The 57671-nt window shown below is 39.9% G+C and carries 54 protein-coding genes and 1 pseudogene (1 of these 55 running past the window's edge); 20 read left to right on the forward strand and 35 right to left on the reverse strand.

Going from position 1 to position 57671, the window contains the following annotated elements:
• Positions 1-575 precede the first annotated feature (575 nt).
• The 4 genes from H6G96_RS29005 to H6G96_RS29020 form a co-directional block, all read right to left on the reverse strand.
• Complete coding sequence (locus tag H6G96_RS29005) at positions 576-740, reverse strand: hypothetical protein (protein ID WP_190916022.1); 165 nt, start codon at positions 738-740, stop codon at positions 576-578.
• A 438-nt stretch (positions 741-1178) separates the two neighbouring features.
• Positions 1179-1577 carry a hypothetical protein gene (locus H6G96_RS42935; RefSeq protein ID WP_347242288.1) on the reverse strand — a complete coding sequence of 133 codons (399 nt, stop codon included), beginning with the start codon at positions 1575-1577 and terminating at the stop codon, positions 1179-1181.
• Positions 1578-2033: 456 nt separating this feature from the next.
• Entirely contained in the window at positions 2034-2474 is a 441-nt protein-coding gene (locus H6G96_RS29015) for a hypothetical protein (RefSeq protein WP_190916023.1), read from the reverse strand.
• 6 nt (positions 2475-2480) lie between these two features.
• Complete coding sequence (locus H6G96_RS29020; protein WP_190916025.1) at positions 2481-2699, reverse strand: hypothetical protein; 219 nt, start codon at positions 2697-2699, stop codon at positions 2481-2483.
• A gap of 278 nt (positions 2700-2977) precedes the next feature.
• On the opposite strand from H6G96_RS29020, the gene H6G96_RS41610 reads away from it, so the two are divergent.
• Positions 2978-3706, forward strand: coding sequence for a hypothetical protein (locus H6G96_RS41610; protein WP_190916156.1), 729 nt, complete (start codon positions 2978-2980; stop codon positions 3704-3706).
• Between the two features lie 267 nt (positions 3707-3973).
• On the opposite strand, the gene H6G96_RS29030 is transcribed toward H6G96_RS41610, so the two are convergent.
• On the reverse strand, positions 3974-6439 hold the full coding sequence (locus tag H6G96_RS29030) for an EAL domain-containing protein (protein ID WP_190916027.1): 2466 nt from the start codon (positions 6437-6439) through the stop codon (positions 3974-3976).
• Between the two features lie 232 nt (positions 6440-6671).
• Positions 6672-8354, reverse strand: coding sequence for a GGDEF domain-containing protein (locus tag H6G96_RS29035; RefSeq protein ID WP_242063431.1), 1683 nt, complete (start codon positions 8352-8354; stop codon positions 6672-6674).
• A gap of 368 nt (positions 8355-8722) precedes the next feature.
• On the opposite strand from H6G96_RS29035, the gene H6G96_RS29040 reads away from it, so the two are divergent.
• Together H6G96_RS29040 and H6G96_RS29045 are read left to right on the forward strand one after the other, a co-directional pair.
• Entirely contained in the window at positions 8723-8959 is a 237-nt protein-coding gene (locus H6G96_RS29040; RefSeq protein WP_190916029.1) for a hypothetical protein, read from the forward strand.
• A 557-nt stretch (positions 8960-9516) separates the two neighbouring features.
• Positions 9517-9852 (forward strand): hypothetical protein, encoded by a 336-nt coding sequence (locus tag H6G96_RS29045; RefSeq protein WP_190916031.1) that lies wholly within the window; start codon positions 9517-9519, stop codon positions 9850-9852.
• A 222-nt stretch (positions 9853-10074) separates the two neighbouring features.
• On the opposite strand, the gene H6G96_RS29050 is transcribed toward H6G96_RS29045, so the two are convergent.
• Positions 10075-10458: an alr0857 family protein gene (locus H6G96_RS29050; RefSeq protein WP_190916033.1), complete on the reverse strand. Its 384-nt coding sequence runs from the start codon at positions 10456-10458 to the stop codon at positions 10075-10077.
• Between the two features lie 16 nt (positions 10459-10474).
• Positions 10475-10597, reverse strand: coding sequence for a hypothetical protein (locus tag H6G96_RS29055; protein WP_347242289.1), 123 nt, complete (start codon positions 10595-10597; stop codon positions 10475-10477).
• A gap of 501 nt (positions 10598-11098) precedes the next feature.
• Here H6G96_RS29055 and H6G96_RS29060 point away from each other — a divergent pair.
• Positions 11099-11329, forward strand: coding sequence for a hypothetical protein (locus tag H6G96_RS29060; RefSeq protein WP_190916035.1), 231 nt, complete (start codon positions 11099-11101; stop codon positions 11327-11329).
• 38 nt (positions 11330-11367) lie between these two features.
• On the opposite strand, the gene H6G96_RS29065 is transcribed toward H6G96_RS29060, so the two are convergent.
• On the reverse strand, positions 11368-12093 hold the full coding sequence (locus tag H6G96_RS29065; protein ID WP_190916037.1) for a hypothetical protein: 726 nt from the start codon (positions 12091-12093) through the stop codon (positions 11368-11370).
• Between the two features lie 562 nt (positions 12094-12655).
• On the opposite strand from H6G96_RS29065, the gene H6G96_RS29070 reads away from it, so the two are divergent.
• On the forward strand, positions 12656-13087 hold the full coding sequence (locus H6G96_RS29070) for an Hpt domain-containing protein (RefSeq protein WP_190916039.1): 432 nt from the start codon (positions 12656-12658) through the stop codon (positions 13085-13087).
• A 352-nt stretch (positions 13088-13439) separates the two neighbouring features.
• On the opposite strand, the gene H6G96_RS29075 is transcribed toward H6G96_RS29070, so the two are convergent.
• The 18 genes and pseudogenes from H6G96_RS29075 to H6G96_RS29165 form a co-directional block, all read right to left on the reverse strand.
• Positions 13440-13724, reverse strand: a complete 285-nt coding sequence (locus H6G96_RS29075) for a hypothetical protein (RefSeq protein ID WP_190916041.1) — start codon at positions 13722-13724, stop codon at positions 13440-13442.
• 416 nt (positions 13725-14140) lie between these two features.
• On the reverse strand, positions 14141-14311 hold the full coding sequence (locus H6G96_RS29080; RefSeq protein ID WP_190916044.1) for a hypothetical protein: 171 nt from the start codon (positions 14309-14311) through the stop codon (positions 14141-14143).
• Positions 14312-14404: 93 nt separating this feature from the next.
• Positions 14405-14683: a hypothetical protein gene (locus H6G96_RS29085; protein WP_242063432.1), complete on the reverse strand. Its 279-nt coding sequence runs from the start codon at positions 14681-14683 to the stop codon at positions 14405-14407.
• Positions 14684-15055 carry a four helix bundle protein gene (locus H6G96_RS29090; RefSeq protein ID WP_190916151.1) on the reverse strand — a complete coding sequence of 124 codons (372 nt, stop codon included), beginning with the start codon at positions 15053-15055 and terminating at the stop codon, positions 14684-14686.
• Positions 15056-15327: 272 nt separating this feature from the next.
• A complete protein-coding gene (locus tag H6G96_RS29100) occupies positions 15328-15714 on the reverse strand; it encodes an ASCH domain-containing protein (protein ID WP_190916046.1) in 387 nt (128 codons plus the stop codon).
• A 341-nt stretch (positions 15715-16055) separates the two neighbouring features.
• A pseudogene (locus H6G96_RS29105) lies at positions 16056-16878 on the reverse strand (DUF4351 domain-containing protein).
• A 224-nt stretch (positions 16879-17102) separates the two neighbouring features.
• Positions 17103-18494, reverse strand: a complete 1392-nt coding sequence (locus H6G96_RS29110) for a DnaB-like helicase C-terminal domain-containing protein (protein WP_190916048.1) — start codon at positions 18492-18494, stop codon at positions 17103-17105.
• Between the two features lie 11 nt (positions 18495-18505).
• Positions 18506-19771 (reverse strand): helix-turn-helix domain-containing protein, encoded by a 1266-nt coding sequence (locus H6G96_RS29115; protein WP_190916050.1) that lies wholly within the window; start codon positions 19769-19771, stop codon positions 18506-18508.
• Between the two features lie 117 nt (positions 19772-19888).
• Positions 19889-20488, reverse strand: a complete 600-nt coding sequence (locus H6G96_RS29120; protein WP_190916052.1) for an alpha-ketoglutarate-dependent dioxygenase AlkB — start codon at positions 20486-20488, stop codon at positions 19889-19891.
• A complete protein-coding gene (locus tag H6G96_RS29125) occupies positions 20476-21165 on the reverse strand; it encodes a hypothetical protein (RefSeq protein ID WP_190916054.1) in 690 nt (229 codons plus the stop codon). The genes H6G96_RS29120 and H6G96_RS29125 overlap by 13 nt, the downstream gene beginning before the upstream one ends.
• The gene (locus H6G96_RS29130) at positions 21162-21365 is read right to left on the reverse strand and encodes a hypothetical protein (protein WP_190916056.1); all 204 of its coding nucleotides are present in this window, start codon (positions 21363-21365) and stop codon (positions 21162-21164) included. Before H6G96_RS29130 ends, H6G96_RS29125 begins: the two co-directional genes overlap by 4 nt.
• Before the next feature lie 8 nt (positions 21366-21373).
• A complete protein-coding gene (locus H6G96_RS29135) occupies positions 21374-22024 on the reverse strand; it encodes a hypothetical protein (protein ID WP_190916159.1) in 651 nt (216 codons plus the stop codon).
• Positions 22024-22911 (reverse strand): hypothetical protein, encoded by an 888-nt coding sequence (locus H6G96_RS29140; RefSeq protein WP_190916058.1) that lies wholly within the window; start codon positions 22909-22911, stop codon positions 22024-22026. The genes H6G96_RS29135 and H6G96_RS29140 overlap by 1 nt, the downstream gene beginning before the upstream one ends.
• A 43-nt stretch (positions 22912-22954) precedes the next feature.
• Positions 22955-23413, reverse strand: coding sequence for a DUF1392 domain-containing protein (locus H6G96_RS29145; protein ID WP_190916060.1), 459 nt, complete (start codon positions 23411-23413; stop codon positions 22955-22957).
• Positions 23414-23454: 41 nt separating this feature from the next.
• A complete protein-coding gene (locus tag H6G96_RS29150) occupies positions 23455-23655 on the reverse strand; it encodes a hypothetical protein (protein WP_190916062.1) in 201 nt (66 codons plus the stop codon).
• A complete protein-coding gene (locus H6G96_RS29155) occupies positions 23648-23974 on the reverse strand; it encodes a hypothetical protein (RefSeq protein WP_190916064.1) in 327 nt (108 codons plus the stop codon). Before H6G96_RS29155 ends, H6G96_RS29150 begins: the two co-directional genes overlap by 8 nt.
• 358 nt (positions 23975-24332) lie before the next feature.
• Positions 24333-25202: a hypothetical protein gene (locus H6G96_RS29160; protein ID WP_190916066.1), complete on the reverse strand. Its 870-nt coding sequence runs from the start codon at positions 25200-25202 to the stop codon at positions 24333-24335.
• Between the two features lie 98 nt (positions 25203-25300).
• Positions 25301-25633, reverse strand: coding sequence for a helix-turn-helix transcriptional regulator (locus H6G96_RS29165; RefSeq protein ID WP_190916068.1), 333 nt, complete (start codon positions 25631-25633; stop codon positions 25301-25303).
• Positions 25634-26251: 618 nt separating this feature from the next.
• Between H6G96_RS29165 and H6G96_RS29170 the strand changes: the two genes are divergently transcribed.
• A complete protein-coding gene (locus H6G96_RS29170) occupies positions 26252-27199 on the forward strand; it encodes a hypothetical protein (RefSeq protein ID WP_190916070.1) in 948 nt (315 codons plus the stop codon).
• Positions 27200-27439: 240 nt separating this feature from the next.
• Here H6G96_RS29170 and H6G96_RS29175 read toward each other — a convergent pair whose 3' ends face one another.
• The gene (locus tag H6G96_RS29175) at positions 27440-30034 is read right to left on the reverse strand and encodes a hypothetical protein (RefSeq protein WP_190916072.1); all 2595 of its coding nucleotides are present in this window, start codon (positions 30032-30034) and stop codon (positions 27440-27442) included.
• Between the two features lie 245 nt (positions 30035-30279).
• Between H6G96_RS29175 and H6G96_RS29180 the strand changes: the two genes are divergently transcribed.
• The 3 genes from H6G96_RS29180 to H6G96_RS29190 all read left to right on the forward strand — a co-directional run bounded on the left by H6G96_RS29180 (position 30280) and on the right by H6G96_RS29190 (position 32587).
• On the forward strand, positions 30280-30420 hold the full coding sequence (locus tag H6G96_RS29180; RefSeq protein ID WP_190916162.1) for a hypothetical protein: 141 nt from the start codon (positions 30280-30282) through the stop codon (positions 30418-30420).
• Positions 30421-30425: 5 nt separating this feature from the next.
• Positions 30426-30893 (forward strand): hypothetical protein, encoded by a 468-nt coding sequence (locus tag H6G96_RS29185; RefSeq protein WP_190916074.1) that lies wholly within the window; start codon positions 30426-30428, stop codon positions 30891-30893.
• A gap of 233 nt (positions 30894-31126) precedes the next feature.
• On the forward strand, positions 31127-32587 hold the full coding sequence (locus H6G96_RS29190; RefSeq protein ID WP_190916076.1) for a hypothetical protein: 1461 nt from the start codon (positions 31127-31129) through the stop codon (positions 32585-32587).
• Positions 32588-32829: 242 nt separating this feature from the next.
• On the opposite strand, the gene H6G96_RS29195 is transcribed toward H6G96_RS29190, so the two are convergent.
• A complete protein-coding gene (locus tag H6G96_RS29195; protein WP_190916078.1) occupies positions 32830-35052 on the reverse strand; it encodes an ATP-binding domain-containing protein in 2223 nt (740 codons plus the stop codon).
• A gap of 203 nt (positions 35053-35255) precedes the next feature.
• On the opposite strand from H6G96_RS29195, the gene H6G96_RS29200 reads away from it, so the two are divergent.
• Complete coding sequence (locus tag H6G96_RS29200; protein ID WP_190916080.1) at positions 35256-35987, forward strand: hypothetical protein; 732 nt, start codon at positions 35256-35258, stop codon at positions 35985-35987.
• 194 nt (positions 35988-36181) lie between these two features.
• Here H6G96_RS29200 and H6G96_RS29205 read toward each other — a convergent pair whose 3' ends face one another.
• Positions 36182-36973 (reverse strand): IS5 family transposase, encoded by a 792-nt coding sequence (locus tag H6G96_RS29205; protein ID WP_190916082.1) that lies wholly within the window; start codon positions 36971-36973, stop codon positions 36182-36184.
• Between the two features lie 380 nt (positions 36974-37353).
• Here H6G96_RS29205 and H6G96_RS42940 point away from each other — a divergent pair, with 380 nt between their 5' ends.
• Positions 37354-39882, forward strand: a complete 2529-nt coding sequence (locus H6G96_RS42940; protein WP_347242291.1) for a DEAD/DEAH box helicase family protein — start codon at positions 37354-37356, stop codon at positions 39880-39882.
• A 299-nt stretch (positions 39883-40181) separates the two neighbouring features.
• Here the strand turns inward: H6G96_RS42940 and H6G96_RS29215 are convergent, their stop codons facing one another.
• Complete coding sequence (locus H6G96_RS29215) at positions 40182-40646, reverse strand: hypothetical protein (protein WP_206757679.1); 465 nt, start codon at positions 40644-40646, stop codon at positions 40182-40184.
• Between the two features lie 262 nt (positions 40647-40908).
• Between H6G96_RS29215 and H6G96_RS29220 the strand changes: the two genes are divergently transcribed.
• From H6G96_RS29220 to H6G96_RS41630, 3 genes are all read left to right on the forward strand, one after another.
• On the forward strand, positions 40909-42051 hold the full coding sequence (locus H6G96_RS29220; protein WP_190916086.1) for an IS4 family transposase: 1143 nt from the start codon (positions 40909-40911) through the stop codon (positions 42049-42051).
• 168 nt (positions 42052-42219) lie between these two features.
• On the forward strand, positions 42220-42669 hold the full coding sequence (locus tag H6G96_RS41625; RefSeq protein ID WP_242063433.1) for a hypothetical protein: 450 nt from the start codon (positions 42220-42222) through the stop codon (positions 42667-42669).
• Positions 42662-43366 (forward strand): transposase, encoded by a 705-nt coding sequence (locus tag H6G96_RS41630; RefSeq protein WP_347242292.1) that lies wholly within the window; start codon positions 42662-42664, stop codon positions 43364-43366. Before H6G96_RS41625 ends, H6G96_RS41630 begins: the two co-directional genes overlap by 8 nt.
• A gap of 136 nt (positions 43367-43502) precedes the next feature.
• Here H6G96_RS41630 and H6G96_RS29230 read toward each other — a convergent pair whose 3' ends face one another.
• The 4 genes from H6G96_RS29230 to H6G96_RS29245 form a co-directional block, all read right to left on the reverse strand.
• Positions 43503-43925: a GIY-YIG nuclease family protein gene (locus tag H6G96_RS29230; RefSeq protein WP_190916087.1), complete on the reverse strand. Its 423-nt coding sequence runs from the start codon at positions 43923-43925 to the stop codon at positions 43503-43505.
• Positions 43926-44010: 85 nt separating this feature from the next.
• Positions 44011-44811 (reverse strand): hypothetical protein, encoded by an 801-nt coding sequence (locus H6G96_RS29235; RefSeq protein WP_190916089.1) that lies wholly within the window; start codon positions 44809-44811, stop codon positions 44011-44013.
• Between the two features lie 32 nt (positions 44812-44843).
• Entirely contained in the window at positions 44844-44996 is a 153-nt protein-coding gene (locus tag H6G96_RS29240; RefSeq protein ID WP_190916091.1) for a hypothetical protein, read from the reverse strand.
• Between the two features lie 201 nt (positions 44997-45197).
• A complete protein-coding gene (locus H6G96_RS29245; RefSeq protein WP_190916093.1) occupies positions 45198-45518 on the reverse strand; it encodes a hypothetical protein in 321 nt (106 codons plus the stop codon).
• Positions 45519-45735: 217 nt separating this feature from the next.
• Between H6G96_RS29245 and H6G96_RS29250 the strand changes: the two genes are divergently transcribed.
• The 6 genes from H6G96_RS29250 to drmA all read left to right on the forward strand — a co-directional run.
• Positions 45736-45984: a helix-turn-helix transcriptional regulator gene (locus H6G96_RS29250; RefSeq protein WP_190916095.1), complete on the forward strand. Its 249-nt coding sequence runs from the start codon at positions 45736-45738 to the stop codon at positions 45982-45984.
• A gap of 189 nt (positions 45985-46173) precedes the next feature.
• Positions 46174-49395 (forward strand): DISARM system SNF2-like helicase DrmD, encoded by a 3222-nt coding sequence (gene drmD / locus H6G96_RS29255; RefSeq protein ID WP_347242290.1) that lies wholly within the window; start codon positions 46174-46176, stop codon positions 49393-49395.
• Positions 49396-49409: 14 nt separating this feature from the next.
• Positions 49410-53369: a DNA methyltransferase gene (locus H6G96_RS29260; protein ID WP_190916099.1), complete on the forward strand. Its 3960-nt coding sequence runs from the start codon at positions 49410-49412 to the stop codon at positions 53367-53369.
• Between the two features lie 65 nt (positions 53370-53434).
• A complete protein-coding gene (locus H6G96_RS29265) occupies positions 53435-54790 on the forward strand; it encodes a hypothetical protein (RefSeq protein ID WP_190916101.1) in 1356 nt (451 codons plus the stop codon).
• Between the two features lie 8 nt (positions 54791-54798).
• Complete coding sequence (locus tag H6G96_RS29270; protein ID WP_190916103.1) at positions 54799-55905, forward strand: hypothetical protein; 1107 nt, start codon at positions 54799-54801, stop codon at positions 55903-55905.
• 31 nt (positions 55906-55936) lie between these two features.
• A protein-coding gene (gene drmA / locus H6G96_RS29275) for a DISARM system helicase DrmA (protein ID WP_190916105.1) crosses the window boundary here: on the forward strand, positions 55937-57671 show its 5' portion. The gene runs 1718 nt beyond the window's last position; 1735 of the gene's 3453 nt are visible here — the first part of the coding sequence; the start codon lies at positions 55937-55939; its stop codon lies off the right edge, out of view.

The raw sequence follows: 57671 nt of genomic DNA on the forward strand, positions 1-57671 counted from the left end.
TCGGTCACGTTATGGTTTCAAAACCTAATATTCGCAGAGCGATCGCACTACGACAAATCAAGTATTTCAGCCTCCGTTGCGGACAGTTTATGGCGGAAAAAACGGTCACTTTATGGTGTAAGTCACATTCACCAACATGCGATCGCAGAGGGTGCATGTTGGTAACGGAATGAAACTATTGCGCTGCCGATAAATTTTGCTTGTCTTCGGTATCGCCTTTGATGCGTGATCCAAGCGATAACCATTTACACGGTGCTAACTTTCAGTTATAGTTAGCCGTAACTTATTATAGGCACAATGCAACTATAAGTTTGACTGAGTGCAAAGATAGTTTACAAAAGTTGCTCAGGCGGTTGCCTTAGGAGTCTTGCAAAAATAACTTGAACACTTTTTACTGGGAAGTAAAGCTAACAGCCTATTCCAGATTAAATTTGTACAACTTATTCTTACATGATGCCTTAGTCTATAGGAATAATAAAGTTCAACAATTTATGTTAGGTGCTTTACCCCGCTCCAAGCATCCGTCCATAAATCGCTTGAAAGAGCATGTAAGCCGCACCCACGCTACGTTATTGCTAGAGCGATCGCCACCGACTCATGGCGGTTACGCCATCGCTCTTAAGCTCTTCAAAGATTTCTGGTGCTGATTCATCATCTAAATCTATATCGACGTTATACCAATTTTTTATGAAGTTGCATAGAATGAGAAAGCTAAAACCTTTGCTTGGCAAACCTTTCACCCTTCTCCTGTTTCATGCAGCTTCACAATAATTTGGTATTAGATTCTGAAAGTATTTCCAAGATATCTGTATTTTCTAAGAACAGTTCGTACCACTCTTGAAAAGTTTCGGGACTAAATAGTTTTCTGGCTTCTTCAAATGAAATTTTCTCTCATCCTGCATCTGTAACTATTTCGTTACCAGTCCTTGTAATGAACAGATTCTTTTCTTCTAGCATCCAAGGGAAGGATGTCTTGTGATGTCTTCTCTTTCGTTTACCCATTCAACTACCTGATGCCATTGCGATGTCTGCGATGAGTCGCAGGCATCGTCTATGCATTCAATTTTAGTGCTATCGTTAATTATCTTTTAGGCTTCTTTATCAAAAGAAAACTTCTGTTTGTGACAATGCGTACACACAATAGCAACGTATTTTTTTCAGCTATCTTTACTAGGTTTTTACCCGCAGAAATCATCAACGCGGATATCACGCCAAATATCAGAAATCTGCCAGCCTGATTTGCCCACCGATTGCACTGGAGGATTGTCAAGGAATGGAACATAGTCAGGAACTCTAGGCTCTGAAATTGCTACTGGTTGCTCCTCAACCTCAACCACAGGGGCAGTAGAATTGTCAGTATTAGCTTGAAGAAGTTGGTCTTCTGCTTCTTCGATTAATTTCATCTGTCTTAGCGTGAGCTTGTCGGATTTTTTGATGGTTTTCTTTGTATGTATCTTAACAGTATTAGCTGCTTGAAGTTGGTCTTCGGCTTTTTCGATTTCCATCATTTGCTTCAAAGGCAGCTTCTCAGATTCTTTGATGATTTTTTTTGTATGTATCTGATTAGAAGTATTCATTGGCTGTTCCCTCAAAGGCATTGGCAAAAAATTTGGATGACAGTAGATTTGTAGAAAGTAGGGGTCAGTCGGGTGTAAATAATTTGCACGGAATTAACAAGTTACACCAAATTTATGGAAAATACGAGTCCCTTGTTGGAGAATTTATTAATTGGACATAAATCTCTTTTTCGGATAGATGCCTTAAACGCGATCACAGTAGCATCATTGTCTAGAAGCTTAGTGGTGCAGAAAACTTTTGGGAGTCTTAACTTGAGAAGACAGTGACACGGGAGAACTGAATTTGTTGCTGTATCTGCGTTCATTTTTTTAGTGAAGCAGTGGCAGGGCTGTTTCATTCCACCTCAAACAGGATTCATCAAGATGGTTAGCGAAAAAAATGTAAATGGGGGTGACGTTAAGCACTTAAATAATACTAAGATTGTTCATTTTATCGGCAGACTGGTAATAAAACAATCAATTATTAATCGCTAAAACCCTTGTTTTTTCGAGATATTTAGAAAATGAAACGGCTCTGACCTCAATGGTAGGGCTGTTAATCGATACATTCAATGGAAAAATTCGTTCTGTGCTTGTGAGGCTAAAATTGGCGAATATCTCATCACTGGAGTTAAGCAAGCCACTATCTTCCTTCAGGGTGCTTAAGCTTTCTGTCGATTGAAAAGTATAAGTCCCTGTACTAGTGATGTTTTGAGTTGGAAACAAGAACAAGTTATTATCTCCTCCGTTGAAACCACCATTATCTCTAACTAGTTTAGCTCTGAGTTGGAAACCAACCTCATTCTCAATAAGAAAAGTCTCAAATGAAGTGAGTCTGACATCGACCGTTACACTGACATCTGGCTCTGAATTAGTAAAAAGATCGATTGATAGTGTGGGATTAGATAAGGTTGCCATACTTAGTTATCTCTTGAAGTACTTATCTTTATTTACACTATTAAAAAGTAAAACTGGCACTATCATCATGTGTATTATTAAGGCAGATATACTTATGCTAATATCCACCAAGAGATAGTTAATACCAAGCATATAAACTGCTAATATGAATTTAGCTCTGCCTGCTTTGAAACCTTCACCACTTAAAAATTTTTCATTTATTAACAACTGTTTTCCGTGAGCCATTGAACGAGTTGAATCACAACACCATTGAGGTCTGTGACTTGAAAGAACCTTTCAACTCAAGGTTCAGTCTTGATCGGATTTATAGGGGCGCATAGCTATGCTCAAAAACTCCTCTGCTGTCAAGGGCAAAGAGATGTCTTAACCAAACCGTATTGCCCCCACAGTCTATGATTGCTCCCTTAGTCGGAGATGGAAGCAATTATCTGGCAAATTGCAGCACGAAAGATGTTTTAAGTAAATCAGCAGAGTGATTGAGCTAAGTTTCGTCAGTTTGATGGATGTCTCAAAGTGCTGAATCTGATGAAATTGTTGGGAAAGAAAACGTTAAATTTAAAACTCGCAAAATATTTATGACACAAATCCCCATAGTTCGCCAGATTCTATCAGATCCAGATACCGGATTGTTGTCATATCTTAGTCAACAACTTCAAACACCGAGCTTTTCACATTTTAAAAGCCAATTTGGTTTTTATGTAGAAGAGTCTTGTACGCAAGTTACCTCGGTAGACGATTCTTTAGAAATACAAACGATACTTTTGCTGACTCTGAAGTTATCGATCATTGCAGATAGCCAAACTTTCTCAGATGATGCGACAGTACACGCTGTTGAGTTTCAAGAATTACTAGATGCACAAATTATTAGATGGAGCCAGAACAACTCACAATTGCTTAAACCAATCTCATCCATTAAAAACACATTCAGTCAGTTGTCAGATATTCCGTTCCACGGTGGCTATCTTCCAGGTTTTGAAATTAAAAGCCAGTTCACTCTAATTTACAGTCCTATTACTGCACAGTTAAGCCAATCAGATGAGCCTCAATATTCTTTGCATAGTCCAGGGGAACGCACTCCCATCAGTGGACAGTATGAAGTAATTAATTCTAATGGAAAAGGCACCGGGCTAGAGGTAACATCAACTGCTGGAAATCCGTTTCCTCCAACGAGTGAATCTGACCAATCATATCGGTTAGTTGACCCTACGAGGCACAAAAACTCTAAGAAGTAAAGTAGCATTAGCGTTGGTCAAAGGCAATATTGAGCTAGGGGAGCTTCTACTCACGAACTATTAACTGTCAGATATAGTTGGATTGCCCTGGAGCGCAACCAACGAATTATGAGTAAGTAATCTGTCTCAAGCAAGATTAGGAAAAACAAGACAGCAACTAAGCTGTTATTGGGTGGTTAGTCATTAGTTTGCATAGGGGGTACTTAAACAAAGTTTAGGTACTCTTTATTTAAGTATTTTTTATTTTTGTAATTGCGAATTGTTAATTTAATTTGACTCAAAGTTAAGCCCAGATGCGATTAAGGTGCTGGCTAAATTGCTATTCAAGGGTTTGGAGAAAAAATATCCTTGTGCATATTTGCATTTGTAAATTGCAAGCTGTGCGAGTTGCTCAACAGTTTCTACACCCTCTGCAACCACATCTAAATTAAGACTGTCTGCCAGAGTAATGATTGCTTGAACAATCTCCAAGTTTTCTCCATTAACACCAATGTTCATTACAAAAGAACGATCAATCTTTAAGGCATTAGTGGGGAAGCGGTGTAGGTAACTCAAAGAGGAATAGCCTGTGCCAAAATCATCTAAGTGTAACTGGACATTCATCTGTTGCAAGTGTAAGAGCATAGCAGTAGTAGATTCGGTATTTTCCATAATTGCGCTTTCAGTAATCTCCAGTTTCAAACTTCTGCCTTCAACTCCAGTCTCTTGCAAAATTTGGCGAATTTGTCCTATTAGATCAGGTTGTGAAAACTGTTTAGTGGAAATATTGACACTGATTGTCAAGGGTGGGCTAGTAGGAAATTGCTCCTGCCAAGCACGCAGTTGACGGCAAGCTTCACGCATTACCCAGTAGCCAATAGGGACAATCAGCCCAGTTTCTTCAGCTATGGGAATAAACTTGTCTGGAGAAACAAATCCGTGTTGCGGATGCTGCCAACGTACTAGAGCCTCGAAGCCAATTACTTTGTAAGTTTCTAATAAAATAATCGGTTGATAATGAATAATAAATTCCTGGTGTTCAATTGCGTGTCGTAAATCCATCTCTAACTGCATTAGCTCTGTAGCTTGGGCGTACATGGTTGAGTCAAATAGCTCGTAGCGTGCTTTCCCCAATGCCTTAGCACGATACATAGCAATATCAGCATCACGTAGGATTTCTTCAGGCAGATTGTAACTACTTTTACTAAGGGCTACACCAATGCTGACGTTAGTAAATACGTCACGTCCATTGAGGTTAAAGGCAGATGTGATAACTGCATTTATTCTTTCAACTACGAACGTTATGTCATTCAAGTTTTTAAAATCATTAAGCAGGATTGTGAATTCGTCTCCTCCAATACGAGCAACTGTGTCTTGAGAGCGTAAACAAGTCTCTAGTCTTCGTGCGATCGCATTTAGTAATTGGTCGCCAATTGTGTGGCCGAGACTATCGTTGACAACTTTAAAGCGATCTACATCAAGAAAAAATACAGCGAACTTATAATCTGTACGTCGTTTTGTCAGCGCAATAGCACGCTCCAAGCGTTCGATAAATAAAGCACGGTTAGGCAGTCCGGTTAGAGAATCATGAAAGGCATCATGGATTAATTGTGCCTGTGCAAGTTTGAGAGCAGTAATATTACGAGCAATACTCATAACAAATTCTACTGAACCATCGGCAGCAAACTCAGGCAGCAAACGAGTATGGTAATATTCTATACCTGAGGTAGTGGGAAAACTGCATTCAAACTCGTTCTCTTGCTTAGTTTGAATAACAGACTGAATTTTATATTCCCATATTTGATAAAATTCTTCTGGTAAATTCAACTGTCTATTAGCTTTCCCGATAAAAGTTTGGGGTAAAATGTTTGTAAGCTTTTGAAAAGCTGGATTAACATAAACGTAGCGTAATTGAGTATTAAACCTAGCAATAATGTCAGGTGCATTCTCAACTAGTGCCTTAAATTCCTTCTCTCGAAGTGATAATGCCTTGAGAGTGTGTTCATGCTGATAAATTTCAGTTTGCAATTGTTGATTAGTTTTTAGAAGTTCATCTGTGCGTTGCTTAACCGTAGTTTCTAAATGTTCACTAGCCTGCTGGAGAGAATTCTCGACCCGCTTGCGTTTAGCTAGTTCTTGGTTAGTGAACAACGTTGCTAAACCAACTAAAGCAGAAGCTATAATGCTGGCAAAACTAGTAAATGCATTTGTGTTGGCAGCGCTGAGGTTCATGTCTATTGTTCGCTGTTTTAACAAATGATTTTCTTCGCTTTCTATATCTTTAGCAAGCATTTGAATGTCTTGCAAAAGCTTGTGACTTTCCTTACTGTCGAATCTCTGTAGCGCCAAGGGTAAATTCTTATTTGTTGCAAAATTCACCGTTATTTTAAGCGAATCCAGTTTTTTAGCAATTAAAGATTCAAAGATAGAAAGACGTCGCTGTTGATTAGGGTTATCTCTTGTCAATTGACGTAAAACTTGAAGTGTTTTGGGAATCTTGTCAGTTGCAATATCATACGGTTGGAGATATTGCCCTTTACCTGTAATCAGATAACCTCTTTGTCCAGTTTCTGCATTATTAATTTCTAAAATTACTTCTTTTGTATTTTTAATGACTGTGTATGTGTGTGTTACCCATCGAATATTTTTTTGATATTCCAGCAGATTTCGATAGGAGATCATACCAATGCCAGCCATAATTCCTACTACTATTACAAAACTCGCTGTATTTTTTTTGTAAGTAGTTAAGTTCATTTTTTCCTTTGAATCTAATCAGCTGGCAATTAAGATATATAAGCCCTATACTTATACTTAACAGTTTAAAATCAATTTTCCGTCCGAAAATCTACTGAAGAATATGAAAATATAGATTATTGTCCTTCAACCTATATCGAAAATATACGGTTAAGTTAATTACCAATTATACCTATTGTCTGAAATCGCTTTCTTGAATATTGATACTGCCAATTGTTTGCTGAGAAATTAATTACTCTGCAACTACAACTAGATCCCGTCCAGTAGCTTTAGCTTGGTAAAGTGCAGCATCAGCTGCTTGAATTAGAGTTTCAGTAGTATTACCATGTCGAGGAAAGCTGGCAACTCCCAATGAAAGTGAAACAGCGCCAAGTGGTTGACGGCGATGTTGTAGATTGAGATGTTTGGCTCCAATTCGTATTTGCTCTGCTCTGAGTTGAGTGATTTGCAATGAAGCCTCTGGAAGAAGTAGGATGAATTCCTCGCCGCCATAGCGACAAGCAATGTCAGAGCCGCGAATCATGTTCTTGAACAATTGCCCCAACTCTCGCAATACAATATCTCCGGCTTCATGCCCGAATGTATCATTAAATCGCTTAAAGTGATCTACATCTAACATAATCAAACCAAACGCTTGTCCCTTACGCTCGGCTCTTTTGACTTCTCTTTCTAAGGACTCTTCCATGTAGCGTCGATTAAATAAACTAGTCAGAGGGTCACGAATACTTTGGTTTTTAAGAGTTTCTCGCAGTTTGAGATTTGCCAGTGCAATCGCAATGTGTTCAGCAACAGTATTGGCTAGAAGTTGTTTGGTTGAAGTTAGTTGTTCAGTCTCAAAAGCGATCAGATGCAGAATGCCTAACGCCTCACCTTGTGCCATCATCGGAACACAGAGGGTTTGCCCTTTCAAAGGTGGGTGAAGATGCTGGCAGTGTAAGTGACTTTGAGCATCCTTCAAAAAGTAGGGTCGTCCGCGTCTTAATGCCCAACACTCGGTTGGTGTAAATAGATTGAAGTAGGCGTAGTCATCTCCCCATGTGGCTACGGGTTCTACTAATGTTTTTGATTCACTTATAAGAAATACACCACCGCTAGTATTGGGGAATAAGGGACTTACCAGTTCTGGCAAAACTGTGTATGCCTCATCTTGGGTAAAACAGGCTTGCAAGACATTGCTAAATTCAGCTAATTGAGAAATTTCATTATTGCGTTCTTCGAGTTCATCCACCCAAAGTTTGAGCTTTTTTTCACTGTTAACAAGGTCAGCTTCAACCTGCTTTTGCCGTTTGATATGACGATTGATCCCAGTTCCAGCTAAAGGGATTAAGCCAAATGATAAAATTCCACCAGAACCGACAACAAGCATGGTGAAGTTGGCAGTAAACTTAACCTTGGCAGAGCGGATTTGGAGTAAGCGATTCTCTTCGGCAACCATAGCATTGATAATTTGTCCGATGTCGTCGTTTGCGCTTCGACCAACATCTTGCTCAATGAATTGCTGTGCTAATTCAAATCCTTTGAGCCGCCGAATATTAAGTGTTTGTTGCAATAGCGTTAATCGCTTTTTTAGTAATGGCTCTAAAGCTTGAATGTGTTGCTGTTGAACAGGGTTGTCGCCTGTTAACTCACGAATAATGTTGACTTGCTCGTTTAGGGTACTGGCATTTTGGTAGTAAGCATCCAAGTATTCCTGGTTATCTGTAATCAGAAAACCCCGCTGCTGGGACTCTGCACTTGATAGTTGAGACTGCAAAGCTTCCAAATTTTTAAGAACTTCATGAGTATGTTCAACCCAAGCTGCGGTACTAATTAACTCTTTTGTACTCCAGCAAGCTAGTCCACCTATGGCGGCTAAAAGCATTAGAGCAACAGTGAAACCACTGCTAATTTTGCGTTCGATTGACCAATGTATCAAGTTAATTACAGGTTTTAAACAGCACTATTGAGTATAGCTTCTGAAAAAGATTATCAAATATAACTTATTGATGAAATTGTGTAACCGAATCCTGAATTGCTTACGTATAAACACTTGAGCGAATATCTCTTCTACCCTTGGGTTTGTTTCTCGCTGACTTTGAAAAATATTTAATTATATTTTAATATTTTTGTTGGCTGATGCTCTCAAACCCTCACAGCGTCTTATCCCTATGGATGCAAATTAACTATCTTTATTTAAGTATCTCTAGGTAGAAGTCATAACTTTATAGAATTCGTAGGATTTGAAACGGAAACTTATTTTTGTTCATGTAGTTTCAAAATAAGACTTATATTATCTGTTGAACAATGCCAAGTAGTTATTTGACATCAATAGAAGAAAGAGAAAAAATATTTTGCACAGAACTGGTTAAGTACGGTGTGGAGTATGAAGAAGCGGTTATAGCGGCTAAAATTATAGCCTCTGGGCAAGGGGATGAGTTTTTATCACCCTCAGAAATAAAAATCGTTAAAGATGCTTGTAAAAAGTGGTCAGAACAGAATCAACGCTTAAAGCGTTTGAAAGCTGTTGTAAATCAAATTTAGTTTAAATGTTGATCTACCAAAAAACAATCATTAGCTTTCGCTTTCAAAAGGGTCATAAGCTAATTGGCATTTAAGTTGCATAAAAGCTACTTCTGTACTGCCAGAGCAGAACTCGTAGGGTAGCCCTTAATACAAGCGAATTATTCTAGAAAAATGAATGACGATGAGCTTATAGCAGCTTAAAATATTCCTTCAGATAGGGAACAGAATGATTTTAAGGGGCTGTTTCTCTTTAATATTTTTATTTTCAGAAACAATTATCGAATTTGCCTCACTTCAGATGTATCAATAAAAATTGATTTAATCTATAGTTATTTATGTGTTCTCAAAGTAGTGGCTCGGCTTACAGTATACATTCGCCAGAATGACTGTAAGTAAGTGGGGAATAAGTGCGAAAAGTCCCAGCTAGCTAGCTGCCTTGGCGGGTTTTCCGCTTGGGCTTGATTGGCATCGGACTACCGGATAGAGGGGTTGTGAACTTTTCAAATCTCTCGTATCTTTTTCAAAAATCAAATACTAGTCCTATATCTTGTCTATATCTTCAAGGAGAAATAGTAATGCATACGAGCGTTCGCACCCCAACCACTGATATGGAAGTTACCAGCATCCGCTTAGAACGAGAACTCAAAGACAAGCTCAAAGAAGTAGCTGGTAATCAGGGATATCAAGCTTTGATTCGAGATGTGCTTTGGAATTATGTTCAGCAAAAATCAGGTGAATGGAAGCCTCGATTTTCCCGAGCCGACATTCGAGCTAGCATCGCTGCCACAGCCCAACAAGAAGAACGCTGTGTACTCACAGGTCAACTAATTCAATCCCAAGAACCGATGTTGCTAGGGCTGACCAGGAATGGGGATATGGTTCCTTTGAGTGTCGAGAGTTTGGTTGGATAGTCTTATATTTACGCAATGCAGTTGAGTTATTTTTGCTAAATAACTCAACTTACTTAAACTCCCATCTCTGATATTGGCGGGAGATTACCAAAACTACGCTTACCGAAAATAGCCAATCTACAATAGAAAGACTTTGACAACTTCAATAAAATAACGGAATATTAATGCCTTTAGAAACTTTTCTAAAGGTGTTAGTAGTACTGTAGAACTATTGCAGATGACCTATCTACACCGTACCCAAGTTTCAGCTTCCTGCCAAAGTTTGTGCAAAAAGAACTCAGTGTGATTGCTCATGGTGGCGAAAAACACACCTACAGCATCCTTAGAATTATCTAATAGCCAAGAACCTTGTAGGGTGACTTCCATATATTCCGCATCGCAGGCACAAAGGGTGATGATCCCTGTGTGCTCTCTTTTTACCTTAGCCTTAAGCACTTCTAGTCCTGGTAAATCAGCAGGAAGCAAAAAAGAGGCGGTGCTAGGTTGAATTGATAAACTTTGCCCAACTCGCAGTCCCAAAATAACTCGCTGGGCAACCCATTCTTCTGGCGAGAGAGTAAGACATTCTAAATAAAAACTGCTTTGAGTATAAGTTAATTTCAGCATTTCTTATGCTCTCCTGTTATTCCAAGCTTGCTTGCATATCTATCCGAAGCTGTTCGGCAAAAGAAATCGCGGGGTGGATTGGTGCTTTTGGCTTTGGGAGCAGTTGCATACCAGCTTCAAACAGGGTACGTAAACGCATTCGCCTAGCGTCTCCAAGAGTTGCGGCTTGTCGCCAAACATAGCTTTTATGAGAGTTACATCTCTGATAAGCTGCGACTAACTTATAAAGAACCCTCGCTTCAAGTTTTTGGGGAAGCGGGGGTTAGAATTAACCGAAAAGTTTTCTTGTTAAATCAGGTACTAATTCATTAAACACATAATATTTGATACATAACAATCCCCCCAGCAGGGATATTTATTATTAATAAATATTGATTATTTAAGAATTATCTGTTATTAACAGTTAAGGCAGCATCAAATAAGCTTTATATAACAAGTTAATTGCTTTATACTAAATTATCTCTGTTGTTTGATGCTCTCAAACCCTCACAGCGTCTTATCCCTATGGATGCAAATTAACTATATTTATTCAAGTATCTCTAGGTAGAAGTCATAAATTTATAGAATTCGTAGGATTTGAAACGGAAACTTATTTTAGTTAATGTAGTTTCAAAATAAGACTTATATTATCTGTTGAACAATGACAAGTAGTTATTTCACATCAATAGAAGAAAGAGAAAAAATATTTTGCACAGAACTGGTTAAGTACGGTGTGGAGTATGAAGAAGCGGTTATAGCGGCTAAAATTATAGCTTCTGGGCAAGGGGATGAGCTTTTATCGCCCTCAGAGATAAAAATCGTTAAAGATGCTTGCAAAAAGTGGTCAGAACAGAATCAGCGCTTAAAGCGTTTGAAAGCTGTTGTAAATTAAATTTTAACTAATATGTTTGGAGACGGGACATTGAATAATTAAAGAGCTAATAAAAGGATTGCATAGCCGAACGCACCTAATGCAAACGCCCAAAAGCAGCTTTCTCGCTCTTCTGGTAGTTCTTCCTTAAGGACATTGAGTACAATACCTCCCGATAAAAAGGCGAAGAGAACCGCGATAGCCGCCTGATGAATTACTGTGCCAATGCCAATTACCCAACCAACTATAATCGCAGCTACTAACAACCACCGCCCAATCCGATCATATATTTGTTTGTGGTTTTCGCGCAAACCATTATCGTTGACTATAAAATGCAGTGCCATCGCAAAAGAATAGAACAATAAACTCTTGATACTTGATTCTTCTCGGTGTACTAACAAGTAGCCAATTAAGGCGTTATAAACAGCAAAAGAAGCAATATGTATCCAAAAAACGTCTAAAGCAGTAACATCTCCCTTGCCTGCTTTTTGATTGCGTTGACGCGACTTGTTTGCGAATCGTTCTAAGCCATAGAACACTGCTAAACCTAAAAGTGCCACCAAATAAACGTGATGCTCTAAAAAAGCAAGTCCAATAGTCAAACTGCTTTGGAGTGTTATTTGGGCTTTACTCAGTTCTGGCAAGATGTGGACAAACACATAAGCGACAGATACCCCACTGCCAAATGAGAGCCAACGACTACGCGGTTTAGCTCTAATAAATTGTAGTGTACCTGAGAACAAATGTATGATGGCTAAGGCGATCGCACATATTGCAGTGATCATGCTTTTATGCGGTTATTTTTGAGAATGTGGTGGCAGAATGTGATCCAATGGATCAGATTTTGCCGACTAGCGAACGCTAAGTCCGACCGATGACTAAGCTAGAACCACGTTAACAGCTTATTGTGTGGCAGTCCGCAATACAAAAAGTCGGTGGTCAAGTTCCCAGTGGGCGTATTGTTAAGGGAATTGTAGAACAACTACAAGATTTGCCGCTATTTAGAGCAAGAGATTTTTGTTGAATAGGTGACGTTTTTACTATAACTAAGCTCTTTGGAACTAATGAAATTAACCGTTGCACAGCTTTAGGAAATTATCTTAAGACAATTAACTCAAAACTAAAAAGAGAAACATTATGAGTTTTAAGCCTTAATTTTGGAGCGCATTTACACCAGAGCGATCGCCTGAAGCTGTCTTCGTATCCTTTGGAGAAGGCAACAGATAATGCAGAAGGGTTTGGATTGGTGACAAAAATTTGCGGTTTCAAGCAAATAGTCCGTCATTCTACAATTGACACTGGTTTTGAAAATGTCTTATATAGAATAAGAAGTATATTTTTAGACCTATGAGCTACCGAACTAGTCATCTAAGTGATACTCAAGCGCTCGAAGCAATTGTGGAAAATTTTGAAATTCCCAATTTACATCTGGTAATTGATTTGCGTATTTTACAAGATTTGCAAACCATGTTGGACAGCGATGGCGATCAATTTGTTGCCGAGTTGCTGAATATTTATTTAACAGATACTCCACTTAGAATGCAGATGATTAAGGATGCTGCCGCCAATGGTGAGCGAACAAAACTACAAAAAGCGGCTCATGCTTTGCGCTCTCCTAGCGTTAGTATTGGTGCAGCAAGGTTGGGAATGATGTGTCAAAGTCTAGAAATTTCTGCCGATAACCAATTATGGGCTGAACTATCTCAAATGATTAATCAAATAGAGAGCGAATATAGAAATGTCGTAAAGTTTATCCAAAATTTTATCTTTAATCGTTAATAACTTTACAAACCTATTCCTTTGATGATGATCATTACCTTAACTTTGGTTGCGAGCAAAAGTAATTTTCTATGCTTTAGTTGCAAGGTTAAAAATTAGAATAATTACCCTTTTTTCATTGGTTAACTGTACGGTGCTCAACTGTCTTAACGGTGTTGGAAAAAAACTAAAGCCAAAAAGATTAAAATTTAAACATTGCTGTCCCTTTCATTTTCAATTTACTAGTTCTAAAATATGCCCTAGCCTGCACAACCAGGCAAACCCTGCATCTGACGTGAAGAAATTAAGTAGGCTTGGCTTAAGTAAATAATCAAAGCACCTGCTTTCGTAGTCTTTTAATTAGTATCTATGCTTATGAATGCCAAATAGTTTCATACTCTCTAACGAAAAATTGTACCTGCCTCAAAACTAAATGGATCATGGCGGAAGAAGTTTTCCAAGATGAAATTATGGAATTTGCCCAGCAGTCTAATAATTCAATCCCAACTAATTCGGAATTATTATCCCAACTAAATCTAAGTAAGTAATCATCATAGCCAGGCGTCCGACACTGAATAAATTTTTCAGTAATAGTGCCAGAAATGAACCCGTTATCAGTAAGAATTTTAGTGAGAATTGCAGCGTGTATGCTATCCATTAAAGTGCCTCAAATATTATTTAGAGCGCCGTTACAGAAATTTCTGAAAACGACGATTTATTGACAACTATAATGCTCCAGCTTGAACTCCTAGCAATGCATTACCTGATGTGCCCTGCCAGCAAGATAGTTCATCCCTAGATTAGTTTGTTGATGGTGCTATGTCTCCTGTGGATCTACTTCAATTAGCTTTATGACACCTTTAACTGAATCCGTAGGAAAACGGAGCTAGCGGCGTCAAAACCCTTTCCTATTTATCTTTGAAATTTTTTCTTCTTATAAAGATTTATTAAAGCTGTAGAAATTGAAAAATTCATTAATGCCCAGCAAGGCTAATTAAGAATATTGTTTGAGACTGAGGATACAGCGAGATGGAAATAGCCTTGCCTCAGACTTCGCCACGGAGGTGTAAATTTTCATAATCCTACCCTCTCTAAATCATAGTCAGTCACTCGTGCGATGGGCGAAGCCCCGCCAAGGGCGATCGCATCTCTGAAAGTAAAAACCTCATCAAACCAATTCGCAATTCGCAATTCGCAATTGCAGAGGAAATTAGAAATTAAGCCCTTGGGGTGCAAAGCTAACATGCTAATCTTTGATTAAGTGATAAGTTTCAGTTATCAGTAATTTTAATTGCGAATTGCGAATTGGTAATTGCGACGGGACAAGGTTAATCATGGTTATGCCTCCTGACTGGACAATAGACTCCACAGGTAATCAATTCGTTTCCAAGCGATCGCAGCTTGCCGTGGAGAACAACTCAAACCATAAGCGCGACGAGCATCGTAATTACCCTTGATTCCCTTGGCTACTCCAATGGGAACCCCAAAAGCCACCTCACGAATACCGGGTTCAAAGCTTCGGTCTTCATGAGAGAACCGTACTTGCGTAATCTGATTTCCAATTTGGTCTGTCCAGAGGGTCAAACCAATTCGCAATTCGCAATTCGCAATTCGCAATTAATTGAGCTTGTTGATTTTCTCTTTCACCTTTCGACTAGATGAAACCAGAATCTTTCCAATTTCTCTAGTTTCTTGAAGCAAGGACTCAAACTTACTTTTATCAACCAGTTCTGACTCTATTAATATTTCCAGCCAGTATTCAGTTTCTCTTTCTTCTTTTAGTGCAATTTCTAGCTTGCTAAGAAAATCTTTATCAGATTGTGCCGATTGAGCAACTCTTACATTAGGCCCAATCGCAGTACCACTTCGTAACAACTGCTTTGATAAAGTACGGCAAACACCAGATTTTTCATCTAGGAAAGTGCAAGCTTTAACTATTCTTATTGCCAAAGCTTTAGTTCTATTAGCAATACTAATATTTTGATTCATATTTTTTACTCCTAATTCATAATTGCGAATTGCGAATTGCGAATTGCGAATTGATTCTTGGCAACGGTAGTTGGTAATATCTGCGTGGATTGGAATTCCTGGTTGTTCATGACGCAATTTTGATTGAGAATAAGGGGAGATTTCGACAAATTGCTGGACTTGGAATTTGTGGGATAGACCTGCGGCTGATATTCCGTGGTGGCAGAGTCCGCCGATGCCGGAGAAAAGTGAGAGGACTGATTTCATGAGGCGATGTCTACGACGGGCTACGCCTACGCACTCCTGACCAGTTCATCTGGCACTTCAAAAATCCCCAACCGCCCAATGTAAGGAATCGGTGCAATCTCGCGTGGATTCTCCAGCTTCCAGTGGTATTGCTCAGGCATCCCCCAGCCAGACGCAACTTGTGAGAACCGACAGTCTACTATTGTGACAATGCCAATAACTTGACCGCGACGTAGAGAGATTAATTCTGGAATAGACACACCCATGCTTTGACAGAATATAGAGGCAATTTCATATTCCTTCTTGGTACACTTTCTCGCTGCATGGATGAGAATATCACCCCGGTAATTGATGGGCCAGCCACGATTTTCTATGTCTTTGGTAGAGTAAATAATTCCCCATGCCCAAGGCTGACGAACGGATATTGCTTTCATAACAGTGCCTTCTGAAAATTCAGTAGTTGTTGGGCTAGAGCAATCGCCTCTAGTGGGCGAGTACACCATCGCTGTTTGCAGGACTTACATATCGTTGGTATTGTTGTAAAAGTGGTTGGTAAATTTCAATCATTCTCAGTTGGCTGCCTTGCGTAGAAAATGATTGTAAAATTCCTGTTCTAATCCGTCAGTAGCAATTTGTTTCAACGCAACTATTTATTAGTTGGGGTATTATGATAGTGATAAAATGACGGATAGGTTTTTAAGTCTTATGCTTGTATGAAGAGACATTAGAAATAAGGAGTGGATATTTTAATCCGACTCCCTATCTGATTTTTGCTTTATCCTAATTGGTCTAACCAATTCACCAAATCGTTAACTGATGAGAAATCTAAAAGGGCTTCACCTAGTGCCTCTAATTCCTCAATAGGTAAAACTCGAATTCGCTCGATTAGTAAAGAATTAACTTCTCCAAAACGGCGATTTAGCAAACGATTTAAAAACTGAAATGCTTCTTGTTGCTTTCCTTTCTGCAAAATATCCTGATAGATAACAGATTCCTGCATAATATCCTCCCGTAAAAATTGACGAATTAAATCTTTTTCAAACCTTAAACCTGCAAATATCTCTGTACATCCAGCAATATTCTGCCTTTCATCCCTATCTGGAATTTTAGCGATATTTTGAGCTACTTGGGATAATAAAGCGGCAGGTGAATCAGTTCGAGTTAAAGGGAGGGGCAAGAGGCAATAGCGCTGGATTATCCAGAAACAAATCTGAATCTTGTTCCCATAACCGTATAACTTGATAACGGTGATTTGTGAACTCATCCGTGTATTCTTCAGTAAATGCAATAGGGTCACTGCTTTGTTGCAAGAAGATCACGACTTGAGTTATTGGTGTGTTATATTGCCGTTTCAATCTCACATAATAGTCTAATACCCGCAAAGGAATTGGCGGATTAGATTTGGGGAGAGTCTGAAACTCAATGTGCAAAATCCGGCTACTTGTTTGCAAAAATGTGACATAATCTGCACGGATTGGATCTATTGAAAGTTCAGTTTTAAGTACTGTAACTTCTGTAGTTTTATCTGGTAGCAACCACTTGGCAAACTCGGCTGGATACAATTCAGCTAAATACTTGGCAGTATTATCGTAACTCAATTTCTTTCATCCTTATTTCAATGAAAATTTAGTTCTTAGCAAGCTCAATGATTTTGTTTACTTTATCAATGGTCAGGAAATTGATCTTCATCATAATCTTCTCCTCCTTTTGATTTAGACTAAGGCAACAGTAGTTTTTTAATTGCTATATCTCTGGGTTGATTCCATCGCTGGAGTGCTACTTGCATGAACACTTACAATGCTCAGGTGAACTCCTGTTGTATTTAATAATTAGATTTAGCCAAATTTTTAAACTGTCCAAATCTTTCGTCAAACAAGAGATTAACAGTCGTCTCACTACTAAAACGACTTTTCAAAACTGAAACTTCAAAAATGCCTTTTTGGGTAGTCTGCTTGTCGTAGTAATCTTCTCGATACAAACCCAACATCACAGCAGCTTCTTGTTCAAATCCTCCAGATTCTCGAAAATCAGCTTTGGTTGGACGCTTTTCGGAACGTGAATCAACTTCTCTTTTTAACTGCGCTAAACCCAAGACAGCACAATTGAATTGTTTAGCGATCGCTCTGAGTTGTTTCAAGATGGAGTCGATTTCTTGCACACGGTTTTCGCCACGTTCACGGCGCATTGGTTCAATCAACTGTACATAGTCCACAATCACCAAACTAACTGAACCGCAACGAGCTTGTATATCTTGCAAATCACCCTTGATTTGTGAAGTGGTGATTACAGGGTTGTCATTCAACCAAAATGGTAGCGCCATCGCGTCAGCACAAGCTTGAGCCAAAGGATTCCAGTGAGATTCCCGGAGTCCATTGCGTTTAAAAAGCAAGTCAGCAGGAACATGAGGGGCTGCCAGCCTTGAGAGAGTCTTTTTGACCATTTGTGAGGCAGACATCTCTAAAGCAAAATAAGCGGTTGTTAAGCCGCTAGCAGCAGCCCGAATACCAATATCTAATGCCCAAGTAGACTTACCGATGCCGCCGCGACCTCCAACAACGGTCAAAGAACCGAAGGGCATCCCGCCAATTACACCATCCAAATCATAGAATCCGGTGGGGACATTCACCTCAATTGCATCTTCACCGTTATTGGCCAATTCAATCTCGGCATAAACGTCAGGGATGATGTCAGCCATTAGCTTCATCTGACAAGGCATAGTCAATTGGCGCAACTCTAAAAGCTTTTGTTGTCCCATTTCGATGACTGAAGTGGCAGTCATTTCGGTCAAAGGGGCATCCATAGCTGTACGCGCCATTTGTAAAGCCGTTTGGATCACCGCTCTCAATTGTGCTTTTTCTCGAATTAACTCTGCTAAAGCATCGACGTTAACTGCTGACACGCAAGAATTAAGCAAGGACGCAAGTTTATTTCTCCCGCCAATATTATGCAATAAGCCATGAGATTCCAGCCAACTGGTAACAAACAATAAATCCGTTGGTTGCTGAGACTGGTGCAATCGCACTGCGGCTCGGTAAATGTCCTTATGCGAACCAACGTAAAAATCCTCTGGTTGCAAAATCTTAATTACACGAGCGATCGCTTCGGGGTCAAACAAAATGCCACCAAGTACTACTTCTTCAGCTTCTATCGCCTGGGGTGGTAAGTGGTTAGGCATTGAAATTACGTTATCTGGGGCAAAATCTGATGAAAACATCGCTTTTTCTCCTATGCTATTTTCGTAAATCTCCGCGCTTGTCTGATTTCTGGGAGTACTGCCCTCAACTCATTAGGGGCAGCGTGAGCCGTTTGTATAGCTTGTTGTTGGGCAAGGCGTTGAGTTTCGGCACTCTGAGCTTGGCTTAAACGCTGCATCAGGTTTGTCCATCCCCCTTTGGTTTTCTCCCAGGTGTTCATAACTGCGATCGCATGAGTAATTTCGAGTTGTGCCGAGCGTTTCGACTTAGTGGCTAACTCAGCAGCCAAGAAGTCCACGACTATCGGGTTGAAGTTCTGGTACAAGTTATTCAGCTTCCTCTGTCCACTGTGCCAAGGTAGAATCCAGCGATTCCACTTGATTTTTTCTCTGACAACCAGTGGTACAAAATCATCAGCAAAAGCAGTCGGGTCTGTGATCCAGGCATCAATCAGGTCTTTCACGTTCTGGGCGGATTTGTACGGGTCATCAATCACCTGTTTTTTATTCGATTGTTCGATTTTCTCGAACGACCCCGCCGGAATAATTGACCTACAAGAGGGGTTATCGGTTTGTTGCAAAGACTCGGAATTTTTTGACAAGGAAGCGGGTAATTGTGGGGTTGGTTCTTCTGGGGTTGATTTTTCTAAGCTTGGTTTTTCTGGAGTTGGTTTTTCAAGGTTTAGTTGTTCAGTTTCACACACACACGATTCTTGGCTGGGAAATGCGTTTTGAGTTGAGGGTGCTGCATTAAGTGTGAATTCCTTAGATGGGATTACCTTATTGGGATATACTTCGTCTACCAAATCAGGTACCACTACTCCTACCAGATTTGGTACCACTACCCCTACCAAATCAGGAACCACACCCCTACCAGATTTGGTACCACTACCCCCTCCTGATTTGGTACCACTGCCATTATTGTCAGGGGTATTATCATTGTGTGACAAGTTTTGATTAACACTATTTGTAGTGAATTCTTGTCTAATCGCTGGTAAAGAGTGCGAGTCAAGCCACTCACTTGGTTGAGTAAGTTCGTAAATGGATGTTCTACCTTTGCGCTCTTGTACAACTTTGATTAATCTGGCAGCAACTAAAACCCGCAATGATTTTCGGACAGTTTTTTCATTCATCAAGCAGCTTCGAGCCATGTTAGGGATAGATTCAAAGCAGCTGTTTTTACCAGCACGTCTGACGATGTGGGAATATAAGCGATATTCCATTGGCTCCAGCCCGTACTCATCAAAGTAAGATGGAACAACGGGTAAAAACTCTTTGCGATCACTTGTTGTATTCATACCTTAAACCTCCGTTTCATGCCTAAACTTAGTGGTTCAACATCCGCATCAGAAAAAGAAAACCATTCACCAACTAAGCGTTGATACTGGTATTGTTCATACAATTTATGAATTTGCTCATCTCTTGCCCCCTACGTGTGGGCGAAATGTCAGATTAATCCGTGTACTGACAACCTTATTGGTTTTCGGAACTTGATGCAGATGAGTACTCTGACAGCCTGGAAGCATCACCAGCAGACTTCCATGCTCCAGCCAGAAGTCAGTCGGCTTGCCCCCAATGGGCTTAATTTGGAATTTACGAACCGAACCCAGGCTGACAGAGGCGATCGCTGGGTTAAATCCCATTGAAGCTTCACTGTCGTTATGCCAGCCGATACTGTCTTGTCCGCTTCTATATTGATTGCCAATGACGATGCGAAAGTTATAACCAGCAGTTGCGGTGATTCTGTCGCGTAACTTAGCCAGAGCGTCTGTCCAAGGCAGTGGTTTAAGTAATACACTTTTGGAGTAAAGGTAATCACAGCCTTCATCCCCGTAAATACATTCCAAACGAGGCACAAGCATAGTTTTACCCAGCATCCTGATTTGGTTTTGCTGCCATTGCAGTTCTTGGCAATGTTGGTAGAGTTCGTCGGCTTCTTCCTTGTTCAAAAATTCTGGATAATAGTTGACTGGTAAAGTAGGAACAGATTCGGGAAATAAAGTTAGTTGTTGCATAATTCTCCTTTGGCAATTGCCCGAACAATTCCTTCTGCCCGTTCCTGTGAAATAGCCTGTTCTGGGTTCTTATAAAATCCAGCGATCGCCGACTTGGGACGAATAATAATTTGCTGCCCTGTTGCGCGTTTGTCCCATACAAAGCACGAGATGGTAATGTTGTCTGTTGCCCAACGAGTACCCCGTTTATCCTTACGAAAACAGAAGCGCGGCATAATGATCACAAGTGATGGCGGGTGCTGCTGTAAGAAATCCGCCCGATCATCACAGGGTTCGAGAAAGCTGGTAAGTAAAAAAGCAGCGACACCTACACGCGCTTTCTGGTAGGCATTCTTGATAATTGGTGCAGCAAAATCCGAGTATGGTGGATTAGTGCAGATCCAGTCACAATCGGGAAAATTAGCCCATGACTCGGATAGTGTTGCATCCAGATAGTAATCAGCTGCTTTATGTGGATCAATATCGTTCGTCCACATTTGCTTGGTGTAGGGCCACACCGATAGTAATGATGCAATCGCTCCCATCCCTACGCAAGGCTCACCAATCACACCAGATAACGGGACATGACGCAGGAGTTCTGTGGTAAACCATGAAGGTGACTCATAGAAGTTCAATGGATGCCGGGTGACAGTTTCAAGAACAGCTGTCTGGGGTTTTAATAATGGTGTGACAGTCATACTGCCTCCTGCGGTTGTTGAACAATCGTTGCGCTGATGGATTCAAAATCAACCTGAAATATGTTTAAATCACGAGTTATTTCGCCACTGTTATAAAATCCAACGATGTGCTGTCTGATTGCATCTTCTGTGAGTCCATCAGGAATATGAATGTGGGCTTCGCTAACGATTTTTTCTACTACTTGAACTACGACTTTCATAAATACTCCTAAAACTCAATTCGGTTCAAAGTTTGTAATTGTGCAGCAAGTGTGCTAATAAAATCCTGTAGTTCTTCTGTTGCTTCTTGAGGGCTGATTGTTTTTTCAGAAACGTAAAGCTTTGTATTTTCTAAATAAACTTCTACACGAGTCATATTTGTATGTGGCAAAGTCAATAGTGTTAAAGTAAATTTCTCATATTTGCAAAAGTAGTATTGACATTCTTCACTCAGAGATTGCCCTCGCTGCCATTTGATAATTTCTGTATCGTCATCGTTAGCAAGTTCAAACTCAACTTCTTCGATTGCAGTTAAAGCCATAGCCACACACGCTCTTTCTGCTGGATGTGTAGCTGATTGCATTCGATATGATTCGGGGACTACATAGCCTTGGAGCGCGTAGAATTTCTTAGCTAGTTTTTCAATCAATACATCTTTCTGGAAGTAGCCGAGTTCCATATCTTTTCCCCTCAAGGTAAAATTTACCTTTGTTGTAAAAGTCTTAATTTTTGATGATTCGGCGATCGCTCTGCTTGACCGATGACCAATGACTAATGACCGATGACCGATGACCAATGACCGATGACCGATGACCGATGACCAATGACCGATGACCGATGACCGATGACCGATGATCGATGACCGATGACCGATGACCATCAAGCAGTAACTACAGCTTTCTTGCTAGCGAAAGCCCCCGCCTGCCTTAGCGCTGCTCCAGGACTGGGATGAGCGAAGAACTCTTCTATAGCTTTGGTCAACCCAGCCGCAACAGCCGGCTCGTGACAAGCGTAGACATAGATGGGTTGTTGCACACCGTTAACCAATCGCGTTTCTTGGCGATCGCCTAACTGTGGGTAAAACGTGCGAACCCATGTCCCAAGATGTCCCCGGTAGTGAGGGCCATTGATAGGGACTTTTTTTCCAAGTTCGCTCTCTGCAAAATTCACCACGCCAAGCCAGCGTTCTTCTGAAGGGGTTAGCAATTTTCTGTTGTGTTCTGCCAAAAGATTCCCGGCATAGTCTTTAAATTGCTGTTCCATGTATGGGTTGAGTCTGCCACCAGTTAACTCAGCTAAAGTTTTCATGGCTAGGACAAGAGTATGCAATCGCTGTTCAACTGGAGGGAGGGGTGGTGTAGTGGGTTGTTCTTGTGGTTGAGTAGCGGGTTTTGTCCAGCCCATAATGTCTTGCATCCAGGCGCGAACACCAATCCGGTTAAAAGCTTTGCATACAAGTCTGGCTTGCTGTTTGCAGTACCGCCCAGCATCAAAAGCGTAATATTCAATAACGGCAGCAACACCCATATCAGGTATTCCCTCATTCCAGGTTTCCAGTGCCGCAGGGCTAAATCCTTGTCGTATAAGGCTTTGGGCTAATGCAGAAGGTTCCAGTGCCGCACTTAGTAATGCACGACGAAGCGAAGAATCTTGTACATCTGCCAGCCTTGCAGTTGCCCGAATACTGGCTTTACCTTGTCCATTAGAGTCAACAGTGATTTCTTGCTTTATCTGTTCGATGATTTGAGCTACTTCGATTTGTGACATAACTTTAGTTGGGTGATAATTTTTCGTTGTTGATTAGAGAGAATTAGACATTTACGCGTACTAAACTTTTTTCACCAACCAGCGAGAAACGATTAAACATTGTCAGTGTTTCAGTCAATGTTGGCGATACCAATTCGACAAGGTAAAACCAAAACTTATCTACAAGTACAACCCCCAGAATCAGCCGTTGTTTTGTGTCATCCCCATAAGAACATAGGATTACTTTCTGCCCCAAAACGAAAGCAGGTTTTTGCACAGTGAGGGTTTCTAACTGCCCAGTCCCAATGATTTGGTGTTCTGTAGCGTGGACAATTTCATCACCACAGATGACTGTATAAAGCCAACACTCATATTTCCATTGCACACCAGAGCAATAGCCAAATGTTCTTGTGGTTTTCAGGTAAACTCTTTCTAATAAATTGACATCAACCGTTGGAATTGTTTTGCCCCAAGGTGGGGAAATATACCAACTATTTTTCAGGGTATTAACGTAGTCAATCATGCTTTCTCCTCGTTGATTTTAATTTCAATAAGGTCAACAACCTAAAAATCCTCGGCAATTTCCAACAAAAAGCCGCGTCCCGTGTTCTGTACTTGCACCAGTTCTTTATCCAGCAGGGTTTGAATGACTGAATCGGAGAATTGGAATTGCAAACGGTGCAATGGAACACAGCCACCGCAAAGCTGAAGTAAACGCAGCAAGTGCTTGGCTCTAGCCTCAAAGTTATCTGTAGACTTAGCCATTGTTTGCACCTTGAGTTAATACAGTTAACTGTCGGTTGAGAATGCTTATCTGTTGTTGATAAAAGTCAATCTCTGCGGTAATTTGCTGGAATAATTCTTCTGGCGTGAGCGGTTGGATTTGATCCTCTTTCAAGTACGATATTTCATCAGAATTCTTGTTAGGCATCAGTACATAGCGCCAACCATCATCAAATTGTTCAGCTAACTCTGTACCAGAGGGATAGTAATAAAGTCCCAAAATGATGCCCTGTTGTGTACGCTGTTCTAAGGGAAAGCGAGGGTAGCCCCAGTGTTGGGGGATTGAGATTGTAGGTTGCATATTGATTGGTGAATGAAGGGAAAATGAGAGAAGAATTCAGGAGTCAGAATTCAGAAGTCAGAATTTCGGGAAGAGGTGGGAAGAAGAGGAGGAAGGAAAGCAGATTTTATTAACTTCTCCACCCTGCTCTTTGTTTCTTTACTGACTCCTGACCAAACAATTCGCAATTCGCAGTTCGCAATTCGCAATTGAAAATGCGAATTATGAACTAATTGATTAATTGGCTAACCTTGGAGTCAAAGCCGCCACCAACCTACGGTATGGTGGTCAACAAGATAGTGGGAGGTACAAGCCCCCACTAAATTGTCTTAATTGCGAATTGCGAATTGGAGTTGACTCCTGGATTCTGACTTCTTAATTACGCTGTGACTAACTCCGCTCTCTCCAGCAGCCGTTGCAATTTATTGCCAGTTAGCTGTTCTAACGGTTGGTCTAAAATATATTCATCAAAAATGGATTTACCATCAGTAGACACATCCACCATCGACAGCGATCGCACAGCATCATAGACCGAGTTAGAATACTGCTGTTGGTCTGAACAACCCTGGATTATCCACCAGTTACCGTCAGTGCATCCGACTTGCCCCAGTTTCACACCCTTGTTGTTGTAAATGCCATCATCGAGAATTTCAAACCCATAGTTCTGGCACTCGTTGAAGATATGCGCCATGATTTGGTTTTCGGTAGAAGAAAGCATGGGGGCAGAGGCGCAGAGGGGCAGAGGAGAAAGTTGTTGTAGGTTTTTCCCCTCTGCACCCCTGCTCCCCTGCACCTCTGCTTTCTCCTGCACAGGTAATGAGCCGTCTTTGTAGTAAGTGCAGATGAAGCGATCGCAACGCATTAGAGTGTTGGCACGAAATACTTCTTTATCGTTGACCATCACTACCCAGCGTTGCGTTAAGTGGTTGTCGTCATGGCTGATGCTGGCTACCAGTTTGTCATCAGCGTAATATTCGTGATGAGCAAAAGAGATTTCAACTATTCTGAGGGGTTCGGGAGCTACGGCTTGGGCTTGGTTAACGATGTAGTTGTCGAGTTCGGCTTGTGCTGCGGCTTGGTTGTCAATTTTCTGAAGCTGCGTGGATTGATGGGTGATGATTGCGTTTACCCAGGTTTGGGCCGCTCTTTTGTCCCCGGTGGGTGTAACGCCACGTTCGGCAGCGATTCTTTTGAGACATGGGAGATTATAGCGGGAAAGGGCTTGCTGTGTGTAGGTTGGATGGGTCATAATAAGATTTCCTGTAAAAAGGGTCAAAGGGCGATCGCTACAAGTTTTCCAGGCTGAGGCGGTTGTCCTTTGTTTTGTCTCTTATTATTTTACATATTTTATGGAAATTGGTCAACGGTTACGGACGAGATTTTTTGTAACAATGGGTAACTAAAGGTTTGTGCTACAACAGGATAAAATTGCCTAAGCTCGATCCCCAAAATTTGACAATATTTTAAGATAAGAGACAAAGAAACAGAGCGATCACCTTTACCCTTCCATTTTTCTATTTTATGAATTAACTGCTGAGAGCAAGGTTCTCCAAGTCTTGTAATTGCTTGTGCTACTTCTTCTCTAGAAAGTTTCTTGTCTTCTCTTTGCTGAAACAAAAACTCACCATATTCCTGATCCCAGTCAATCCGGGATACCAAATCCAAAGGTATTCCTTGCATTACGATTTCTCTCACTGATACTCCTATATTTACACAATGTGTGGAAATAGTGGTATACTTCTTCTATGAAGTATGTAAAACCTAAGCAGTATTAGCGTAGAGCCTAAATCGTCAAAGCGATCGCTCTAAATTCGTGTTGTCTTTTAGGAAGTAAGTTGAGAGTTCTTAGTCTGAAGAGGGTTCTAAAAATGACAGACCCACAAGTAATACTTTTCAGCAATCAATGGTGCAACAAATGCCCACACTGGGCTGCACCAAGCCATACATAAACTGCTGCGACACGGTTCAGTTAACTAAGCAAAGCAACTGTTGGCGTGTCAAAATGCTCTACTGGCAACGGTTATAGCTCCACAAGTACAGCTTGGGGTTTTCAAAGCGGCAGGTAAGCTCATGCCGCTTTCCTTGTCATGGACATTTTATATACGGAAATGTAGAGACAATGCCAAAGCCGACAAAGCAACAAGGATGATTACCGCAGATGCAAATATATATGTAAACAAGTTAAGGAAAAACCCCAACCTCAGTAAAAGGTTTGGGGAATTAATATCAATTTAATTACACCTCCATCATGGCACAACTCGATATACGTTCCAGTACTGTTCAGCTAGGGGTGGAATAATGGCTAAACCACCCTCGAACCGCAACAAAGCCACTTCTGCCGCAAAGAGTGATTCCAACCCACCCGCTAACTCTGCAAATGAGGATATCTCCCAGCAAGAAAACCCAGCCTTAGCAACAATTAACGTTACTGCCGTTGAAGTTCCAGAATTAACCGAGCAGGAAATTAGCGATCGCTTGCACCTGGAGAGAAAAGTAGAGAGGGCATTTTTTGAGGCGGGAAAGGCTTTGATGGAGTTACGCGATCGCAGACTGTACCGTTCGACCCACAAAACCTTTGAGGAATATTGCAGGGACAGGTTTAGTTATACTCACCGCCATGTAAATTATTTAATAGCTGGTTGTTTGATAGTTGACAATATAAAAATGGGAACTAATAGTTCCCAAAATGAAAGCCAGGATGAAATGGGAACTAATAGTTCCCAAATTTTGCCCACATCAGAAGTACAAGTTCGCCCTCTGGCAAAGCTAGAACCTCAACAACAGCCAGAAGCATGGCAGCAGGCGGTAGAAAAAGCAGAGGGTAAAGTCCCAAGTGGTAGAATCGTGAAGGATGTGGTGCAGCAGATAATGGAACGCACCAAAGTACCCAATACCTACCAGATCGGGGAGGTGTGCCAAATTTTAGCCAAGGACAACCCGGAACTTAGGGGCAAAGGTGGATGTTGGGGAATAGTCAACCATGTAGGTGAATTCAGCTGCACTGTCAAAACCTGGAATGGGGAGTACACCGTTGGTTTGCAGCACCTGAAATCTTACAATTACCTGCCTGCCGAGTGTGAGCAGATGCGTGTGATTTGCGATCGCGTTAATCGGGTGTATTCGAGTGGGCTGGAGGAGTCGGTGCAGAGGTTTTTGGAGTCGTTGGGGAAGCTGAATCGGGCTTATTTGACTGACTTGGAAGCGAAAGTGTTGAGCTTTCTGGAGTCTGAAGTTAAAGTGTCATAGCTAATTGCGTTGCCAACTCTTCATAAAACTGTTTATGTGAACCTGAATAATTTTCTGCGCCTAAGCGTGTTAAGTATCCCTTCTTGCCTGTGTAAGGATTAGGAATATAACTGTAAATGGAGAGAAAATAGCGAAGCTGTTATGATCCGCCACACAACGCCTGGAAACGCTACCCAAAGAGAGTTTCATCAATTTTTACCCGAACATAAGATGCGGCGACAACTATGGAAAATGAGCAGGTTATTTTGCTGATATTGAATATCCGCAGGAAGAAGAGCGACATATACGAACTTTCTCATTCTTTTTGTTAACCGTCAGTATCATCTTTCCTGCTCTGCATTGAGGGCATTTGATTCCAGTTATCTTCTTCTCGTCTGGTAGCTTAATTGAGTGATTACAGGAGCAACATTTGCGGTAACGGTTATTGTACTGGCTAAGTTCCATCCCCAGTGTGCCGCATTTCGGGCAAATATCTCCTTGAGTATAACTATCACTATTTTGCGTTCCACTTCCACAGTGAATACATAGATAATATTTATCTTCTGATGACTGGTATTTGCTCTCTCTGCTATCAATTATTTCGCCGCACCCCCAGCATTCATTTAAGTAGATATTATAATCATGGCCCTTTCCATGTTTACAAGAAAAAACTGTAACTCTAAATTTAGCTAGAAATTTTGCATATTCTATATTGTGTGGCATGATATCTCCACATACGGAGCATTTGAGCCTTGAGCGAATTTCGTTAATGCGATTAATCCACCCTGATAGTTTTGTTAAATAATCTTCAGGTCTTTTCAAATCAGACAGAGATGGCACAATACCAGCTACTTTAAAAAGTTCTAGTAAAGACCATTTCTCCCAATCTTGTGAGCATTCAGCATAAAGACGCGCTCCATACAAACCATAATTTGAATTTACCCTTGATTTACTAAGCTCAAATAAATCGCAAGGTCTTTGTCTTACGCGTGGACAACAGGCGCGAGATACCAGGGCAGTCACTTCTGTTGCTTGATTATCTGTCATCGTCCACAGTCTTCCTTCACAGTATTTAACTTTAACTTCTGTAGGTTGGCAATAAGGAAGTAAGGGATCAAGATTCAGAAGTTCAGTAGAATTTGTTGCATTTTCAATTACATACTGAATAAATAAATTATGCACTTGTTGAAAAACTTCATTTCCTCGTTCTGGATGTTCTTTAGCCCATAATATCTTTAGTACACATCTAACTAAATTATCATTCTCTGGGGTTATTTTTTGAATATCCTTAAACTCATTAAGAAATTTGGAGGTATCTTCAGTCTCTTTTACGAGGCGATAAACACATAGTACTTTTGCTTGTCTTGACATATATTGCCAAATAAATAAAGAATTGTTTGCTATAAAATTCCACACTAATTTAACTTGATCTTCTGGAAGTAAAAGATGAAACGATTTAAGGATCTCTTCTTTATATCTCACCCATTCTGGAAGTAAATAAATTAATATTATACGTTCTTCATTAGAAGTAGTATTAATCAAGTCTCCGATTTTGTTAATGATAGTTTGATTTTCTATTTGAGATTCTTTTTTAAGCTTTGATAACATAATCAATATTTTTTCTTCTGGAGGTAAAAACTCTAATATCTCATCCCATTTTTTAACACTATCTGGCAGTTTAGAAAGTAAAATTTGAAGTTTATCACTTGGACTTTTAGAAAGAACCTCTGCAATCTGGGATATAATTTCAGCATTTTGATTAACATCATTTTTTAGTTTTGCCCTAAGAATAGTAATTTGTTCAATATCAGGTAAATATTTTAAAATAAGGTTGTGAGATTTAATAAATTCCTTGTGTTTAAATATAGAAATTAGTTCTGTGATATTTTCCTCTGCTGATTCTTTAAGTATGTCTGCTATTTTAAAAATATTATCTTGATAAATTAAATCTTGTTGGTTACTAATTTGGCTTACAAGAATCCCAATACGTCTACTTTCTGACGCTATAGACCATATCTGCTGATCGAGGATAATATAATCAGGTATACCTAGCCAGAATGCGGCTAAGTTTGAATGTACTAAAAGCTCTCGCAATTCAGATAATAAGATGTCTTTAGTAGAGGCATATTCTATATTACTAATTAGTTCAACCAAGCATTGTATGTGTAATTTTATATTAAGGGAATTACGAGCTTCTGGATAATCCGCATATAAATTATATATTTTGCTGATATTTTCCTGAGATATTTCCAGATTTCCATCTTGAACATTTGAGATAATATTAAATATTTCCTCTCGCAACTCAGCATCTCTTTCTAGAGTTGAATCATTATTTGAAAGTTGCAAGCATAATTTTAGCTGCTTATTCCAGGGTAATAAATTACGAATATTTCGAGCTTTATAGTGCATTAAAATAGTCTCTGGCACATAATGTAAAAAACGCTTCTTTTGTTGAGGAAGGAAACTAGTTAACTTTTTATCTGCTAAGAAGATAACTTCCTCAATTGGATTATTGTTAAGATATACCGAAAGTGCTAAGGCAGAAAGTTTAGGATCGCTATTATTGAAGCAGCATTCAATTATATCTAAATCCTGTTCTTCGCTTAAATTAAGTAAATGTAAATTTCTTGCACTATAGCTATTGCCATATATCCTTAATTCAAATTTTACCAGTGTTCCTTCTTTTAAATCATATTCTGAACAGTAAACTTCTGTTCTATGCACCCATACATTACCTCTTTCCTGACACTCTACAAATCCATAATCATTCCTTTTACCTGTTCTATTATTGAAACCACCAAACCATTTGATTTTACCAACTTGTTTAAATGAGTTCACTACCTTAATTTCTTTCATCGCACACCCGTATTTAGCTAGTTTATAAAGATAGTATTCCCACAGCTATGCGATTTGTCACATTTGATTTAACGCTTATTTAAAGATAAATCCGGTGTCAGCCTCTGCTGTAAAGCAATGAATTATTTGACCAAAATGGCAGATTGTTTATCACCAATCCAAATCCTTGTGCATTGCCTACTTAGGTAATTTCTACACATCCATATCAAGTTTCTTTACAGCAAAGCCTACAACTATGAAGAAACTTGACTAAAGATTTAGTACAACCGATCATGGAACGCACTAAAGCACCAAATCCTTACCGTGTGGAGGAAGTATGCCAAATCATAGTCAAAGACAATCCCGAACTCAGGGGTAAGGGCAGGGCGAACGCACGGGATTTCTAAAACCCTTGCTAAATAAGGATCTTAGCGAAAAACAGGCTAAATTAAAAGACGCTGAAACCCTTGCTGTTAAAGGATTTTTATACTTGAGATGCGTTTGCCCTGGGGGTAAAGGAGGCTGCTGGTGCATCGTTAGCCATGTCAGTGAGTTCAGTTGTACAGCTACAATGTGGGATGGAGAGTACACCCTGAGAATTAACCACCTGAAGCCACTGAACTACCTGGAATCGAAATGTTGTCAGCAGATTAGCGATCGCATCAGTAGATTACGGGAAAACGAGAACTTGGAAGAGGCAGCCCGTGCTGTGCTGAAGCATCTGGGAGAACTGAAGCGACCGTATTTGACTGCGGTGGAGGAAGAGCTTTTGAGTGTGATTGAGCGAGAACATGGGATTGATAATAGATCAACAGTTCTAGTGGCTAAAAATGTTGACCTATTATATCAGCGCTTGAGGTCAACGAAGATAATGAGATAGAAGGTAAATCACTCTTTCTAGCAATAAATAGGATGAAGTCTCTTTGTCAAAGCTTCTAGTTCACCACCAGCAAGCAATAATTCAATTACTTCACGACCCTGTAAAATGAATCTTTCAACTTGCTCTTCAAATGTTATGCTACCTCGCAATACTTCAGTTGTTTAATACCCTTAACAGAGGTGTTATACGGAAACCTTCCGTATAATAAATAGTTAGACCTCATAGACCAGATCATGAATAGCCAGTTACTGTTCTCGGATTATTTTGAAATCGACGAATCCATTTTGGACGAGTACGGCGCGCTAAATATCTGTATTGAGTCCGATCTACCGCTGTTCATTGATCCTTTTCTACTCTTTGCCTCAGACAGAGCCGATTATCAAGCCTTGCATAATAAGATCGTTGGACACCTGATAAATCTTAAACAAATAGCTATAGGCAGTCCTCAATCTGGCTTAAATCTTTTCCAATTCCCGGAAGTCAAACAAAACTGGCTGGGCTTATGCAAATGGGGGAACAATGGAAAAGGTCTGGGACCGAAGTTTGCTCGAAATCTTATCACAGCATTCAATGGGTTCTATGCCAACTTTGGTAATGAAGATATTACAACTTCATCCCATATAGAGAAGCTCACACTAGTAGGTACAGGTATTGGGAGAGACTTCATAAGTGATTTCACCACTAACTTAATGCTAGAGCATCTACTTGAGTATACGCAGGAATTTGCGAGGTTGCATTTGCAGAATGGTAAGCGAAAGATATTCTCAGTTCGTTGCTCTTTTGATTCCAATCTGATGATATGGAAGCCGAAAACTTTTGAGTTACCATACTTCTTCAAAGGTGACAATGACGGAGACTTCCTAATTCTTACTCCTATGGATATTCTTACAAAAGATGATGCTTTTATATGTCATGGTGACTTTACGAATAAATTCAGGCAAATAACAAACGCACTAAATAACTCTGCTCTCAGAGATGCGATCAACCGTTATTTTCAAGAAAGACTCCCAAAGAATCCAAAAAAAGATGAGATCAAACTGGCAATTGATGCAACAGTCAAGAGGTATCCAGAAATTCTCGACTACTACATACAGTATCAAGAAGAAAACCGAGACAAGGCTGCGGCACTTTCCTCTGAAAAGGTTACAAAGCTTCGCACAGATTTAATTTCGACGCTAAACGTTTTGTGTAAGCACATTGTTGAACATAGCACCTTCTATCAGATTTTGCCAAATAGCTATCAGTCAGCCTTGCAGCGTGCTCAGTTTTTGAAGCAGGTGATAGAAGATAATGACGGTTACAGGATATTTTACAAAAATGGCAAGCCAATAGCGTCGGAAGACACTATTCAAAGAATTTTCCGTTTAACTTGGTTTGCGTCTCCGATGGATGTGAATTCGGAGGTTAATAATGGTCGTGGACCAGCAGACTACAAGATATCACGCGGTGACAGGGACTCCACTATCATCGAATTTAAGTTAGGGAGTTCCTCATCTCTCCAAAAGAATCTACTCAATCAGACCGAGATATACAAGAAGGCATCCAAATCTATCAGTGACATAAAGGTTATTCTTTGTTACACACAGCAAGAGATAACGAAGGTTGCAAGAATTCTGAAAAAGATCAATCAAGAGAATGCAGAAAATATAATTGTTATCGATGCTACAAAGAAAGAGTCTGCGTCCAAGGTGTAGACAGTGGTAAGTTAGAAGCACCAGCAGAGGCAGTTTTGAAGTGTTTGGGAGAGTTGAAGCGCCCATATTTGACCCAGTTTGAAGAAGAGCTTTTGAGTTTTATTGAACAGAAATGCCAAGTTGAGGATTAGTAGATACGAGCTTTCCTGTTCAAAATACTGCTTCTTCCAAGACATCGGATACCCAAAACAGATACATCAAACAAACCTAGCGCTGTATAAGTGGGCGCTGGCTTCTATTCTTTACCTTATATCTATTGTTTCTCCAATATCTACTTTTGGAGGATAGTATTCAAATTGGAAGCTATTACCACTTTCCATTACTTTTCTCAATTCTTCGTAGAAAGGATGATTCCCATCAACACCACTTAAATTTACCCAAGCACGAGAGCGAGTTAATGCAACGAACAGTTGGTTTCTCAGTTTAATATCACTTTCATTACTAGCAATATTGTCTAAACCAACAATGTAAACCATATTTGCTTCATTGCCTTTTGCTCTGTGAATACGAGATACTGTGACTGCACCTTCATACCAAAAGTTATTCGCATTAGTATTTGGGAAAATTGGATTCAAAATATTAGGCTCTAGTGCGCTAGGAATAAAAATATCTATCTTATTAGATATTAAGGCTTTTGCTACTTTTTGTTCTAAGCTTTGAGCATCTCGATTATCTCCTAAAACAACTATTAGAATGTCATGGCTAGGTTTTAAAAGGTCATATTCTAGGTTGGCTCTAATTTGATTAGCTAATACTTTCAATTCCTCTTCTCTATTTTTGTAAGTTTCAAATTTAATCAGTGGTGATTCTGTCCATAAAGATGGTATTGGGTTACAAGAATTCTCAGAGGAACGAGATACAACAAGAACTTGTCCAATTTTTCGGAAGTCACCTGTTACTTCATATCCTATATCTTGCCATTCTTTTTTAGTGGTCAGCCCTGTTAACATCCCTTCTTTTCTTAGCAAACCCATTCCAATTCCATGAGCCATTGTAAGAATAGGGCCGGGAGTCCGATGGCAACGAGACATTACTTCACTCTTTTTTATCCCACCCGGATACTGCCCTTTTAGCATGGAAGCTCCTAGTTCTTGGCCAAATAATTCTTTAGCTGTCGGAACTTTAAGGGCATCTAGACTTTGAGCCATGTCATAAGTCCAGATTAAACGCCTTTGTTCTTGTTTTTCAGGAGTTACAGGTCTTAATGTCTGCCATGCTAACCAGAAGATGGGTTGCTTACCTTCAAATTTTATTTCATCGCTATCTACAACTAAATCCATCCCTTCGTCAATCAAAATGGCATCGAACATAGGCTGAATTTTGTGATTGAGAAGGATCTGTTTACATAGATAAGCTAATTTTTCTGGTGGGCTTAGTTTAGGGAAAGTTGGATGTGGGCCATCTAGGACTGTACCTATATTATGAGTTTCTTTAACTAAAGAGTAAAAGCCAGGCTGTTTGGAACCTTGGTCATCATTATCTACATTGTTAACTCCCCAAGCATGAAGTATTTTTAGCTTTGAGTTTGAATTAGTCGGGTCATACTGAACTTCGCCATCGCTAAATTGATGTAGCCAAAAGTTAACTTCTTTGATAATTAAGTTGTAAAGGCTGCGTGTAAAGAATATTAAGGCTATATCCCAATCAGGATGTTTGAGATGCATATTTGCAGCTTTTTGACAGAGCAGGACTGTTTTTCCTGAACCTGCGATGCCTGAGAACCTTTGAACACCAGGAGGAATTGTTTTCCCTATATGTTCTTGCTTGATATCTATTTCATACAAATATTTATTTAATTTTTCAATACAATTTTGTTTTAGTGAACTCTCTGGCGATACCAGAGATTCGTCGTCTGGTACTGCTTTACCACTAATAACCAATTCTAATTTTATCCATTGGGTTTTATTCAATTTATTTCCTGGAATAACTAAAGAGCTATTACGAATTATTTTAAGTAAATCCTTTGGAGCTAGTTCATCTCCAAAGATGATAGGAACTTTAGCTGCAATCTGAGTAAAACTTTTCTCTTGCCACTGTTTTCTTGTAATATAAGGAAGAGCAACCATTGCTCTTCCTAAAACTTGATTCCATAGGTCATCGATTAAATTGAAATGACCCGTTACTGCCCTTAACTGTTTTTCAGCTTGTTTATAAGGTTGAATACTGGGAGAATAAAATCCTGGCTTCATTAACCAATAATCTCCTTGAATTCCTTTTAAATCTTCAATTCTAATCCCTTTAACTTCAATAACTATTAAACCTAATTCTTTATCGGCTATCAAAATATCAGGTCTTTTCAGAAAATTATTATACTTTGAAGGGAACAACGGATACTGCCAATAGGCTAAACACTCTTCTTGCTCTGCTTTCTGTTTAAAAGCTTTACACATAGCATCCCAAACTATTTGTTCAGCTTTTTCTCCAGGTTCTCCTGTTAACTCTATAGTGATAAATCTGTCTGACATATTAAGTATCCTTAGCGTTATAGTCTTAGTAATCCCAAATTTAAAAAAAAATTATAATTTACAGCAGTTTTCATCTATTTAAGTAGATCCGCTTCAGCAACAATCACCTTTACTACTATTGAAGTTCCAGAATTAATTGAGCAGGAATAGCGTGATAAACCTGACGGCATGGCTACGCTTACCGCCTACATTTAGAGCGCCGTGTGGAAAGAGCGTTTTTTGAGGCAGGTAAGGCACTGGGAGAATTGCGCGATCGCCGGCTGTACCGTTCCACGCATAAAACCTTCGAGCAATATTGCAAAGATAGGTTTGGTTACACGCGGATAACGGCTAGTTATAAAATTGCCGCAGCGACAGTCATGGAAAATTTGTTAACCAATGGTTTACAAAATGGGGAAATGTCCACGGATGTTTTACAAATTTTTCCGGCAAATGAACGTCAAGTAAGACCTTTAGTGTCGTTGGAACCAGAAGTACAACGAGAGGCATGGCAGATGTCAGTTCAAGAAGCTGGGGAGAAAGTGCCAACTGGTAGAATTGTGAAAGATGTGGTGGAGCGAATAATGGAGCGCACCAAAGCGCCAAATCCTTACCGTGTTGGGGAAGTCTGCCAGATTATTGCCAAGGATAATCCTGATTTACGAGGAAAAGGCGGAAATTGGTACATTGTTAACCATGTAGGCGAGGTCATTTGTGCAATCAAGATGTGGGATGGAGATTACACTGTGAGGATTGACCACTTGAAGCCGCTCAATTACTTGAAATCGGAATGTCAGCAGATGCAGCTAATCAGTGAGTGTATCAGTAGGCTAGGGGAAAACGAGAACTTGGAAGAAGCTGCCCATGCTGTGCTGAAGCACTTGGGGGAACTGAAGCGACCGTATTTGACTGCGTTTGAGGAAGAGCTTTTGGGTTTTATAGAGGAAAAATCTTAATGCAGGGATGAGTAACGCTCATACAGGGCTGTACGAACCAATTAACCAGATGGGACACGGCTCAATGAACGAAGTCAGAACAACTGCTGGTATGACAGATTGCTGGAAAAAGTTAATGTGCTGATGCTGTAGTTTCACAAAATTAGGAGTTAAACATCTTAGAGGGTGTTTGAAAAGTTTTGAAGGGTCAAATTTTATGCCAATCGCCTTACCATAATCCGGATCATCGCAAGGTAAATAAACGTCTCTGAGGTTTCTGGTAGTAACTCATAGTCTCTGACTAATCGCCGACAACCCATTAGCCAACCGAATGTGCGTTCTACTACCCAACGCTTAGGTAGCAAAACAAAGCCTTTGTGCTCTTTGGGACGCAATACCACTTGGACAACCCAACGATAGAAATCCATCACCCACTGCATAAAGGGCATCCCATCAAAGCCACTATCTACCCATATAGTAGTTAGACGGGAAATCTTTTGGTTCATCTGTTTAACTTTCTTGAGCACTTGTTTGCCCCCTTCTCGTTCTGGGACATTAGCACCCGTCACCAAGACCCGCAAAACTAACCCCAAAGTATCGACTGTCATAAATCGCTTGCGCCCTTTAATTTTCTTGCCCGCATCGTAGCCCACGGCTTCATGTACCATTGCAGTAGTTTTTACACTTTGACTATCAATGATTGCCTCCGATGGACTTTGATGACGTTCCTGCTCAATCCGTGTCCACTGGCGCAGACTATCATGAATTTTCAACCAAGTTCCATCTTTGCGCCAATTACGAAAATAGGTATATACAGTCTGCCAAATGGGAAAGTCACCTGGTAGCGATCGCCATCTAACTCCTTCTACCAGGACATAGAAGATTCCATTGAGGACTTCCCACATATCAACTTCACGCTTGCGACCACCGGGTTTTGCTTCTGGAATCATGTCACTGAGAAATTCATATTGAACACGGGTCAGATTGCTGGGGTATGCTTTACTCATGTTGCTCTCTCAGTGCTGTCTACTATCTATTCACAGCGTATACTGAGAGAGCTTTTTTACAACCTAGCCGACTTTTCAAACAGCCTCTTAGTTTTGTCACTTTGGGAGAATGCAATTAGCTGGAACGGTTATGGAGTTTGAGTTTCCACTTTTATCTATCAATTTTAGTTTCTGTCAGAAAATAAAATCTCAAATATTGATGAAATCAAAGTTTTAGAGCTTGGCTTCGAGTGCAGCCTTTGACTTCTGTTAGCATACGCAGAATTGTGGGAATCATAAGTTTTAAGTACAAATTGTATTTATCCACCAAAATTTATCGTTCCCAAAAAAAAGACAGTATTTATGGAGTATACAGAATATGAATCGCTCAATCTTGATCAATTAAGAAAAAAGATACTAACCTTTCCTCTAAACCTCCCTTTCAGCACCAAGTTGAGGCGTTTAAAAAACTTAGCAGTACATTTGAACTAAACAGTAAAGAACCAAAGAGTGGACTGCTAGTACTTCCTACAGGCGCAGGCAAAACATTTACAGCTGTTAAGTGGTCGTGTGACCATGTAATCCCTAAAAATATCAAAATGCTTTGGTTAGCTCCTTCGTTTTATCTAGTGGATCAAGCATTCTCTACTTTTTGTGAAAATGCCAAAGATATTTCCCATTCTAAAAAAAGATTAAACATTAGGCGCGTTTCCAGCAATCCTTCTCATGCCAACGCATCATCTATACAGCTAACGGATGATATTGTCATTATGACAATACAAACAGCTATCAGTAATTTACATCCTAATGCTATAGACAGCTATGGTCATAAATCTGAAACAGCTTTCAATAATTTTATTAATAGTTGTAAAGAAACAGGACTTTTTGTAATAGTTGACGAAGCTCACCATTCACCTGCCTATGGTTGCAGAAACTTACTAATTGGTGAAAAAGAATCTGCTTTAGGACTTCGAGGACTAGTCCCAAATTTAAATATACTTGGGCTAACAGCTACACCAACTTATACGAATGAGGCTAAAAGAGGTTGGTTATGGGAAATATTTAAAGATGGGGATAAAGGAGTTATTTACCAAACTGATAAAGAAAAGTTAATAGCACAAAATATTTTAGCTAGACCTAACTATATTCAAGTATCAACTGGTACAGAGCTAGAGGTTGATGATAGTTTATATGACCGATTAGTTAAGCAACATAAAGACCTTCCAGAATCAATTATTGAAAAGCTTGCAACTGATAAAGAAAGAAACAATTTTATAGTACATACTTATGTATCAAATAAAGAGACCTATGGTAAAACTATTATCTTTGCTGACCGTTGGTTTCAATGCGTTTATATAAAAGAAAAACTTCTAGAAAATGGCATTAGAGTAGAAGCAATTTATTCGCATATAGATGCCAATCCCGGCTCTGCCGAAGCAAGAAATAAACTTACTCAAAGTGATAATCAAAGGATTTTAGATAAATTTAAGATTGGAGAACTTGATGTTTTAATCAATGTACGAATGCTAACAGAAGGAGTTGATGTTCCCAATGTTAAAACTGTATTTATTACTCGCCAAACAACAAGCTCTATTTTGATGACTCAAATGATTGGTAGAGCATTGCGTGGGAAAAAAGCAGGAGGGAGCAGTGAGGCAAATATTGTTTTATTCTTCGATGACTGGAAAGGTTTAATTGATTGGGCTAACCCAGAAGATGGGGATACTAAACCTGATAATGTAAAGCCTAATACAAGAGAACATTATCCACTCGAATATATATCAATTCGTCTAATCCAAGAATTATCAAAGTCAATTGAAAGTACTGGAGAGCATCTAATAGAATACAAGAAAATATTGCCTATTGGATGGTATAAAACTGAAATTGTATATGCTGACTCTGATAATAATAATGACTCAATGGAAACATTTACCGAATTTGTCATGGTCTATGAACATACGAAATCAAACTTTGAGGCTTTTATTAATTCAGTTCTTAGTTTAGACTTACTAGATGAATGGTCTAAAGAGCATCTTAATGATGAATGGATACAGCCTAAAGTTCAAAAATGGATAAATAATTATTTTGACCATGAAGCTGATGACATTGGCAAAAGGCTCCATTCAGATATAACTAAGATTGTTCGTCATATCGCTCAAGATAACCTACATTCTAAACCTCCGTACTACTCTTTTGAGGAAAGAGAAATATATGACTTAGATAAAATTGCTCACAAATTAATTAATTATACACCGACAGAACTACACAATTATGTTAACCAAGAATTTTCAAAACCTAAAACGCTGTGGGAAACTTTCTATAAAACGCGAAATCGCCTTGTAACGGCCATTCAATTAGCTATCAATAAAATAATTATTGATGGAGATAGTAGTGTACAATCTCCTACTGCACCTCAATCTCCACCTCAAACTCGCAGAAAGAATCGGGAACTTCTGGAAGGAGAAAAAGAACAAGTAAAAAGGCGAGACTGTTATGCTTGCCTATGTTGTGGAGCCAATACCAAAGGTAAATTACAAATCGATCATATTAAACCGTTTTCTATGGGTGGGGAAACATCTGTAGAAAACTCGCAAACTCTGTGTGTTATTTGCAATAAATGTAAGGGTAATAATGAAATTGATTTCCGGTGTAAGACAACAAAATTGAGTACTCCCAAAAATCTGGACTTATCATTTAGAACAGAAAGCCAAAATGCTCTAAGGACTCTAACCAGAGTAGTCAATTTATTTTACCATTGTAAAGCAGTTTACAAAGTAGAATGGGATAGATCAACTTTTGGATATAATATATATTTATACCCCAACAATAATTGTATATGGTTACTTCAACATAAAGTGGAACTTCTCAAGTATGTTCAAGATAAGCTTGGTCGTCAGGCGTATCACATTAAAGTTACTACAAAGGAATAAATGTAGCGAAATGAGTGATTTCTAATCTTGGTCAAGCAATTCTAACTAATCTCATCATCAAAGCAAAACTGCCAACTCAACTCAAATAATTTTTGCATTCCTGATTAAAGCCACCAGAAGTTCTGTTGTAAACTTCATATAAAATACAATTTTTGGTGTGAGCAACTATGATATTCCAAGGCTTATAAAATAGTGAGCGCAACTAGCTGGAGCGCTGTGTGGAAAGAGCATTTTGTAAGGCAGGTAAAGCTTTGCTCGAATTACGGAACCGCCGATTATACCGCTCTACTCATACAAAATTAAAAGAGCAACTTAGGAATAGGATCTTCATCAATAGTACAAATACCTGGATGCTGTTCTTGTATGTAGGGCTTCTTATCCAGTAATACTTTTAGCTGTTCACTGGTAAGACAGAGAAGCTCTACACCACCGATAACTTTCAACTGTGAACCACATTCCAAAGGAAATAATTGCCAGCCAATTTCTGAGTTTCGCGCTAATTCCAATCTTTCAGTAAATGACATAGCTTTCACGTCTTGCCTCATTGCTTCATAGTCATTTAATGGGATTGAAGTCGAAACTCCAAAACGCTTCTCTTCCATGACTCTGTACATACTAGGATTGTGCATAATGCGTTCTTCAAACCAAGGAATCAGCCTTGTTTCGATACCATTGCACCTAGTTAACCAACGAGCGCCATTTCTAAGTCGGTCGTACTCAATCCATCTAAATAAACTATTGGACTTTCTATTTACAGCTTGCAAACTCTTCCGAACTAATGTTGTTGAAAGCCGAGTTTCTGTATAGTTAGCCAGATAACCTATAACAGTAAACCAAAAAGTTTTTCTTCAAGGGGCGACAGTCGCCTCTAAACCCTGCCAGCTAAAGGTTTGGGAGGCACAGACCCCTTGAAAAATTTGGTTGCTTATTGAGAATGAACTGTATGGGAGTAGTAGACCCATCTGTGGAGAGCTATTTTGTGGTAAAAAAGAACGGTCTCGTAATTTTACCAAGACCATCGTAACAATGCTGGCACGATTTTACCAAAACTTTTTAGAAAAATACCTGAATAAAGCACAGTTAATCACCCTAAAGATGTTGGTGTGGTTACTACAAAATCAAAAACAAGTGAAAATAGAAAGACTGGCAGCAACACTACCATTACCAATACAACAAAACAGTCGTAGACGGCATTTACAAAGGTTTTTAATGCTAAATGCCTTGAGTGTAGTATTGTTGTGGTTTCCGATTATTGAAGCCCTAATTAACCAACATTTTAAACTAGGGTCACAATTAACCATTGCGATGGATAGAACACAATGGAAAGAAAATAATGTATTGATGGTAAGTGTGATTTACCAAAAAAGAGCGTGGCCAATATATTGGTGTTTGTTAGAGAAAGATGGTAGTAGTAATCTCACTGAACAGCAAAAAGTATTACGTCCAGTAATCCGTTTATTAAAAAAGTACAAATTAGTAATTATTGGGGATAGAGAATTTCACAGCGTAGAACTAGCGCAATGGCTCCACAAGCAGAATATAGGTTTTGTATTTCGTCAGAAAAAGGATACTACTTTCCGCCAAAAAGGGCAAAAATTTCAGCCTTTAAGTAGCATTGAGATTTATCCAGGCATCCGCCAGTTTTATTCCAATGTTAAATTTACTCAAAAACGGGGTTTTGGTAAGTTTAACTTAGGAGTCTACTGGAAAAGAAAGTACAGGAGTAAACAAGAAAAATCAGCTTGGTATTTATTAACTAATTTACCTGATTTAAACACTGCTCTCAAAATATATTCTCAACGTTTTGGCATTGAAGCTATGTTTAAAGATTGTAAAACTGGCGGCTACAATTTGGAAAGCTCTCAAGCTAGTCCTGATAGACTTGTACGAATAATATTCTTAATCGCTTTGGCTATGACCAGTGCTTGGTTACATGGGCAAAGAACTAAATTTCAAAAACTTGATTCTTATATTTGCCGCCAAGAAGAAAAAAATAGAAATGAGAAGCGTCACAGTAATTTCTGGATAGGTTTATATGGTCAAAATTGGATAGAAGCTTTGCATTCATGCCAAGCATGGGTTGAGGAACTAGTCGGTTCCATTCGCAATAAGCAGGCATATTATCAGCGAGGTTTAAGGGCTATGAAGCTTATACAGCAAGCACTTTAACTTGCTTGTCGCCCCTTGAAAAGTTTTTCCCAAAGAGCGATCACTAATTTAGTTTGCGTATTTTAAGGTGCTATATAATACCAAACTCATCAATAATGCTTATAGCATTATGAAAGATTTCTAAAAATGAAATGATGAGAGTAGTGTGTAGCATATTGGCTGAAAAAATTGAGCGTTTCATCAGAAGAACTGGCAATAACCGCCTCAGAAACCCTTGATGAGGTTATTGAGTGTTTAGTAGAAAATTTTTCCATTGAAACTCAGGGGGGATGTGACCAGCAAACTTTATTTGAAATTCTAATTAAGGCAGCTAGTAGTGGAGATAGTATTGAAAATACAGCCAAATTGTTAAAGAACGTTCCCACCGCTAATGATATTAGATATCATCTCAATAAAATCAACAACTTTGAGGAATTAGAGGCGCAACTAAATCAAGCACTGAAAAGTCGAATTCCTTTAGGATTGAAAAAAAGCTCTTTAAAAATAGCGATTGATTTAAATTTAATTTGTTATTATGGTAAGCCAACTTTACTAGGAATCAGCATACATATATCGAAGTCAAGCCAAAGCTGGTACTCATTCATTTTACGCCTATGCAACTTTATATGTAATTACTAAGAATAAGCGTGTAACCCTTGCAATAAGGGGTGTTCGTCAATCAGATACTAGTGTTGCTTTGATTACTTATTTATTAGCAGAACTTGACTCTCTTAAAATAAATGTGAAAAAACTTTATTTAGATAGAGGTTTTTTTAATACTCCTGTAATCCGATGGTTGCAGGCATTAGATATTCCTTTTCTTATGCCTGCTATCAAGACGGGGAAGAAAGGAGGAATAAAGCAATTCTTAAAGGGTAAAAAAAGTTATAAAATTCCTTATACAATAACCAGAGATAAAGATGATTCAGTTACATTTGATTTATGGATTATTTGTAAGTATAGCAAGGGAAAGCGTAATCAGCGTGGAATTCAATATTTTGTTTATGTCGCTCACAAGGTAAGAACAAATTTAAATTATATTTATCAAGATTATCGAAAAAGATTTGGGATTGAAACTAGTTATCGTCTGAAAAATATTTGTCGAATTAGAACAAATAATAAAAATCCAGTTTTGAGATTACTATTTGTGGGTATATCTTTTCTTTTAGTTAATATTTGGGTAAATCTACTTTGGCTCAGAATCAGTCGTAAAAGGAAAGGTAGCCGATTAATTTATCGCATACTTTTTGCGCTAAAACAGATGTTAGCCTTTTTATCTCAAGCTATTGAGCGGAAATATCAAGTCGTTGAAAGCATCTATATTCCATCAGGTTAATATTGACCATTTTCAGCTAGCTAATTATAAGTAATCATAATCTATACCATGTCTGCTAGTCAGAACATTCTGTATTTCTAAGTATCATAAGCTACATTGTGTCTAGCGATTGCTCTTCTCTCAAAAACTTTTTGGTTTACTGTATAACTATTGTTTTGAGCGGAAGTTTTTCACTAGCAGGACATACTCCGAAAACCAGCACTCGTTCATTTAATTTTTTGAGCGATAGTGTTAGCATTTGAAAGCTAGGTAACAACTTTTTTTGAGGTACTTTACTTTGATTTAAAGTTGGGCAATAGTACTGTATGTACTGGCGTTCTAGTTCATTAAGCTGAACTGGTAAGCAATTTAACCAAAATAGCTTGACTTCACACCGACGATTAATTGCTTCTAATTGTGGTAGACGATGATGATTTAGCCAACGGCTTCTAAGATTTACTGCTTGACCAATGTAGAGAACTTGATCGCGAGCTACAGCGAAATAGATTGCAGAGACTTCTGTTAATTTTTGTTTATCTACTAACCTTAAATAAGGTAAGTTGTTAAATTTTTCTAACACTTATTGTATTATGAAAAAATTGATGTTTTGGCTAGTTTATTAATTAAAGAATTTGTTTTTAAAATTATATTTATCCTTGTACAATTTAATTGCTCTTATTTTTTAACTCCTCGATCTGAGTACATATTGGTTCTCCACAAAACATCTGTCTTGCCCAATGCTCACAATTATAACTAAGCTTGTTCCAAACTCTTCTCTCCTCCTTTCTTGAATCTTTTATACGTCCTTCAACTTGGCTAAAAGGAATAGAATCAGACAAATGCTCTTTGACTATCCACTCTGGAGAATAGGATACTTCATGTACATAACCAAAACCTTTCTCCACAAGGCTATTTTGAGCTTTTACTGTTGCTCCTGTAAAAAAATGGGCAACTCTAAAACCCTGCTGGCTAGGTGTAATTAATCCATAATGTTGGTAGATCCTTTCCTTTTCATCTTTACAATCAATAGCTACAAGATCACCAATTTTAATAGGTTCACCATCAATATCAGTGATATCTGGAATTTTATCGAGAAGAGAATAGTAATTTGATAAAGAAATTAATTGAGACTCAGTAGCTTTAAATAAAGATTCTGTCCACTTCGGATTACTATCAGGAATGATTTCTATAACTTTGTCAAAAAGTTCCTTAGCTTTTTTTATATGCTTGACAAGCGTTTGTAAAGAGTGAGAATGCTGCTCTATATTAACTTTCCAAAATTTGGTATCAATCTCTATTTCTAGACAATCTACGGCACGGGTACAAATCTCTAATATTTCTCTATCCCTAGTAGATTTAGCAATTTGGCTCAACTCATGGGAAATAGTTCCATTATGAAGATGATTTTGGATTTCTGAAAATAAGTGTATGGCTTTGCCTGGATGTAACTTTGATTTATTTCTCATAAGTTTAAGGCTAAAATTTATGACTGTATTTGTTATTTGCTCGATTTTCGCTTTTCTTTTTGCTCTTTTTCGATTTCTTCAATAAGAGATGCCGAGATAGGAGGAGCTATTTCAAGCAATGCACTAGAAACTATACTTGCAACTTTTAAGGCAGAGTTTATACTTTCTGGATTTGAGGCAGACATACGACTTTACCAACCACGATAGCTATTTAATATACTGGTTTTTAAGTATTGTTTGGTATAAATTACATAAAGGATATATCTAGTTATCTAAAGATATCGTCAAGAAGATGATTGATGCTTATTACTCGCAACTACACTGCTTAAAGTCAAGAGAATAGCTTGAAAGTACATTCAGTTCATTAGCTATTGAAATCATAAACTCTACAAACAAATGCAACCAATGGGCGACACCAAACTCCACCGATCCTCAGCAGCTACTGGCATCCAATGTCTTTGGGTTGCAGTTTCAATGGAGAGATCAACACAACGGGACAGTGAAGAAGTTGTACGGGGGATGTGGCAAAACTTTCCGCTTCTGATGTCCCATGCTATGCCAGTTGTTAAATGAGTGTTGTAGAAACACTCTACATAATTGATACAGCACGCTTGTTTTTGTGAAAGCAACTGGCTAGGAATGAAACCAAAGTACATAGAACCTGAACCAGCGGCAGCACGGCTTAGTGATTGAAATGAGCAGTCCATTGCAAAGCTTTTCTAAAGCCCCAGTCTGTGGGTTAACCAAGAATAGTACTAGTTAAGTAGTACAATATACTATAGCTGATTAAGCATAATTACGCCACCAGCACGAGCTTAAAGAAAAGATTCGGTATATTCTCGAACTTACAATATAGGTTTACCACTACTACGATGTAATGAAATATATATCACTCATCACATAAAGTAGTAGGAATTGAGCTAAATGACCATCAAAAAACCTTTGATAATCAACCAACCAGAAGTTGGCAAGCTCATCCGAGAACTCCGTATATGTACTGGTTTAACACAAGAGCAATTCGCCGCAACATTGGGTGTAACTTATCCGACTGCAAATCGGTGGGAAAACGGACACGCCAAGCCGTCGCCTATGGCAATGAGGCAAATTGAGTCAATACTGCAAGAGATGGGTGAGCAGGGGCAGAAACTGTTGACCAAACATTTACCAGATTAATTCTGGAAAGCAGGTTTGTTTAGAGGAGCAATACTTGCTCAAATTTGGTGTGGGCACTTGCGATGAAAAGCAATGCCTACTGCGGGCTGCGCCTATGCAGATTTGATGTGGCAATGAGAAATTGATGGGGAAGGGGAATGATTTTCACTAAAAAAGAACTGCTGCAAGTCTATTCAGAGGGAGATGCCAGTGACTGACGTTATAACTGGACAAATTGTGCGAGTGCGATCGCGGCAGTATCTTGTAGAAGAAGTTGTGTCGAAACCCACTAAGGAGCAAGATACCAAAGTTAGCCTTTCTTGTTTAGAAGATGATGCGTTAGGAGAATCGCTAGAAGTCCTGTGGGAACGCGAAATAGATGCCAAAATCGTAGGGGCGACATCATGGGATTCCATAGCGAATCGAGGTTTTGATAATCCGCGTCTGTTTTCTGCCTACCTGCACACATTACGTTGGAACTGCGTTACTTCCACAGATGCCAAGCTTTTTCAAGCGCCTTACCGAGCGGGTATAGAAGTCAAAGCGTATCAGCTAGAGCCGCTACGTAAAGCTTTGCTGATGCCGAGAGTTGGTTTGTTTATTGCGGATGATGTCGGTTTGGGCAAAACAATTGAAGCAGGGCTGATACTGCGTGAGATGTTGATGCGGCAGAAAGTTAGGCGAGTCGTTATCTCGTGTCCGCCATCAGTGGTAAGGCAGTGGCAAGAGGAAATGGAGAGTCGCTTTGGACTCACATTCATGATTCTTGACCGTGAGTTCATTGCTGCGCGCCGTCAAGAACGGGGTTATGGAATTAACCCTTGGATGACGCACACTCGGTTCATTATTTCCCACGCTTTGCTACGAGATGAAACCTATGCCGCACCGTTACGGGACTGGCTTGGTGATTTTGCAGCTGCATCCATGCTCATTCTTGACGAAGCTCACAATGCTGCACCTGCGAGTGGTGCAAAGTATGCGGTTGATTCCCAACTTACCAAAACTATCCGAGATTTAGCACCGCGTTTTGAACACAAGCTGTTTTTATCTGCCACTCCCCACAATGGACATTCCAACAGCTTCGCTGCCTTACTAGAAATTCTTGATCCCCAGCGTTTCTGCCGAGGAGTACCCGTTCGTAATCGCAAGTTGCTGGACACTGTAATGGTGCGGCGCTTAAAGCAAGATTTACGAGAGATCGGAGAAGAATTTCCCCAACGCTACGTTCTTCCTATAGTTATTGATAACCTGCCAGAAGACGCGCCAGAACTAAAATTATCCCGACTGCTGCAACAATATCGCAATCTGCGTGAGGAAAAGCTCAAAGATGCAGCGAAGTCTACCCAGACTACGGCAATGTTAGTAATTACTTCCCTGCAAAAGCGTCTTTTATCTTCCATTGAGGCATTTGCTCGGACTTTAAAAGTGCATCGAACGGGGATGGAAAAGCAAGCAATTAACCGTCCTTCCCTACATCAAGCCAGTCTCCCGTTGCTGTTTGAATCCCCTGGTGCGGATGACGAACGAGCAGAATTTTCCGAAGAGGAAGTAATTGCAGAAGAAGATGCTCAAATGGTAGCAGCTACTATGCAGGCTGCGGGACAAACAACCCGTGAATTAGCAATTTTAGATGAGATGGCAGATGTAGCGAATTCCTCTCGCTATCAGCCAGATCCACGGATTCAAAAACTGGTGGAGTGGATTCGCCAAAATCTTTGCCCCGATTTGGGTCAACCTAATGCTGCTTGGTTAGAACGGCGAGTAATTATCTTTACAGAATATACAGATACTAAACGTTATCTACAACAGCAATTACAAAGTGCGATCGCTGGCTCTAACCGTGAACAAGAACGCATAGATGTATTTCACGGGGGTATTGGAGAAGAACGCCGCGAAGCTATTAAAAGTGCATTTAACGCTGATCCGGCGCGTCATCCCCTGCGAATCCTGATTGCCACAGATGCAGCGCGAGAAGGGGTGAACTTCCAAAACAACTGTGCTGACTTGTTCCACTTTGATGTGCCGTGGAACCCATCAAGGATGGAACAGCGCAATGGACGGATTGACCGCAAATTACAGCGTTCGCCTGTTGTCCATTGTTACTACTTTGTTTTACCGCAACGTACAGAAGACAAAGTATTGGATGTACTGGTGCGGAAGACAGCCACGATTCAACAAGAACTTGGCAGTCTTGCACCAGTGGTTGAAAGAAATGTGTCGCGCTTACTGGCTAATGGGATTCGCCACCAAGAAGTAAATAATCTTACCGATTCGATTAATCAGGCAGAACAACTTAATAACAAGGAAACAGTTAACACCCAGGTAATTAATGAGGAATTGGAGCAAGCCAGACTCCGCCAACAGGATTTGACTAAACAGGTTGAACAGTTACAAGAAATGTTGAAAGACTCGCGGGTTTGGTTGGGGCTAGATGACCACCACTTCCGTGATGCTATTTCCGCTTCTTTAGAAATTCTAGGAGTTCCAACACTTGCCCCTGTTGATGTGAATGAAGTTGCTAAGAATCCTGTAACTGCGCGTTGGACAATTCCGGCTCTCGATCAGCGTACTGGTGCAGATCCAACATGGTCAACTACACTTGATACCCTGAGAACACCTCGAAAAATCGGACAAAAACCTTGGGAATGGCGAAAAGAAGCACCGATTCGTCCTGTAGTTTTTCGAGATCCTGGTTCTTTAGATGGGGATGTAGTTCATCTGCATTTAGAACACAGAATTGTTCAACGTTTACTGGGCAGGTTTTTAGCTCAGGGCTTCTTGCATGATGAATTAACTCGTGCTTGTGTTTGCCTAACTAATGACCCAATGCCAAAAGTGATTGCACTGGGACGGCTAGCTCTGTATGGTGAACGGGCTTCTCGCTTGCACGACCAGGTGATTGCAGTCGCAGCAGAGTGGTCAGACCCAACCAGTCGGGGACGCAAAAAACTTCAGCCTTTAAGAGAAGGCGAGAAAGACAACGTACTGGAATTACTGGAAAATTCCCTGGCTTCTCCACACTTGCTGCAAGTTACCGAAGCGGTGAAAGAGCGATTGAAAAAAAGTGCAGCCCAAGATGTAGCAGAATTAATTCCCCATCTGGAACGCCGTGCTACAGCTTTGGCTGAAAGTGCTGAGAAAAAGCTGACCAATCGGGGTGCTAAAGAAGCTGCTGAGATGAAGAACATTTTGGAGGAACAGCAGACGCGAATTCTCAAGTGTCAGGAAGAATCTAAGGCAGTGCAGTTGTCTCTTCCATTCATAGAAGAACAGCGCCAATTGGATGCAGACCGTCGCCATTGGGAAAAACGCCTGCAAGCGATCGCAACCGAACTAATTTCAGAACCAGCCCGAATTGAAGCCGCCTACAAAGTAAAAGCAGTGCGGATTGAGCCAGTCGGCGTAATTTATCTATGGCCGATTTCCGGCTAGAGGAAGTGTAAACAATGGCAAACGATCCAGAAATTCGGTTACATAAAGAATGGTTGGGCTTTCTCCAGCCTGTAGGGTTAGTGGTATCTCCGCCTGCATTGTCAGCAGCCCAAGCTGTGGTTAACCGCAATGTGGTGGAACTGCAACAAACACTCGCTACAGTTGCCAGACGCGAACCCCTCTCTGGTGACATAGGTAAAGAAACCTTTGGAATTGACGACTTTCCTGCTTTTACTATCAATGTTTTAGGTTGGCAACCAGAAGATTTAGTTGTCAGTCCAGAAGAATTAGCGATCGCACTCCCAGATTACAACGAAGTTTTAACACCCACGTATGCTGTACCCGGCCCTAATGGCAACTGGATGATGCTGGTACAGGTGTTTCCTGATGGTACTGAACTTGACAATGCAGGTGCAGAGGATAGTAAATCTATTGGTTGGCACGCCAGCCCCCAATCTAAATTTGAGCGCCTTTTAAAAGAAACGAAAGTTTATACTGGGCTATTGTGCAACGGTACAGAATTGCGTTTGGTTTATGCACCACTTGGAGAGTCATCAGGACACCTGACTTTTCCTGTACAGGCAATGTGTGAGGTATCTGGGCGGCTGATTTTGGGTGCAATGGATATGTTGCTCTCGGCTGATCGACTGTTTAATGTCCCTAGCGATCGCCGTTTGTCTGCAATCCTGGAAAAAAGCCGGAAATATCAAAACGATGTCTCTATTAAGCTTGCAGAGCAGGTATTAGAGGCATTATGGGATTTACTGCGCGGCTTCCAAATAGCAGATGCAACTACTAAAAGCAGCTTAATAAGTGAAATTGCTACTACTACACCTCAGCATATTTACGGTGGATTAATTACCATCTTGCTGCGGTTGGTGTTCCTGCTTTATGCTGAAGATCGGGGACTGATGTCTCAAGATGCAGTTTATACACGTTATTACTCAGTTAGTGGACTTTATGAGCGCTTGAGAGAAGATGCAGGCAATTACCCGGATACAATGGATCAGAGGTATGGTGCTTGGGCATGGTTGCTGAGTCTGTTTCGTCTCGTTTATGACGGCGGCGGTCATGCTGATTTGTACTTACCGGCTCGTCATGGACAACTATTTGACCCAGATGAATATCCGTTTTTAGAAGGTCGTCTCCAGTCTACAGAATATCAAACAGGGGAAAGTCTTGAACCTCCTCGCGTTTCAGATGGGGTAATTCACAGGGTATTGCAAGGGTTGTTGGTACTGGATGGAGAACGTCTGTCTTACCGTTCTCTAGATGTCGAACAAATTGGTTCCGTCTATGAAGCGATTATGGGCTATGAGGTAGAAAGAGCAAGTAGTCCTGCTATCGGTGTTTGGAGTAAACCCAAAGGTTCTAAATCTTCAGTGACAGTTGTTGTCAGCGTTGAGGAAGTTGTCAAAACCAAGGCAAGTGATCGCGCGAAATATTTAAAGGATGTTGCAGGTTGCGAAATTACTGGTAAATTCCTGACAGAGTTAAAGGATGCGAGGACAGCAGAGGATATAGTGGTGGCTTTAGGACGCAAGGTGTCACCGAAAACGCCGAGTTTAATGTCTGTTGGTTCTCTGTATTTGCAACCGGGGGAAGAACGCCGGCGTAGTGGTTCTCATTATACGCCTCGTGCTTTGACTGAGCCGATTGTTAAAGAAACCCTCAGACCGATTTTAGAAGCGTTGGGAGAAAACCCAACACCAGAGCAGATTTTAGAGTTGAAAGTTTGTGATTTAGCGATGGGTTCGGGCGCATTCTTGGTAGAAAGTTGTCGTCAGTTGGCGGAGAGATTAGTTGAAGCGTGGAATAAGCAAAACGTATTACCTGAAATTCCAATTGACGAAGAACCGTTACTTTATGCGCGGCGTTTAGTGGCGCAACGGTGTTTGTATGGTGTGGATAAAAACCCGTTTGCGGTGAATTTGGCGAAGTTATCTTTGTGGCTGGCGACTTTGGCGAAGGCTCATCCTTTTACATTTTTAGACCATGCGTTGAAGTGGGGTGATTCATTAGTTGGGTTGACTTCTGAACAAATTAAAACGTTTACTTGGGATGAAGACAAAACTTATAAAGACCCAAATTTACCTTTGTTTAATCAGGCGATAGAGAAGGTAAAATTTGATAGAGATCAAATTCACAAGCTAGATGAAGATAATTATGCAGCAAAACGAGATTTTTACGAGAATATAGAAACAGAGTTACATGATATTCGGCTGAAAGGGGATTTGGTTATTGCTTCATTTTTCGCAAAGGATAAAGATAAGGCGAGAAAGGATGAGCGTGATAATTCATGGTTAAAGTTTTATAACAGGCAGAAAAATCAAGAAGATGATTTAGATGTCAGGCGTATTTGTGCTGAGTTGCGGTATGGGAAGAAACCAGTTCCGGCGTTTAATTGGGAGATTGAATTTCCAGAAGTATTTGATAGAGATAATCCGGGATTTGATGCGATTGTTGGTAATCCACCTTTTTTGGGTGGTAAACGTATTAGTACAGTATTTGGTGATGGTTATAGGGATTGGTTGCCTGTTGTACATCCTGAAACAAATAGCAATGGTGACTTAGTGGCGCATTTTTTCCGACGAGCATTTAGCTTTTTACGCCAGTCTGGATGTTTTGGATTAATAGCCACAAATACCATTGCCCAAGGAGATACCCGTAGCACTGGTTTGAGATATATCTCTGAGCAAGGCGGTACAATTTACAATGCTCAAAAACGGATGAAGTGGCCGGGTTTAGCGGCGGTTGTCGTGAGTGTTATTCATATTTTTAAAGGGAAATACGAAAATAGAAAATTGCTAGATGGACGAGAGGTTAACTTAATTTCTGCGTTTCTATTTCATACTGGTGGCAATGAAAATCCCAAGATGTTATTGTCGAATGCTGATAAAAGCTTTCAAGGTAGCATCGTGTTAGGAATGGGTTTTACATTTGATGATTCTAATCCTGATGCAACACCTATTGCTGAAATGCAGCAACTGATTGAACAAAATCCCAAAAATGCGGAGATAGTTTTCCCTTATATAGGTGGAGAAGAGGTTAATTCTAGTCCAACTCATGCATATCATCGTTATGTAATTAATTTTGGGGAGATGAATGAAGAGGAAGCACGACAGTATCCTGATTTAATGAAGATTGTAGAAGAGAAAGTTTATCCAGAAAGAAAAAATAAGCCTGGAAGTTATAGCCGTCAGTGGTGGCTTTTTGGACGACGAAACCAAGAAGGTAACAAAGCGATCACACCTCTTAATCGCGTTTTATTAACAAATGCTCAAGCGTCAACTCATTTATCTTTCATTTTTTATGAACCCACAGTTGTATTTGCTAATAGCCTAAATATATTTCCTTTTCAAACTTATTCTAGTTTTGCTGTTCTTCAATCTTGTATTCATGAAGTCTTTGCACGTTTCTTCAGTTCATCTTTAGAAGATCGACTTCGCTACAATCCCTCAGACTGTTTTGAAACCTTCCCCTTCCCCGAAAACTGGGAAACCAACGCCGCCCTAGAAACTGTGGGTAAAACCTACTACGAATACCGCGCTGCCTTAATGATTCGCAACAACCAGGGACTCACCGACACATACAACCGCTTCCACGATCCCGACGAACGCCACCCCGATATTTTACAACTACGCTTACTCCACGCCCAAATGGATCGTGCTGTTCTCGATGCTTACGGCTGGACAGATATTTCCACAGACTGCACCTTCCTGCTTGATTACGAAGACGAAGAAGATGACGAAAACACCAGCAAACGCCAGAAGAAAAAGCCTTGGCGCTACCGTTGGCCGGAAGAAATTCACGACGAAGTATTAGCCCGTTTACTCGAACTCAACCAGCAACGTGCCGAAGCCGAAACTTTAAGTGGCAAGGCTGCAAATAAAAGCAAGGGAAAAGGGAATACTAACAAAGGTAAAAAATCACGTAAAGCATCGGACGAGTCTGCAACTATTCCAGGCTTGTGATTAAACCAGCCCAAGTATTTTTCTCGCACATTAGTAACTTTATAGATTAGGAATTGCATCTTGCCATGAATCCAGAATATCTCGAAATAAATTCTCACCCATTACTATTAGAAACAACAAACGTATCTAATGAGCAAGTATCCGATACACAGGAAATCAATGCTCAATTAACTATTTCTGAGAATTTACAAACAAAAAATGTATCTCCTGAAGAAATATCAGCATTTAATGAAATAAATGAATTAGGAACCACTCATATTAAAGAAGAGCAACAGCAAGTAGAATCATTAAAAACTCCTATACAACCTTTTGGTACTATCCAGAGCCTGCTTCCATTGAGTGAAGCTTTTTTCAAATATCTAAGATTGATAGTACCTTGGCTATGGGCTGTAGTAATTATTGTAGTTTTTATACCCATGATTGGGCAATTATTTATAGCTAAAGCATTTCAAGCACCAGCTACTTCTTCAATTCCTCAACCCGCTTTGGTAACACCAGCCAAACCTATACCACAAGCCGTTGACTGGAATTTAGTTAAAAAATCAGTGCATAAAGAACTGAAAGTTGCTTACCAAAGTGCAGAAGATTACGCATCTAAAGAACTAGATGCGTGGGCTGATGACTTAATAAATCGCGTGGATAGTAACTTTTTGGATTGGTACTTTAGCTATTTTAATCAAAAGAAAATTGAATACAAAGCCTTTTTTAGTGGAATTGCAACTAATATGGGGCGCTGGCTAAATCCTAATAGCCAAGTATCACAAGAGCGAATAGCAGAAATTATTACCGAAGATTTTCAAACAGAGTTCGCTAAACGAGTACTACGCCCTCAAATTTCTCAACTTCGTTTAGAACGAATCACTACTCAAACAGTCCAACACTATTTCAATGCAGTTGATGCAAATATTACCCTAATTCCTAAATATCAGCAAATTTCTCAACCTGATTGGAATCGTTATCTCCATGACTTATCTATCGATATTGTGAATGTTGAAGGCAAGAAATCAAAGTTAACAGGAAAAGCACTTCTAGCTGGAGAAGCTTACTTAGCCTTTAAGCCTTTAATCATCAAAATGATACCAACTATCGGTAGTAAAGTTGTTTTAAAGCTTGCAGGTAAAGCAGGCGCAAAAATTGCTACAAAAACAGGTGGTATTTTGGCAAGCAAGGTAGGTAGTGTTCTTTTGGATTCTACAGTAGGAGTAGGAATTTTACTTTGGGATGTTTGGGATAATCACCATACAGCTAGTATTGAAAAGCCAATTTTGAGAGATAACTTAGCTCAGTACCTGCGAGAAGTAAAAGGTTCTCTACTAAATAATCCTGACAACGGCATTATGACAGTAGTTGAGAAAATTCAACAAAGCATAGAGCAGTCTTTAGATTTAGCCCAAGATTTAACTTCTGAAAATTTGAGTTGATTAAGTCAATGTTTTACAGCAAATCTCTACAGCGTTTTATTTCAGTAGCAGCAACTATTGTTTTAGTTTGGTTTGGTATTGTTCCTGGCTCTGGACAAATAGCTGCTGTTCATGCTGAAACTATTAATAATAAAATAGTTTTAGAGCAGCCAATTACATCATCATATAATAGAGATGAACCAGATCAAAGTTTAGATAAGGTAGTTACGAAAGAATCGATTAAACCTTCAAATGATTGGTACGAAATTGATCAGCATTTAGTTAATGCGGTTAGAAATGCGTATAACAGTTCTGAGAATTATGCAATTGCTGAGTTAGAGGATTGGGAAAATGAGCTACTGCAAAAAGTAGATGATAAATTTCTCAATTGGTATTTCAGCTATGGTAATCAAAAATTCATGGAATTTGGTGTTCCCTTTGCTTGGATAGTATTTAAACTAGATTCTAATTTAAAACTATTTAGAACCGAAGAAGAGAAAAATTTAACTGCTGGAGAAATAGTCAAAGTAAGAATGACGCAAGACTTCAATAATAAATTCCATGAATTAGTTTTGAACGAAGACTCCGAAAAATCTTTCAAGCGGATAGTAGAAAAAATCGGTAGGGCTTATGCTTCAGCAATGAGTATTCAATTTTTAACAATTAAATCTCAATATAAAATCAATGATCCCGACTGGAAAGAACATTTAATTAAAATATCACAGATTATTTACGATACAGGTAATAGTCAATCAAGTCTGACAATAGATAGCTTTAATAGTGATTTATTTACAAAAGTCTTTACTTTTACCACAGCTACTGTTGGATTAAAATTAGCCGCTAATTTTGCGGCTAAAGCTGGTTCTAAAATCGCTGCCAAAGCTGGGGCATCTGCTATTGCTAAAGCAGGCGCTCAACTTCTAGATCCCATTTTAATTGTCGGCTTTTTAGCTTGGGATGTTTGGGATTATAACCACATGGTTGCAGAATCTAAGCCACAACTACGTCAAAATATCTCAGATTATTTAAGGGAAGTAAAATACTCTATTTTATCAGCACCAGGCAATAGTATTATGGCTGCTCTAAAAGATGTCGAAAGCAAATTTTTGGATGGAATAGAGTCTCAACCGATTTAATACCGAATCTACTGAATAAATCACTACTAATATGCCATCTATCACATCTGCCGAAGTGCGATCGCATCTGATTGATGCCTTACAGCTTGACCTTGTAGGTCCACCACCCGATGATGTTGCCCATGCTGAAGAAACTTTAGATCAAGCTCCTTCCAAGTGGTATCTCACGGGATTCCTTGTACCCTACGGCGTACCAGTTGTGGATAACTCTGGCGATGAAGAAATGGACGAAGTTGGTCGTGTTGGCTCTGGCGAAGACGAAAAGATTCCAGAGAAAGCCTTTGCCCGTAAAGCCTATTTCCCTTCTTCAATGGGGTTAAGTGTGCTTTTACCCCAAACCGTTAACCAACTTCATGTTACTGTCGGGTGGGGTGATTACCAACCACTAACCAAACCAGATACCGAAGGAAAAGAAATTACCTTCACAGGTGATTGGCAGAGAGTTCCAAGAGAGGCTGAACTTACCGTACCGTTGCGTACAAGCGGCAGACCGACTCAATTAGACCTTGGTTTAAATTTAGGCAATACGACTAAACAACTAGAGATTCCCCTTAGTGGAAGTAGTTCTCCAATATATTTGGATGTTCCTAACAGCGATGGCTTACAGCTGGTTGTCTCAGTTCGCTCCGTAACTTCTGAGGAATTAGTACCAGCAGGAACGCGCTCAGTTTCAGTATTCTTAGTTAATCATCGCCGCCCTAGTTCTGACCAAAAGCGGGATGCTGGTTATGCTTTCCAAACAAATTTAATAATTCAGACAGCCGATTCCTTTGTACCACGCCCCAATTTACGTGGGCGAGATGGCGATGACTGGGATGAGAAAGTTGCTGATTTGCAATACCGAGATGATTACGAATATGCTGTTGGTCATAACGTTTCTGCGATTGCAGTTGCAAATCCCAATGGTGGCTGTCAGGAAGTAAGAACGGCTTGGATACCAACTGCTGACGTAGAAAAGGTAATTGCAACCCAGGTTAAAAATGTGGAAGTCGGCATGGAAGCATTAGCCGCCGCACCGACAGCAGAAGCATTGCGAAATCTGCTCAGTCCGATGGTTAGTGCTTATTCTGAATGGATAGATGATCAACGAGTCAAATGTCCGACTGGGCAAAAACGCTTAGGTGTAGCTAAAGACCTATTAGATCGAGCCGGAATTGCTAAAGACCGAATTGCTGCTGGTTTAAATGCATTGGATGACCCACAAGTATTAGATGCATTTCGCATTGCCAATCGAGCGATCGCCTTAGCAATTCGTCAGCGTGCGACTCATAAGAAAAACATTACTCCCGAATCTATAGCCCCTCCAACTTGGCGACCGTTTCAACTTGCTTTCTTGTTAATGAACTTGGTGGGTATCGCCAACCCCGAACATTCAGACCGGGAACTAGTTGATTTACTGTTCTTCCCTACAGGTGGTGGTAAAACTGAAGCTTACTTGGGGCTGGCAGCTTTTACACTTGTATTACGGCGGCTACGTCATCCTGGTATCGGCTCTGCGGGACTGAGCGTACTGATGCGCTACACACTGCGCCTCCTCACCCTTGACCAACTGGGACGTGCTGCGACGATGATTTGCGCCCTAGAGCTGGAACGGGAGCAAGATGTAGAAAAATTGGGGAAATGGCCGTTTGAGATTGGATTGTGGGTAGGGCAAGCAGCTACACCTAACCGGATGGGCAAGAAGGGGGACAATGATGAAAATAGCGCCCGTTCGCGTACCATTGCTTTCTTAAATAACGATCGCAAACCTTCACCTATTCCTTTAG

The organism is Nostoc sp. FACHB-892, from assembly GCF_014698795.1.
GTDB lineage: Bacteria > Cyanobacteriota > Cyanobacteriia > Cyanobacteriales > Nostocaceae > Nostoc.

Coding starts and splice junctions, on each gene's coding strand:
- H6G96_RS42935 (WP_347242288.1), bottom strand. CDS start 1,577: ATGAATACTTCTAATCAGATACATACAAAAAAAATCATCAAAGAATCT.
- H6G96_RS29015 (WP_190916023.1), bottom strand. CDS start 2,474: ATGGCAACCTTATCTAATCCCACACTATCAATCGATCTTTTTACTAAT.
- H6G96_RS29020 (WP_190916025.1), bottom strand. CDS start 2,699: ATGGCTCACGGAAAACAGTTGTTAATAAATGAAAAATTTTTAAGTGGT.
- H6G96_RS41610 (WP_190916156.1), top strand. CDS start 2,978: ATGTCTCAAAGTGCTGAATCTGATGAAATTGTTGGGAAAGAAAACGTT.
- H6G96_RS29030 (WP_190916027.1), bottom strand. CDS start 6,439: ATGAACTTAACTACTTACAAAAAAAATACAGCGAGTTTTGTAATAGTA.
- H6G96_RS29040 (WP_190916029.1), top strand. CDS start 8,723: ATGCCAAGTAGTTATTTGACATCAATAGAAGAAAGAGAAAAAATATTT.
- H6G96_RS29045 (WP_190916031.1), top strand. CDS start 9,517: ATGCATACGAGCGTTCGCACCCCAACCACTGATATGGAAGTTACCAGC.
- H6G96_RS29050 (WP_190916033.1), bottom strand. CDS start 10,458: ATGCTGAAATTAACTTATACTCAAAGCAGTTTTTATTTAGAATGTCTT.
- H6G96_RS29055 (WP_347242289.1), bottom strand. CDS start 10,597: ATGCGTTTACGTACCCTGTTTGAAGCTGGTATGCAACTGCTCCCAAAG.
- H6G96_RS29060 (WP_190916035.1), top strand. CDS start 11,099: ATGACAAGTAGTTATTTCACATCAATAGAAGAAAGAGAAAAAATATTT.
- H6G96_RS29065 (WP_190916037.1), bottom strand. CDS start 12,093: ATGATCACTGCAATATGTGCGATCGCCTTAGCCATCATACATTTGTTC.
- H6G96_RS29070 (WP_190916039.1), top strand. CDS start 12,656: ATGAGCTACCGAACTAGTCATCTAAGTGATACTCAAGCGCTCGAAGCA.
- H6G96_RS29075 (WP_190916041.1), bottom strand. CDS start 13,724: ATGGATAGCATACACGCTGCAATTCTCACTAAAATTCTTACTGATAAC.
- H6G96_RS29080 (WP_190916044.1), bottom strand. CDS start 14,311: ATGTTAGCTTTGCACCCCAAGGGCTTAATTTCTAATTTCCTCTGCAAT.
- H6G96_RS29090 (WP_190916151.1), bottom strand. CDS start 15,055: ATGAATCAAAATATTAGTATTGCTAATAGAACTAAAGCTTTGGCAATA.
- H6G96_RS29100 (WP_190916046.1), bottom strand. CDS start 15,714: ATGAAAGCAATATCCGTTCGTCAGCCTTGGGCATGGGGAATTATTTAC.
- H6G96_RS29110 (WP_190916048.1), bottom strand. CDS start 18,494: ATGTTTTCATCAGATTTTGCCCCAGATAACGTAATTTCAATGCCTAAC.
- H6G96_RS29115 (WP_190916050.1), bottom strand. CDS start 19,771: ATGAATACAACAAGTGATCGCAAAGAGTTTTTACCCGTTGTTCCATCT.
- H6G96_RS29120 (WP_190916052.1), bottom strand. CDS start 20,488: ATGCAACAACTAACTTTATTTCCCGAATCTGTTCCTACTTTACCAGTC.
- H6G96_RS29125 (WP_190916054.1), bottom strand. CDS start 21,165: ATGACTGTCACACCATTATTAAAACCCCAGACAGCTGTTCTTGAAACT.
- H6G96_RS29130 (WP_190916056.1), bottom strand. CDS start 21,365: ATGAAAGTCGTAGTTCAAGTAGTAGAAAAAATCGTTAGCGAAGCCCAC.
- H6G96_RS29135 (WP_190916159.1), bottom strand. CDS start 22,024: ATGGTCATCGGTCATCGGTCATCGATCATCGGTCATCGGTCATCGGTC.
- H6G96_RS29140 (WP_190916058.1), bottom strand. CDS start 22,911: ATGTCACAAATCGAAGTAGCTCAAATCATCGAACAGATAAAGCAAGAA.
- H6G96_RS29145 (WP_190916060.1), bottom strand. CDS start 23,413: ATGATTGACTACGTTAATACCCTGAAAAATAGTTGGTATATTTCCCCA.
- H6G96_RS29150 (WP_190916062.1), bottom strand. CDS start 23,655: ATGGCTAAGTCTACAGATAACTTTGAGGCTAGAGCCAAGCACTTGCTG.
- H6G96_RS29155 (WP_190916064.1), bottom strand. CDS start 23,974: ATGCAACCTACAATCTCAATCCCCCAACACTGGGGCTACCCTCGCTTT.
- H6G96_RS29160 (WP_190916066.1), bottom strand. CDS start 25,202: ATGACCCATCCAACCTACACACAGCAAGCCCTTTCCCGCTATAATCTC.
- H6G96_RS29165 (WP_190916068.1), bottom strand. CDS start 25,633: ATGCAAGGAATACCTTTGGATTTGGTATCCCGGATTGACTGGGATCAG.
- H6G96_RS29170 (WP_190916070.1), top strand. CDS start 26,252: ATGGCTAAACCACCCTCGAACCGCAACAAAGCCACTTCTGCCGCAAAG.
- H6G96_RS29175 (WP_190916072.1), bottom strand. CDS start 30,034: ATGAAAGAAATTAAGGTAGTGAACTCATTTAAACAAGTTGGTAAAATC.
- H6G96_RS29190 (WP_190916076.1), top strand. CDS start 31,127: ATGAATAGCCAGTTACTGTTCTCGGATTATTTTGAAATCGACGAATCC.
- H6G96_RS29195 (WP_190916078.1), bottom strand. CDS start 35,052: ATGTCAGACAGATTTATCACTATAGAGTTAACAGGAGAACCTGGAGAA.
- H6G96_RS29205 (WP_190916082.1), bottom strand. CDS start 36,973: ATGAGTAAAGCATACCCCAGCAATCTGACCCGTGTTCAATATGAATTT.
- H6G96_RS29220 (WP_190916086.1), top strand. CDS start 40,909: ATGCTGGCACGATTTTACCAAAACTTTTTAGAAAAATACCTGAATAAA.
- H6G96_RS29235 (WP_190916089.1), bottom strand. CDS start 44,811: ATGAGAAATAAATCAAAGTTACATCCAGGCAAAGCCATACACTTATTT.
- H6G96_RS29240 (WP_190916091.1), bottom strand. CDS start 44,996: ATGTCTGCCTCAAATCCAGAAAGTATAAACTCTGCCTTAAAAGTTGCA.
- H6G96_RS29245 (WP_190916093.1), bottom strand. CDS start 45,518: ATGGACTGCTCATTTCAATCACTAAGCCGTGCTGCCGCTGGTTCAGGT.
- H6G96_RS29250 (WP_190916095.1), top strand. CDS start 45,736: ATGACCATCAAAAAACCTTTGATAATCAACCAACCAGAAGTTGGCAAG.
- H6G96_RS29260 (WP_190916099.1), top strand. CDS start 49,410: ATGGCAAACGATCCAGAAATTCGGTTACATAAAGAATGGTTGGGCTTT.
- H6G96_RS29265 (WP_190916101.1), top strand. CDS start 53,435: ATGAATCCAGAATATCTCGAAATAAATTCTCACCCATTACTATTAGAA.
- H6G96_RS29270 (WP_190916103.1), top strand. CDS start 54,799: ATGTTTTACAGCAAATCTCTACAGCGTTTTATTTCAGTAGCAGCAACT.